Raw genomic sequence first — 57,671 nt, 5'->3', positions numbered from 1 at the left:
CACCAGCAGCACCAGTTCTTCTGGCGGTGGCAGTTCGTCAAGCAGCTCCGGCGGCGGTGGCAGCTGTGTGTGTAATTGGTGGGGCACCACCTATCCAATCTGTCAAAACAGCACCGGATGGGGCTGGGAAAATAACCGCAGCTGTATAGGTACGGCAACCTGTAACAGCCAGGGCACTGGCGGCGGCGGTGTCGTGTGTAATTAACCCCAAGCGGGTATCCACATTATGGCATTAACCCCATAACCGGATCTTGCCAGGAAGTACTTCGGGGGCGCATATGCGCCCCTTTTTTATTTTCTGCTGCGCGATAGCGGGTAAAACTTAACGCGTTTAAAAACATTTCCAACCGCGCAGACAATCCGCAAAATTATTATTGTGGCGACCACTTCACGCACAGACAACGACATTTTTCTCAGCCCAATCGGACATAGCCAACGGTTTAAGCCAGGCACTTATTACCTCTCCCCCTTTTGTGATTTTTCTACATAAACATAAAGAGCCAAACCACCAAACTGGAGGCCAGCACAGCTGAGCACTCGCTGTGAAATTAAAACGCTAAAGCAAAACATAAGAGGACAATCATGCAAAACCAACAAACGCCGTGGTTTTACAAAAATAAATGCCTGTTAGCGGGGCTGATTCTGAGTATAACTGCGCAGAATGCGCTCGCCCAAAACTGGAATCTGATCTGGTCTGACGAATTTAACGGCAGTATCAGTAGCGATTGGGTATTCGAAACCGGCAATGGCAGTGGAGGCTGGGGGAACAACGAACTGGAGTATTATCGTCGGGAAAATACAACCGTCGAGAATGGTATGCTGGTGATTACCGCACGACAGGAAAACTACGGTGGATTTAACTACACGTCTTCCCGTCTTAAAACACAAGGGAAAAAATCATTCCGTTACGGAAAGATTGAAGCACGCATTTCCACCCCTTCAGCCGCAGGCACCTGGCCAGCATTCTGGATGCTGGGAAGCAATATTAACAACGTAGGTTGGCCCGCTTGCGGTGAAATCGACGTTATGGAACACGTAAACGATTCACCGCAGATACACGGCACTCTTCACTGGCAAGACAATAACGGGAATTATGCGAGCTATGGCGGCAATACCAGCGCTGATGTCACCGGGTTCCATGTGTACGGTATTGAGTGGGATGAAAACGCAATTCGCTGGCTGGTTGATGGAAACCAGTACCACGAGACCAATATCGCTGGGGGTGTAAACGGCACGGGGGAATTTCACAATGAGTTTTTTATTTTGTTGAACCTGGCAATTGGTGGCAATTGGCCGGGTTTTAATATTGATAACACGGTGTTTCCCGCGCAAATGAAAGTGGATTGGGTACGAGTGTACCAACGTGAAGATAATAATGGCGGCGGCGGTGGCGGTACGAAGGACCTGCCCAAAACAATAGAAGCGGAAACCTTCAGCGCGATGAGCGGCGTTCAAACTGAAACCACATCGGACACCGGAGGTGGCGAAAATGTGGGCTGGATCGACAACGGCGATTGGTTGGCCTACAACGCAATTACTATACCTGCAACAGGCGATTACACGCTCGAGTACCGGGTTGCCAGCCCTGGCGGAGGCTAACTGTCGCTGGATCTCAATGCAGGTTCGATAGCCTTAGGTAACGCCTCAATTCCTGCTACAGGTGGCTGGCAGAACTGGCAGACGATAAGCCAGACGGTGCACATTGACGCAGGGACCTACAATCTCGGCATTTATGCGTTAACCGGCGGCTGGAATTTAAATTGGGTTAGGCTCAGTAGCGCAAACACCACACCGGCATTTTCAATAACTCAGGAAGCTGAAGATTATTCGTTAATGCAGGGCATACAATCTGAAGCTACCAGTGACGACGGCGGCGGTCAAAACGTGGGCTGGGTAGACGCCGGAGACTGGTTGACCTATCCGGTTGAGATACCCTCGAACGGTACTTACCGCGTGGAATACCGGGTGGCGAGCCCTGCCGGTGGCACCCTTTCTCTGGACAGCGATGCCGGTGGTACCACCTATGGAAGCGTCGACATTCCCTCCACTGGAGGCTGGCAGAACTGGGAAACCATAAATCACACCGTGCAAATGCGCGCCGGCACGCATACCTTCGGAATTTACGCTGTTACTGGTGGCTGGAATTTAAACTGGTGGCGAATTACGCGAATCGACGGATAAGGTAAAGCCGTAAACAGGTAACCTGCCAAATAAAGTCCCAGCCACAACTTACGAGTGACTGGGACAATCACAAATCATTAAATAAAACTTAACTCGGTAAGAACTCTACCGGAAACACTACCGTTACGGGTTCTACAGTGCTTTGCTCAAACTTAAACATTTTTACGCGTGCGAGCAGGCGTCTCTCTAAACTCGGGTCATCCAGTTCACTGGAAACAATACGCGCATCGGTAACCACACCCTCGGGGGAAATCGTCAACTCCAATACAATTTTGCCTTTGAGCCCGGGCTTTTTACGCCGTTCGCGATTATAAATGGAATAGAGTGAGCCTTTATTTCTATCGAAGGTGAGCGTTATTTCCTCTTCGCTTCTGACATTCCCGCTGCGCTCTCGTTTGGCATTGCCAGTTGCGCCAGCCGCCACGATATTTCCTTCGGCGTCCTCTTTAAATAGCGATTGCTTCACCAGAGCGACTTGATGCTTACTTATACCTCCTCCGCCGCCGACGGAGGCAACGTAATCACCTTCGCTCACGCCACCACTGCCACCTTCCGTACCCGCCAGCAGTGCTTCGGTACCGTGGCCAACCGCCTTAGCCGCACTGCCTGCACTCGATTTCAATTTACCTTTGAGTTGGGTATCCACCTCGCTGGTATCAATTAAGTCCGCAAGCTCACTCCCAAGCGCAAGTAAACCACTTTGCGCCGCAGTATCACGGGCTTTTTTCTCCACTTCGGTCAAGGGCTTTTCGTCAATTCTATCGGGTTTACGCGCGACCTTGGGTTTGGGTTTTGGTGGAGGTGGCGGCGGTGGAGGGGGTGGCGGAGGCGTCGGTTTAGGTTGCGCTTCAATAAATTTCGCAACCCGATCGGGAATGGCTGGCCGTTTGGTTCGCTCTGTTGGCGGTACATCTATGCTTGAAACAAGAGCGGCAGATATAAACGCTAAGGCAAAAACTGCCACGATTATAACTAAAAAAAGACGCTCCCCACGGCGGTGCATGGGTTGCCAATCTAGCGCGATGGATCGGTAAGTCGTGGTTGTCATCCGATTACAAGTCTTTTCCGCGAGTTAGGTTTAGCTCTTGGCTTTTTGGTTGGCCGCAAACGCTATTTTTCGATAGTTGGCTTGTTGGCAGGTTTTTAAAATCTGCCTGACCAATTCGTAGGAGATATTCTCATCGCCCATAATTGTGATTTGGCGTCCACCTTGTGCGGTGTTTTCTGCGGTGTAAGCCAGTGTGGATTGGTATTCCAGTTCCTGTTTTAATGCAGGGATACCCTCATCAGTGGCTACCTCCGGAAGATCCGCAAGTCGCAAAACCCTGCGCCCCTGCACCAGAATATCTTCCCGGGTTATTGCGATCACCACAGTTTCTTCTGGCGCCTTCTGTGCGCTGGCAGTTGGCAAGGTGAGATCTTTATTGCTAGGTAACTGATGGGTATTGGAAGAATTAACCAGCAGAAAAAAAACCAGGATTGTGAAGATATCCATGAGAGATACCAAATTCAGAATTGGTTTTTTTTGTAGTTTATGGTGCCGCTCCATACGGCGAGCACGTTTCGACATTTGCATTACACATCGCCCTCTGTCACAACTTCCTCCTGAGGTGCATCACCCACCGAAACATTCGGAAATAATTCGACGAGTTCAACCGTTGCCGTTTGAACAATCTCGGCATAGCGAACATGATCCATAACGTCTATCATCGTTCGATAGGTTACCTTAGGGTCCATAAGCAATGCGATATTTTGTTCTTCTGGAAAACGCGACTTAATTTCTAAGAGGACATCTGTAAACTGCTTCCAGTTGAACATGCCGTCTTGCCGACGCCCTACTTCTTTTAACTTACCCAGAAGCGCATCTTGCACAACCAGGCTGTCTGGCGTGATCAGAACTTGCAACTGTAGCTTCACGTTTTCGTTCGCTTCTTTCGCCGCCGCATCAAGCGCCGGCAAATTGAGCTCCAGCACCGTCATGCGAGAGAACACCGCGGTAATTAACAAAAACGGCACTAATACCACCATCAAGTTCAAAAATGCAGTGATATTCAGCTCAACGGTTTCCTGCATGCGTTTTTTACGAATGCGTTTCATAATTCGAACCCGTGATTTTTGTCTATTCCTCGGTCATCAAATTCAAGCACTTGACAGCGGCCATTTCGATATTGTCTACAAGGCGGGTCGTTTTAGTTGCAAGGTAGGAGTGGATAAGAATGAGTGGAATCGCTGCACACAAACCAAACGCGGTAGTGTTCATAGCTACCGAAATACTCGCCGACAGCATATCTGCCTTTTCTGCAGGATCCGCACTGGCCACCGCGGTAAATGCCTGAATCAAACCAATAATAGTTCCGAGCAGCCCGAGTAGCGTTGCGATATTCGCCAGTGTAGCCAGGTAGTGGGTGCGCTCTTCCAGTTGCGGCACCACCTCCATAATTCCCTCTTCCATCGCAGATTCGATAAGCTCGCGTTTGGCATTATTTTTCTTTCGCGAGAATCCATAGGCTAGCACCCGAGCAAGTGGTGTAGATGCCCCGCTGGCAGTGTGTTCTGCCCGCGCTATATCATTCGCTTGCAGCATTGGCGTAATCTTTTTCCACACACTGTTTGTTTTGCTTTGCGTGCTAAGTAGATAAATCAATCTTTCCACAGCAATCGCCAGGCCCAATGCCATTACCGCCAATATGGCGTACATAAATGGCCCGCCGGTTTGGAAAAACTTCACTAGATCCATAGGTAAACCTCTGCGTTAGTGCAATTGTTATTTTCGAAAGTTAGGTTGAGTATCTGTTGGACCGTAAAATACGGTGGTCATACTGTTTGTTTTATCGGGTTCGCCGGGTGCGGTATTCAAACCCCTGATTTCAATGCCGTTGTATTCAGAGTCCACTGCATCGAGTATCCACTTGCGCTCACTGCGATACTCATCAAGAGTCAGGCTGCGATTGTAATAGGCCCGCGAAATTTCACGAATCATTTCTGAATAGCTGTTTCCCTGCGCCATGTTATCGCTCCACTATTTCTCGCAGAACCCGAAAGCCGGTAATGTCATCCGCCTGACTAAACGATTCAGCCAGATTTGCAGTACAGTCTTCCATAGGTGTTTGGAAAGAACCGCCAATTGCGACCAACGCACCCCCGCGATCGGCGACCAGCTCACGAGCGTTACCGACATGGTTTACCAGCCCCCATCGATTCTGCGCTCCCACTTCGGTCTTAATAAGAGAATCACCCTTTTGGATTCCCCGCGAATTCAATTTGCAGTTCCTATTGGAATCCAGTTTCGCCTGGCCGGCGCGCGCCGCATATTCCCATTCAGCGCGAGTCGGTAGTCGATACTTACGTTTAGCCTTGTCGCTAATCCACGCCAAATAGCTTTTAACTTCGCTGGATGACACACTGGTAATGGGTAAGTCGCCCGATGTATTTTTTTTCACCGGGCAATTGCCGTCACTTGCGCAAAACTGATTCCACTCATCTACGGAAACTTCGTATTTACCGAGCGCGAAGGCCTTCATACTGCCCTTGGCTGGTATCACAACCAGAGACGGCCCCTTTTCTTCACCAGCCAAACGATCGCGACATATGGCCCGTTTACCGCGCGCACCCAGACCCGCCAGCGATAAATCACAGGGGTCTTTGGGAACAATGGCAACGTTCGCAATCGCCGAATTTCCGGGAAATAATTTAATAGCCTGCTTTTTATATTCCGTGGCTCGCTCGGGAAATGAGCGGCCAATTTTCGCGATGCAAGCGGACAAATCTGCGACAATGCCAGATTCCGCTTTGCGGTAGCGCGCAGGATCGACCTCGCGTAGCTTGTTCAGCGCGATTTTAAGATCGCGCGTATTCAAGCCGCTTCGACAGGACGTCTGTTCGTCAACGTTTTTCATGGCCTGGTTATAAATATCGCGCTTTTCCTGTTCCACAGCCTTTTGCGCCGCAACCTGCACAGCCTTAACTTTTGCGGCGCGCGCGCTCCTCTTCTGCAGCGACGCGCTCTGCAATTGCAGCTTCCACTTCAGCGTATGAAGTCTGCAGCTTTTCTAACAGGGTTAAGTCACCGGCGTAACGCGGCGCATTATTGATCAGTCGTTCTGCGGTTGGCAGATCTTCGTCCGCGATGCGCTGCTCGATCGCCTGCAAATACGCCAGATAAATAGATTGCGTTGCCTCGGTCAACCAGGTGTCATCACTACCCAGCAGCGCGGCCAATGCCTGTACTTCAGACCATATTTCGGCTTCCCAGCCTTTACTGAATTCCGCTGCCGCAGTGAGATTTACGATATTGTTCTGGTGCTGCTCGATGCGCAGCTTCATTTCAATTTGACTGCGTACGTTTTCAGTATCTATTTGAGGTGTTTGTTTTTCGAGATAATAGAGATAACCCAATGCCGAAAAAAGACCGGCAAATACGGTGATCACAATACCAAGCTTGATATAAGACTGACGCTTTTGAGTCATCAAGCGCCAAAACTCTTCTACCGATTCAACGCGATCTTCACGCTCAAACGCCAGGCACTTTTCTATTGCACGCCACTGCGCTTTAGTTAGCTGAGGAATACGCTCTGGCTTAAGCCCAAGTCGCGCAGCTTCATTTGCGTGTACGCGATCGAAAGGGTGTCTGCCGGTGAACATCTCATAAGCAATGCAACCGAGCGCATAAATATCGTCGCGGACATCGGGCTCCAGGCCTTCGAGCATTTCCTTACTGGCATATGCTGGCGTTAAAGCGCCCAGACTGCCGGCATCAAACACGGTGCGGTCTTCCGGGTCGTCCTCGTGGCTCTCTGTTGCGGCTACCGCGCGTGCGATACCAAAGTCGAAAACCTTGGCCAGCCCCTTATGGGTAACAAATATATTGCCCGGCTTAAAATCGGAGTGAATTATATTTTGGCCGTGGGCATAAATCAGTGCTGCGGAAATACCTTCCAGTATTTGCCAGACCTCGGATTCCGGTAAGCCGGTCGCCTTATATTGACTAATGAGTTTATCGAGTGGCTTACCATCGAGAAACTCCATTGTCATAAAAACGGTATCACCGTCTTTGTCGAAGTCGAATACGTTTACAATATTGGGGTGGGCAATCTGCTGCGTTTTTCGCGATTCTCGCTGCAGCGCGATGAATGCCTCCGGGTGCGACTTGAATTCATCACCCAAAACTTTAATGGCGACAAATGGGTCCCGATCCTGGGCTTCGACTTTAAGCATGTCTTTGGCTTTATACACCATCCCCATGCCGCCAGCACCAAGCATTTCTTCAAAGATAAACCGGTTTTTTAGTGTAGGTACCGCACCGCCAGATGCCTTTTTTGCAGGCTGGCCCGGCTCCAATGCGCGTCCACCTTCTGCTCGCGAACGGGCTGGTTTGGCCTGCATTTGACCCGTAGCACGAGCACGCGGATTAAATTGTGTTTTATCGCCCTGCGCCTGCGGGCCGGAGGAGCGGATACTGGTTTTATCACTCGGTGCTGCTTTTTTAGGTTCAATATTCACCGCAGGCCGGCGCGACTGTAAACGCGTCTTATCCGCCGGAGGCGCCTGTGGAGTCGTTTTCTTTTGCAGCGCGGCATTAATGTGCTTCTGTTGGCGCACATTTTTAGCAATACGGGTTTTATCGTCGCCCTCCTGTGCGGGCGCACGGCTTGGCTCAGCTCGCTTTATTACCGTCGCGTCGGATGGCGCTTCCAAAGGTTTTTTCCCCGGGCTCGTTGCCGGGGTTTTGCTGTCCTTATTGTCTTGATTATCCATAACCTGTTAACAGTTCCCCGCCTCACCTCGAACCACAACCAGTGAAACATTATCTTTGGCATGATTACCCAGTGCCCGCCGCATTAGTTCAGCACTGGCGTCATCAGGCTCGCGCACCGCCAGACAATCGGCGATATCTTCGATTTCTACAGCGTTATATAGGCCATCGCTGCACAGTAAAAACGTGTCGCCGATTTGGACGCTGAAGAGATTTATATCCACATAGACGTCCGTTTCACCGCCCACAGCCCGCGTTATAACATGACTATCCGGGTGATCAATCGCCTGTTCAGGCGTGATCACCCCCATTTGAACAAGCTCTTCCACCTGGCTGTGATCACGACTTAACTGCGACAGCTCACCGCCACGTAACCGGTATAACCTTGAATCCCCAACCCAGAGGCAAACGCCAACGCGGCCACGGGTAATTAAGGAAACTACCGTTGTACCCATCGGGGCACTGTTCAGGTAATTTTCGGAATATGCAATGATCTCACTGTTCGCTTTTATCAGCGCATCGTCGACCTGATCAACAAATTCACTTAGTAAATCGGCACCGTCAATGGACTCCAGCGCTGCGACCACAGTTTGCGAGGCAATATCACCAACAGAATGGCCACCCATACCATCGGCCACTGCCCATAAATGAATATCTGGGCGTAACAAGATGGCATCCTCGTTGACCTCTCTTACGGTCCCCACATCGGTCTCGCACGCGCTGCGCCAATCTATGGGGCGAAACTCTGTATCACTCATTCTCGGAATCTTCCGGTTGATCCGGCTGCGTCAGAAGCAGGTATGGCTCGGGCCACCCCCACTCGTCCCATCGCCCTTCAAGCAAGCTGCTCGCACCGCTGGTGGTCGGCAGGCCACGGGCAACAAAGATACATGGCTCGACATAATCTGAGCCCAATGTCGCCCAAGCACTGTAGCTCGCGTAACTGTTTTTAAGTGCCGCATCCAAGAGCGCAGGCATCGCCGCCTGAAGCCCCTGAGTCGGCGATGCCGTTCGAACCAGTAAAGGCGATGTGGGAGCCCCACCACCCAGCACCGAGGGATCTTTTTCATAGGCCGAAGACTGGATATCCGCGACCATATTTATTGCATCGAGCAGGCTGTCCAGGTCGTACTGCCCATCTAAGGCTTGCAGAGCGATATCCTCTATTTCTTCAAACCATGCCTGGTGTTCCGTGAGCAGCTCCAAACCATTTGCCGAACCAGCCAGCGGCGCGACGATGGAAAACGGAAAGTAGCGTCCGACTTTATCCACGCTTGGCAACATAACGCCTGCCCACACGTGTTCATCGACAACACCCTCACTGAAAACAAATCGCCAAATCGGGCTCGTCAGATAGATGTCCAACCACTCCTCGCCGAGCTGGCCCTGTGTGGTGGATACGAACAGCTGCAACCAGTTGTCCCAAATATCGATAAAATGGGAGGGAAGATCCCGCGATATAAAATCACCGTGCGTGGGTAGCTTGCCAAAAAAACCCGCTGCACCGACAGACATTAAAGTGACTCCGCCAAACTGAGCGATGTCAACCAGGAGCGATCCATCGAGTTGTGAATACTTTTGGTTTTCGCCTGATATAAAATGCTGTGCTCTTCCCCGTTGGCAGCAACCACTTTAAACGCTACGTTATAAACGTTGGCCTGGTTTGTCTGAGTGACGCTGGATGCATCTAGCAGACGGAACCAGGACCAGGGGCCACCGTATGACTGGTCAACCGTTCTATCGTTCAAGTCCTGGAAAATAACCCGAATTCGGTTGTTATCGCCGGTACCCGACCAGGAAACATCTTTCCAGAATTTGGGGCCGTGATTGTATACCAACCGTTCATCTCCAAGTTCAAGGGTAAAACGCGCGTGACGCTCGTCCATTTTGTAGGGCCGCAATTCCAACTGGATACTGGGAGCCTCCGGGTTCGCCCTGAACAAAATGTTTTTAATCGTTAAACCTTTTTGTATTTGGTTCATGGTGGTGCGATTAAACCCAATACTGTATTTATCAACAACGCGATTTGCCAGATTATTTCGCGAATCGACAAACGGCGAAATATACTGTTGATAAAACACATCCAATGTTCCAGAGGGTTTAAAAAAAGCGGAGAAATCGTACATTGCCATTTCATCGCGACTGTTACCTGCCAACGGGTAACGCCCGGACAAACCTTGCCGATAAGGGTTGTAAACCTGCGCCCGCCATTCCACGTTCACGTACTGACGCGCGTTGGCTAACACCAGTCGCCATGTTTCATCCGCCAGGCTTGTTAGCCAGCGCTCTATTGGCTCAGGTTGTGTTTGCGCGTAGCTGCGCAGCGAGGTAATCGGATTTCCGCCGCCGCCTTGGAATCGTGCTTTCGCAACGTCGAACGACTTTTTACCGGGATCGGGAGACATAGAAATCTCAGCGACAAATTCCTGCAATTGCTGCAGCTTTTGCATCACACCATCCACCGGCGCCAAACCGCTGCGCGACTCACGTAACATCGCGTGGAGTTCGCTAAACTGTTTGTCGACCCTGGTAGTTTCGATATTTGCAGCTGCGAGCCGCTTAGCGCGAGACAGTCGACTTTTACTATTACTATCTTCTTGCGCAGTTACGTCCTGGACCAGCGGCATAGTCAATTGCGTATGCTCTTTACCGACCTGCAAAATGGCTTTTAACGGCGAATAAATAGCGTCAGAAAAAACCATGAGCCCGTCGTTTAGCTGATTGATACTGGTGTAGTTTTTCACCTCTAAGTTTCGCAGTAAACGCGACCAGTTTGCTGCGTAATCTGCTAGATAAAGCTCTTTAACATCTTCACTGATTTCTTCAAGATCTTCGCCAACAAAATCCACCCTCTCGTCCTTATCGTCTGCCAGCAACCAGCGTTCGTTTTCCACATCGCCAATTAACGACGCGCCCTCAGATAGATCCAAACGTTCGTAGGTATCTATGGTATAGAGGGCAGACATAGAGAGATCTTTGCCCTCCAACTGGAAATTTTCACGAACTGACTCACCAAACTCATTGAGCATATCCACGGGATAATTGTATTCGGCGTTATTTTTAACCCGTTGATATATCCGTTGCGCAACAGGAACACGCAGCAACGTCGTCCGCGTATCCCGTACTATCCGAGGGTTCAATTCTAAAGGTGCGAGAGACAGTGCCAACAGGTTTTCCAAATGCAGTTTCAATTCCTGTCGGCGAGTTGCTTCCCCTTCCAAGGCAACTTCCCACTCGTCATTAAACCACTGCTCGACCAAAGTGGGTTCTAAACGATCTACCTTGCCAAACATCATGTAAATACGAAATGTATTATAAAGATCGCCGCCTTCGTAGCCCTGCTTAAGCGACCGCTCAAGTGCATCAATTAAACGAGGCAGCAGCAACGCCTTCAGCTGTTCTTTATAGGCGGCATCCGCTTGCGCATCTACCCGATTATCATACAAACCCATTCCGCTCAACCAGGGATGCGCCTCTTGATCGTAAACGCGGCTTGCCTGAAATAGCGCATTCAGCGGGGGCAGTACAACACGTAAATCCTTGTTCCAATCTTTGACTTTTTCGCGCTCTTGGGTGTATTCGTCCACATGCTGCTGAACTTCCCCCATTGACATTGTTTGCCGAGTGAGTGCACCGCTCCAAATCAACCCTGTACCGAGGGTAACGAGAGCCAAGGCCGCGTAGGTTGCGCGCTGAGCCCAGCGAATGAACCGCTCGTAGCGAACATTGGAGCCAACCAATTCCGATTCCGGAAAAATCACATCCAGAAACAAGCGGGAAAGGAAAAAGCTTTTACCCTGCTGTGTTGCCAAATGAGCCACGTCACGAGGGAAGCCGAAGTTAGCGGAAACGGATGACATTAATCGATCTATGGGTGTTCCGTCTTGGGTACCGCTGGAAAAATAAACGCCGCGCAAATACGGCTGAAACTGATAACGATTTTCTGCGAACGCCTGCTGTACAAAACCTGTAACAATTGCCTGCAGATTCTCCATTTGTTGCGGGAACCCATAAATAGCCCCCCGGCGTTTTGGGTCTCGCTCCTGATGCATACGCCAGAGCACGCGATCATAGAGCCGACTAATCAGGCTCCCCATCTGTTCCTCTAAAAAATTAAAATCCGGGCTTTGGTTCGCCTTTGGGGCGTTGGGAAGCGATAACCCCCACACTTGATCTCTATCGTCCCGATTAAGGTCTTCGAAAAACTCTGAAAAACCAGATACCAGATCGGTTTTAGTGAACATCAGATAAATAGGAAATCGGATTTGAAGCTTTTCCATCAGTTCATCAAGACGTGCACGAATGACTTTTGCATTTTGTGCGCGCTCGTCCTCACTCTGCATCAGCAGATCCTGAAGGCTAATCGCAACGACGGCACCATTAATAGGGCGGCGACGGCGATTTTTCTTCAGCAGACTTAGAAAGCCTTCCCAGGCGCCTCCGTCTGCAACGCGATGACTGTCCTGCGTTGTGTATCGTCCTGCGGTATCAATAAGCACCGCATCATTGGTGAACCACCAGTCGCAATTTCGGGTACCGCCTACCCCCTGCAACGCGCCCTTGCCAAACTTTTCGGCTAACGGAAAATCCAGCCCGGAGTTTACCAGGGCGGTGGTTTTACCCGAACCTGGCGGACCCACGATGATGTACCAAGGCAATTCGTACAGCGCTTTTTTGCCACCGCCGCCAAATTTCAGCTTTTTTAGTGTGGTTAACGCTTCGGTGAAACGGGCATTGATTTGCTGAACTTCTTCCGTGACTTGAGGGGATACCCCCTTGGGGGCTTCTTTTTGATTTTTTGTAATATCGTCAACAAGACTGTCGTTATTTTTTCGCGTCAGCCACTGGGAGCGCAAGTTGTTGGCTCCCCAAATCGCCAATAACACTATCAGACAGATCAGACGCGACGTTGTACTGGCAAGTGGCGCAGTATTGTCGTCACCGAATTTGGTGTGCGGCCCGGCAAACCAAATAAGTAATCCCACAAAAATAAACGCCAACCCGATAATAACGTGCGGATTGGTGAAAAATGCTTTAAGTTTTTTCATAAAATTTACTGTCGATGTCCCTATGGCAATGATTAACGCGGGTCCAGCTCAGGATTAACGTAAAGTTCCATTCTCAGGCTCGGCGGATTCTGGCGGCAATGCGATGACATTGAGCTGCTCAACCACGGGGGTCGCGCGCTCATAAAGCCAATAACGGAAACCAGAGAAGCCGAACAGCAATATTGCACCCACGACAACAACTGCGACCCATACGGGGAGATACTCTGCCAGGGTTTTTTTGGTACGCCCCAGCCCTTGCCAATGTGTCGAGAGATCTCGCTCATATTCACCGCGATATCGTCGAATCGTTGAGAATAGGTCGTCGCGAATTTCCTCTATTCCGTCTCTTCCGCGCGACATCAACCGAAACTTGCCCTCAAACCCCATACTTAAGCAGACATAAAATAACTCCAACATCTCGAGATTTTCTGAAGGCGACTGACGCACACGATCCAAAATTAAGAAAAACTTTTCTCCGCCTGAGGTTTCATTGTGAAAAACCGACAACAGAGATCGCTGTGCCCAAGCGCTTTCGCTGCCCCAGGGTGTATTGAGAACCGCCTCGTCCAGAATTGAGCAAAGCACGTAACGCGCGGAAATAACGACCTCCTGACGAATACCCGCATCGCGAGCGTTAACCTCAAAATTGCGGATCTCATTACACAGACGCTTATGCAATCCGGCGGTATCCGCATGCGTCATTGAATGACGGGTTTTTTCATACACTGCAAGGAGCGTTGCCGCCAGACTCACCAAGGTGTTGAGGCCCCGGCCATTTGCGAATTGCGCCGCGTGTGGATCGCTGGCGACTGTTGCCGGCTGATGACGTTGCGGTGCAGCGCTCTGCGAACCCCGTGATGACGGCCTGGCTGCCGAGCTGCGAGGACGCATAACGGTTCGATCACCGCCCCGTTCGCCGCCGGGAGTTGGCTGCCTGAAAACCGTTCGATCGTTGTTAGACATAATTCGCCCTGTTTATTGTCTAATGGCCCAGAATTCCATCTCTATTCCAGGGAATTCACCACCTATATGCAGTGCAAATCCGCCCGAGGACGCCAATTCCCGCCATAGTGGTGTCTGTTTTTCTAATTGAAAATAGGTATAACCCGCGCGGAAAGGAATTTGGCGAGGAGCCACAGGAAGCGGCTTTATCTGAATACCGGGCATTGCCGCATTCACCAGCTGTCGGATTCGCTCCACTGGTCCGATCTTAATTTGCGCAGGAATGCGGGCGCGCACGGCTTCCTCGGAGATATCGGCCCTCACCGCCAATACATAAACAGCAGTGCTTATTAGAGTGCGATCATTAATTTCAGAAACACGGATACCGTACTTTTTTTCCACCAGGGGCAATGAAACTGCAGTTTGCTCATACACCATCGATAAACTGGCACGCAACGAGTTCATTATTGGCAAAAACGATGACTGCAACTCGTGATGTAAATAAGGTGGGTATTCGGCGGCGCGTTTCGTCGGGCTCGCAAACGTACTAATTTCACCGGCCAATTGAATGATGTGCTGATAGAGCTGAAGGGGATGAACACCCTGTAACTGGGACAGGTGCTTCATGAACGGCTCCATCCGGTTTAAAAACTGTAACATCATAAAGTCAGCAACTTCTGCAGTACCACCCCGCGCGGTATCGGCAAGTCGCCCGGCGATCGCTTGAGCCCGCTGGGTTAGCAACCCAACAACCTCCGTTAAAAAACCGGTTAATTTAGACGAGGCACGGCAATCAAGACAGCTCAATATATGCTTGTCATCGAGAACTATCTCGCGATCGTTACGGATCTCGGAAATTTTAAGTACGCCAATACATGCATAGCCGCTGCGATCATCTGAATCCAACAACAACTTCAGCCGCAATTTGCCTAGGCTTAGTTTGTGTGCATCTCCGCCTTCTTTCGTTACATCGCGGACTTCGTGCTCGCAGCTTAAAAAGCGGGCAAGACCTTGCAACCCATCTTCTGCTTGCACCTCTACCGCACCGGGCCTGCGCAGCGGAACCGAGAGGTAAACGCGCGCATTAAGCGTGTTCTCCGGTACATCCAGCACCGGCGGAACGTCATCTACATCTGGAGCATTGAACGGCGTTCCATCAGGAAATATACCCTTGGCCTTAGTGACAGATATTTTCCCCAGTTTAAGTAACTGCTGGTCTATGTCGAAGAGCTGCATACCCCACTCATACTCCGCAGCGGCGGCGCACCGCTCGTGAACATATCGCTCCAGGTACCGCTCCTGCTGCTGAAAATGCTGAGGATTAAGAAACATCCCCTCTTTCCAGACAACTTTACTCTCTAGTGACATAGTCCTTCTCTTTAATTATTTTTCCAAATAGATATTATTTTTAGTCAGTCTTACTTCCATGCGGTTGCGGACTATATTATTTGTTGTTACCGCAAACATAACTTTATAGCGTGCGTCTTTGTAATCGAAAAATTCGGCAAACAGGGCGACATATTGTGTTTCCGGATTCAGAACAAAACGTTCTTCCCGGCTGTCTCCTGGAGCAAGACGTTTTAGTTCCTGACGCGCAACCAGCTCATTTCCCAATACTTCAGTATCGCGCTCGTAGATCGACAGAAAATCCGACTTCATAAATGTTGCCGTGTCTTTTAATTCATAAAGACGAACAAATACAGGAGAAGGATGGCCGCCTTCATCGGGGTTGACATCCTCGGCGGCAATTACAACCAGCTTAAGGTCGGTATCCAGATTTAATACGCCACCTACTTTGTTGTTCATCGAATCGCAAGCCGATAGCAAAACCAGGCCCGCGACCAGCAGACAGACCTTCAAACAGTATTTCATGCGCCCCCCAAGGATATTAATGTCCAGGAATTTACTTTTCGGATATATTTCTCGCTGTCATCAGCTTAAATAACTGATCTTCGTATGCGCGTACAAACTCGTCCCCAAACAAGTTTTGAAAGGACTGTTCCATGTTATCCATAAACCCTTGAAAATAGGCCGTGTAGCTGTTCCAGTAGCGAGATTTCTGCATTCCTGGAATATTCACGCCTTTGTTTTGCTTGTCGAATTGCTGCTCTAAAGCCGCAGGGTCAAAATGTTCCACCATTTTTGTGAAAGCAGCACGTATGCCAGCGATGATGGCAACCTGGTGCTCGGCAATAGCATCGAAACCTTCGGAAAAAGCGGCAACCGGAGCCTTGTAAGCCTTGCTTTTTCGTACAAACATAATGTCGAGTGCCTCGCCTTTGTCGGCGGAAAACTTTAGCGGGTTGTTTTCTATCGGTTGCATGGTAGTAACGCTCATGCGGAATTCGTTTTTGATACTCGCACGTGAACGCAACACCCGCATCATCCCCTCTACGACTACTGGCATGAGTTCACCAACTGCGCAAGCTACCTCCTGCTGCTCTTCCTGCGACAGCTGGCTGACATCCAGCCCCATTGACTCAAACAATGCTGAGTTAATTGCAACTTCGGATGTGCTCGCGTGCCTTGGGCTGGGCTTGCTCTTGGGAACAGCAGCTTGCTCGACAGTGTCATTTGCGGATGAACGATCCAGCGGAGTGCGCTTTTCTGTTGTCGCGGGACGCGAAGCTTTGCGTATAACACGGTTGGGCTGCGACAAATCACGACGCGCATTGTTTTCAGCGGGCCGCGACCTGGGGGTTGGTCTCGGGTTGGGCCGCTTTGCAACCAGCTCGTCAGCGGCGGTAACTAAAGGAGGCGCCGCCGGCTTGGGAGGCTCGTCGAACGTGGGCAAAGGCTCTGCCCCGAGAAGGTCGTCTTCCCAATCTTCGGGTATTAGGCCGGCTCCACTGCTTTTGGGTGCATCAAACGAACCGCTGAGGGGGTCACTATTGTCGCTGTAGGTGTTCTGGCCATATGGAAAACTCTCTGTGCCGAAGTCGTTGGTTTCCGAAATACCAAACGGATCAGACGACGCAGTAAACGGATCAGCTGCGGCTTTATCCAGCGCTGCCAGAGGATCTGTCTCATTTAATGCCAAATCGCTATCGGGCAAGAGTCCGCCACCTGAACTCAAACCACTCCCAAATTCGGCGAGTGGATCGTCCAAATCTGCAGGTATAGATGACACCGGCTGATCGAACGGAGATGAAGGCGAGGCAAAAGGATCAAGTACAGGGCTTCCAGCCACGGGTTCGAGTGGCATTGAATGGGCTGTATCGCCTTCTATAGCAACGCGAAACTGGTACTCGCCTATCTCGATGGTATCTCCGCCAGACAAAGCGACGCGGACACCTCGGCCGAGTGGATCTGGAGAGCCATTCACAAAAGTACCGTTAGTGCTAACGTCGGTAAGATAGTACGTGCTGCCGTCACAGTCGAATTCGCAATGTCGGCTCGAAAGAAAACGCTCTGGGTCATCTAATACCCAGGTATTATTTTCGCCTCTCCCTAATGAGCCACCCTGCTCAGAAATGGACTTGCTCGCCTCAGCCATGGCAACTCCCTGCGGCGACTGCAACACTTCCACTTTTAATACCATTTCACAAGTTCCGTTTTAACCATTCAGGAAAACGTTCAAGTTTTCCGAGCACCACAAACGAGTTTTAGTAAATATGCCGTGACACAGATCACACATCCATCGCCACCCGCGTCCATCGCTGCACAATGTTCAGGCCAGTATATTCTTTGCCGATGAGCGATTCAAAGCGAAGTTCGCCGCCAATGCAATTCATTTTTAAAAATACAATAAATTCGACAAAATTTATTGATGGATTATTTTTGTGGCGCACGCATCATCATTATTGATCAATAAACATAAAAAAGTATGTTAACAATTCACATGCCGAACCCTTAATTCGCGCACATCCTATTAATGTGACAGATGCTATTGTCTGCACCACTCGCCTCGGGTTCAATAGTACTACCGACTAGTTTTAAAAAGTTGTGTGAATCAGCTAAAACGCATAAGCCGCCAAGCCAAGGATTTATGCGAACCAATTAGAGATTTTTTTAAAATTTAAAGATTAGAGAAAAGAGAGCCGGGTTGATCCTTGCATTTCTCGACAGAATTAATAGAAAATGCGCCAAGGAAGAAATAAACACTATTCGTTTAGGACATTAGTCTTAAAGCGATAAAGGAATATAAATGAGCTCAGCTAGTCTTTTCGATATAGAGCAAATATTGTCGCCTATTCCAGGCGAAGTCGACACGGGTGTCGATGTGCGCACGGACCCCTCGCCAACATCCACGTATCAGACCATTAAAGCGGCGCGCAGCGCAGCGCGTGCTGCCGAACGCAATAGTATTCATGATGGCCACAGTAACGAAGCGGACGATCACTGGCGAGTTATCAAAAATCTAGCGCCTGAGCTTATCGCGGCGCAGGCAAAAGATCTGGAAGTCGCCTGTTGGTATACAGAGGCACTGCTCCGCTCAAACGGATTTCAAGGCCTGAGAGATGGGTTTCGGCTCATGCTGGGGCTGATAGAAAATTTTTGGCCAAATTTATACCCAATGCCCGATGAAGATGGCATTGAGACGCGCGTGGCCTGCCTGGCCGGTCTTAACGGCGAGGGTGCTGAAGGTGTGTTGATCGCCCCGATTCGACGTACAGAAATTACAGAAGGCTCGACAATTGGCCCTTTCACCTACTGGGAGTACCAACAGGCACTGGATTGCCAAAAAGTTGCTGATGAAAAGTCCAAGCAGGCAAAAATTGCCAAGCTCGGTTTCAGCCTAGACAATATAGAAACTGCAATACGAGAAACGGACAACCTCTTTTTTGAAAACATTCGGGATGATTTGACGGACGCGATCACAAACTACCGAAAGGTTAGTCAACTTCTGGATGAACACTGCGGGACCTACGACGCGCCGCCCACACGAACCATAATCGAGGTTCTGGAAGAATGTCTTGGCGCAATCAATCACCTTGCTAAGGACAAGCTTCCACTTCCGGAAACCCCTCAGGAAACACCCGTCGAGGAACCGCATCAGGCGGAGGAGCAAGCGGCCAATGTACCGCAACAAGTACAGATTTCCGCTCCAACCCATTTAGAAAATCGAGAAGCCGCATTTCGACAATTGGTTGATATCGCTGAGTTTTTCCGCAAAAACGAACCCCACTCCCCCGTATCCTACATGCTCCAAAAGGCAGTAAAGTGGGGTCGTATGCCGCTAAATGAATTGATGCAGGAATTGATACCCGACACATCTTCGAGAAGTCACTTTAGTGAGATAACCGGCGTGCTAGCCGAAGATGAATAACACCCAACGTCACTTGGAGAACATGCCACATGTCAGAAAGTATGCAAGATAAACTCGGAAGAGTCCGCAAACCCCGCGTACACATTACCTACGACCTCGAAACCAATGGCCAGGTAATGGAAAAAGAAATTCCCTTTGTAATGGGCGTAATGGGAGATTATTCGGGTGACAACGCCGATGAGAAAAAACCATTAAAAGACCGCAAGTTCGCACAGGTCGACCGCGATAACTTCAACGAGCTGATGGCGAAAATCAATCCGCAGCTAAACATGAAGGTAGAAAACACCGTAGACAATGACGGCTCTGAGATGGCTGTAAATCTGAGCTTTAACAGCATGGAAGATTTTGAGCCACAAAAGCTCGTCGACCAGGTGGAACCGCTGCGGAAGCTGATGGAAACCAGAAACAAGCTGCGTGATCTGCTCACCAAAGCGGACCGCTCCGAACAACTGGAAAACGTGCTGGAAGAAGTTCTGAGCAATACCGAAGCCCTGGCAAATCTCTCCGGTGAGTTGGGTGTAGAAAACGAAGGTGAAAAAGATGGCGAATAATGAAGAATTAATGGAAGGCCAGGCGAGTGCAACAGAAGTTGCCACGGACCTGAGCTTCCTCGAACAAGCGATTGACGCAACCAAACAAACGCCACGCGATGAAACCGAAGAGCTGTTGAAGACACTCACTCGTGAAGCAACGAAAGGCACTGTAAAGTGGGACAAAAACCTCAGCGTAACAATCAACGCTGCGATTAACGCGATCGACGAGGCAATGTCTAATCAGTTGCGGGCCATCATGCACCATGAAAAGTTTCAAACGCTGGAAGGTTCATGGCGTGGCTTGCAGTACCTGGTGATGAATTCTGAAACAAGCTCGCACCTTAAACTGCGAGTGATGAATATCAGCAAAAAAGAGCTCAAGCGCGACTTGGAAAAGGCGGTCGAATTCGACCAAAGCCAGATATTCAAGAAAGTGTACGAAAGCGAATTCGGCACTGCGGGTGGAGAACCCTACGCCGCTCTCGTCGGCGACTACGACTTTTCATCTCACCCCGATGATATTTCTCTGCTCACCAAAATGTCGAATATCGCCGCATCTGGTTTCTGCCCATTTGTTTCATCAGCAGCACCACAAATGTTTGGTTTCGAATCATTTACAGAGCTCTCTAAACCTCGCGACCTGGAAAAAATATTCGAATCTGCGGAGTACATTCAATGGCGGAGTTTCCGCGAAAGTGAAGACTCCCGCTTTGTAACCCTGACCATGCCCCGCACGCTCGCACGCCTGCCGTATGGCGCAGCCACAAAACCGGTAGAAGAGTTCAATTTCGAAGAAGGTAACGTTACCGCCGACGGTAAGCATCTCGAGAATGAGCACGATTCCTATTGCTGGATGAACGCGGCTTATACGTTAGGTGCAACACTGAGCAAAGCTTTCGCCAGTTATGGTTGGTGCACCAGTATTCGAGGTGCTGAGGGTGGCGGTAAGGTAGAAGGTCTACCCAGTCACGTTTTCGTAAGTGATGATGGCGATACCGATCAGAAATGCCCAACCGAAATAGGCATCACAGATCGCCGTGAAGCAGAACTGAGTAAACTTGGTTTTCTGCCGCTGTGTCATTACAAGAACACAGATTTTGCGGTATTTTTCGGCGCGCAAACTACGCAAAAGCCGAAGAAATTCGACGACCCTGATGCCTCTGCCAATTCTGCCATATCTGCGCGCCTGCCCTACATCATGGCCACTTCCCGTATCGCCCACTTTCTCAAAGTTATGGCACGGGACAAAATTGGCTCCTTTATGGAAGCCGATGAAGCCGAGCGCTGGCTAAACAAATGGCTGAGTCAATATGTGAATGGAACACCGGGCGCTAGCGCAGAAATGAAAGCGAAGTATCCTTTAGCAGAAGCCCGCGTGGAAGTGAAAGAAGTCCCAGGTCAGCCAGGAGTATTTAACGCAGTAGCCTATTTGCGACCCTGGCTCCAAGTGGAGGAACTGACCGCGTCGCTGAGGCTCGTCGCCAATATTCCTAAAGCGGGTTAAGTTCTACAGAGCGCTTTGGTAAAAAGGGTAAGTAATTTTATCAGTTGCCTAGGCCGCGTCACAGAAATTGCAAGTAGCGACACCACTTGTGTTCTGTCGTGGCCCACGCGCCGAAAGTGTCAGAGCCCCAGAGCAAGGAAATTAGTGAACCAAAAAAACAACTGGATCATTCCAAAACGGGTCAATTGAGTTTAAGAATAGCATACAGCCACTTTGGCTTTGTTAGCGCTTCGCAGACTGTTTGACCCATTTTCCAAATTGTTGTCTTTCAGTGTTGAATATTTGTATTTTACGAGCGCAGCACTACCAGTGAATCCACTGGATTTAAACAAAAAAATCAATACAACTGACGGCGATTTTTGTTCCGTCAGCTAAACCGCGAATCAAACCAAGTTGGTTTTTACCAGCCAGCTAATCAGGAAAGGCATGTGAGCCATTGTGTTAACGTCAGATTTTGCAGAGGAATCAGCCGATAGAACCGCGACGACTACGTCAGTGGTAGGCACGTTAACCACCCTCGATAAATTTTTGGCCTCACCAGCTTCGTTCGACTCCCTCGTCTCTTTTGTAAATACCTATTTCATTGAGCCGCCCGCAACCGCAGAAGAGTTGTACTGCGAAATTGATCAAATTATTGCGTCTATTGATGAACTGGTGATATCACAGCTCAACGCGATCTTGCATCACCCAAACTTTCAGAAAATCGAAGCGTCCTGGCGTGGGTTATGGTATCTCGTGGTACAGGCCGAAGGTGTACGAAATCTAAAAATCAAACTGCTAAATGCGAATTGGCTAGAGGTCACGAAGGATATTGAACGCGCACTGGATTTCGACCAAAGCCAGCTCTATCAAAAAATCTACAGTGAAGAATATGGCACACCCGGCGGTGAACCTTACGGCGTGATTATTGGTGATTATGATATTCACCATAAACCGAATGCACAGCACCCCGATGATATATCCACTCTAGACGGCCTTGCCGACATTGGCTCCGCGGCCTTCACGCCATTTATCCTAGGTGCCTCGCCTCAGCTCCTCGGCAGCAATAATTTTACAGAGCTGGGTCAGGGGAGCCGACTTGGCGATGTATTCTCGCAGTCTGAATATATCCGCTGGCGTAGCCTCAGAGAAAAGCCTGAAGCCAGATTCGTTGGCTTGACTTTGCCGCGTATTCTTATGCGGACACCCTATCGCAAAACAACGGGCAGCTACAAAGGCCTGAGATTTCGCGAACTACCGGGCAACGCCAATCAGGAAGCCTACCTATGGGGAAATGCCGCCTACGCCTTCGGCGGCATACTGATTCGGGAATTTGCGGCCGTGGGCTGGTTTGGTCACATCCGAGGCGTACCTCGCGATTTGCTGGGTGGTGGACTTGTTACCAATTTGCCGATGGACTCTTTCGACACGGACAAAACCGGTGTCGCATTCAAACCCGCAACCGACATTCTTATTACAGATGCGCTGGAGCGAGAAATTAGTGAGTTGGGAATGGTCCCTCTCTGTCATTGTTACAACACACCTTTTGCGGCGTTTTACAGTAACCAGTCAGTGCAATCTGTTAATCGCGCGTCTAACTCTACGACGGCAATTAACTACAAGCTTTCTACTATGCTGCAACACGTGCTATGCGCCTCTCGCGTAGCACACTACATCAAGGTGATGATACGCGATAAAGTCGGGTCGTTTTTGTCCGCTGAGGAATGCCAGGTTTACCTCGGCACTTGGCTCCGCCGTTACACCACCGGGCGTCACGACCTGGAGTGGGAACAACAGGCTCGCTACCCGCTGCGTGAAGCTAATGTAACGGTGCGAGAGCATCCGGAAAAACCGGGCCAATACCTCTGTGTGATTCACCTTGTACCTCACTACCAGATCGATCAGATGGTGTCTGAACTCGAATTGGTTACAGAATTGGTTCAATCCAACTAGAGTTTTAGCCCATGGCCCGTGTAGAAAAAACAAAAAACCTGCGCCCCTCTATCCTGGATCGACTATTGGATGACGACCCGCGCTCGCCCCGGGAACCAGAAGTAACAAAACACCAGCAATTACGTAACCTGCGAGCAAGCGTGAAACGTGACCTTGAAAACCTATTGAACACTCGTTATCGCATTGTGTCGCCACCCGAGAATCTGAAACAATTGGAAAACTCCATTCTCAACTACGGCATGCCCGATCTTGCAACAGTCAATGTGTCAGATATTGAAAAACGGCGCGCTTTTACGCGAGAACTGGAGCAGTTACTTAAAACGTACGAACCGCGTTTTAAGACAGTACACGTTAGCTATCAGGACAATTCAGACACCACGGATCGCACCCTGCGATTTCGCATAGACGCAACTTTGTACGCAGATCCATCCCCGGAAGTCATTGTATTCGATTCAGTTCTTGAACCCGTTTCACGCGCAGTCAACGTAGAAGAATCCCCCCATGTCTGATGAATTGTTGCCCTACTATGAAAAAGAACTCGCTTTCATTCGCCAAATGGGGGCCGAGTTTTCACGTGAAAACCCAAAAATTGCGGGGCGCTTGGGCATTAATGCGGATACCATTGAAGACCCACATGTATCACGATTAATCGAAGCATTTGCCTACCTTAATGCGCGCACCCAACACAAGCTTGACGACGACTTTCCTGAACTAACTGACGCTCTTCTCAATGTGATGTTTCCTCACTACCTGCGTCCGATTCCTTCCATGTCGATTGTCACCTTCGAGCCGGACGAAGATCAGTTAGATAGCAAATATACGGTAGATCGAAACACCGAGTTAGAGACAGAATATTTTCAGGGCGAAAACTGTCGGTTCACCACTGCATATCCGGTGGATATGTACCCCCTTAAAATTACCTCAGCAAATCTTATTGGCAGACCATTTTTGACTCCCGGCGCTGAAAAAATGGCAAGCTGTGCAGGCGTACTAAAAATCAGCCTGGAAACGTTTAATAATGACATTAATATCCAAGAGATTGGGCTCGACAAATTGCGTCTCTATCTGCGAGGCCAGCCGCAGCATGTTCATCCGCTCTACCGAATGCTGCTAAAAGAATGTCAGAAAATCGCACTGGGGGGTTGCACTGATGAGCTTCACCCGACGTTTATGGAAAGCAGCCACATCCAAGCCGTAGGATTTGGGGAAGATGAAGGACTATTGCCATACCCACCTAATTCTTTCCTGGGCTACCGGCTATTGACGGAATATTTTGCATTTGCCGAAAAATTTATGTTCATCGATATATGTAATCTTGGTGAACACCTGCCGGCTTCTGCCCAGAATCAGCTGGATATTTATTTGTACCTCACCAATAGCGAAGTCGAGCTTGAACACAATATTAACATCGACACTTTCGTACTTGGTGCGACGCCGATCATAAACACGTTTAAGCACAAATGCGATCCAATAAAGCTCAACCACAACCATGCGGAATACCTATTACTGGCGGATTCACGGCGCCCGAAAGGCTATGAAATACAAGCGGTGGACGAAGTAATCGCCTCCACTTCGAGCGGCGAAAAGGCTCCATTTCTGCCTTTTTACGGAATCAAGCATGAACATAAAGACCCGACGGAACATGCCTATTGGTATGCCACACGCCGACCCGCGAGATCAGGTTTTGCCGAAAGAGATGACGGTACAGATGTTTACATAAGCCTGGTGGATCTGGAATTTAACCCCAACATCCCGGACGACAGAACACTTACGATAAGTGCGATCTGTAGCAACCGGGACCTACCGCGAAAATTGCCGTTCGGCGTAGACCAACCTCGTCTGCAATGCGCACATAGCTCACCACCCACTAAGGCCATACGCTGCTTGTTACGCCCAACGGCAACTATCCGACCACCACTTCGAGATGGTGCCCGTTGGCGATTACTATCACATTTAAATTTAAATCACTTATCGTTAATTGGCGGATCAAAAGCGACAGAGGCTTTAAAAGAGATTTTAAGACTATACGACTTCACAGAAACGTCAGTGTCACGCGCGTTGGTTGATTCAATCATGCAAGTCAATGCTCATGCGATCAGCGCGCCACTGCCTATCAACGGACATACCACTATGTGCCGAGGCGTTGAAATTGAAATTACCTTGGACAACGCGCTACTTACGGGCAGCAGCTCCTACCTCTACGCAAGTGTGCTGGAGCACTTTTTCGCCGCGTACTGCTCAGTTAACTCGTTTACGCGCGTGCTAGTTAAATTGAAAAACCGAGAAGATTACCTAAAAAAATGCCCACCAAGAGCAGGTCAAAAAGTCTTTCTGTAATTCGTCGCCTACTGACGAATACCGGAGAGTTTGCATTCGCACAGGCAGTTCGTTTGCTTGAAAGGTCGGCCGCCTACAGAAAACCAGACCAAAAAGTGAACACTCAGCAAGCGGGTAAGTATTCGCCTGCCTATCAGGAAGTGGTTAGGTTTAAGGGCAATCCCTCGCTCGGATTTCCTGAGTCAGAAATCGAATCCATCGAACAGCTAAGCAATGAGCAGCAGTCACACTATTTCAAAGTAACAACAAATTTTTTGGGCTTAACAGGAAGCATGGGGGTTCTGCCCTATCACTATAGCGAACTGGCAATCCAGCGAAGTAAAAAACGGGACAAACACTTACAAAATTTTCTGGACCTTTTTAACCACCGGATCTTGTCCATTTTTTATCAGGCTTCAATCAAATATAGATTGCCCCTCAACTACGAGCTAAGCCAGCTAAGTCGGACCCAACAAAAAACGCTGGAGAAGCATGACGATAGGATAACCCAATCGGTTCTCGCTTTAATTGGATTGGGCGGAAAACATCTTACTGACCGACACTCGATCCACGACGAAACACTGATCTTTTACGCCGGGCTTTTGGCACAGCAGGTTAAAACTGCCAGTGGGCTACAACAAATACTCTCCCATTATTTTTCCATACCCGTGTCAATCAAAGAGTTTGTCGGTCAATGGCAACCACTAATTGACGATGTACGAACAAGACTGCCATCTCCCGGGATGCCAGAGGGACAAAATGCCTGCCTCGGTAAAAGTTGCATGCTGGGGAACCAAGGTTGGTTCGCACAGGGCAAAATACAGATTCACTTGGGCCCCCTAACCAGTGAACAGCACCGTAGCTTCGCACCCGGCAGCCGAACATTTACAGCACTAAACGAGCTTTGCCGATTTTATCTAGGAATGGAGCGGGATTTCGAATTTGTACTTAAAGTAAAGCGTTCCCACATTAGAGACAAAATCCAGTTAGGAAACCAAAACGCACCGATAATGGGTTGGAGCACTTGGCTCGCCTCCACGGAGCAAGGCACAGATCAACAAACCTCTATCATGGACATCAGAATATCGTCTAGCTGTTAAACCAGCGGCCAAACCCAAAGGACCCGAAATATGATATCAATCGACTTAAAATCGTTAGTTGGAAAATTAAATGATCAAACTCGGAACGCCTTGGAGGGAGCGGCAGGCCTTTGCATGTCACGCACCCATTACAATGTGGAGATAGAGCATTGGTTGCTGAAACTACTTGAGATACCCAATAACGATTTTAATCTTATACTCGACAAGTTCGAAATTAGCCGTGGTAAGCTTAATCAGGAGCTCAATAACGAACTCGATCGGATAAAATCAGGCAACTCGCGACGCGCAGCCCTATCACCTGCAATTGTAGACTTGGCTAAAAACGCATGGATACTTGCCTCAGTCGAATACAACCACCCAATCGCTACATCAGCACATCTAATAGCAGCATTGCTTCTAGACGAGAATCTTCGCAGATCAACTAATGTCTGCTCTGGCGAACTAAGTAAAATCCTACCCGAGTCGCTTCGTGATCTGGTGCGTGCGGTAGTTGGCAGTACTCCCGAGTCAGAAAATCTCTACGCGGAAGATTCCGCGCGAACAATGTCAAACGCGAGCGGAGAAATCGCCGCACCGAGTAAATCGCCCGCGTTAGACAAGTTCACCGTTAACCTCACTGATGCAGCGAAAGCGGGTAAGCTCGATGCAGTACTGGGTCGAGATGACGAAATTCGTCAGATTATAGATATTTTGATCCGCCGCCGCCAAAACAATCCCATCCTCACCGGCGAAGCGGGTGTGGGCAAAACGGCAGTTGTAGAGGGATTCGCCCTCCGAATCGCGTCCGGAGACGTACCCGCGCCACTACGAGGTGTCACCATTCGAAGCTTGGACTTGGGGCTGCTGCAAGCTGGCGCAAGTGTCAAAGGCGAATTCGAAAATCGTCTCAAGTCTGTGATCGCTGAAGTTAAAGCTTCACCAGACCCGATTATTATGTTTATCGATGAGGCTCACACGCTCATAGGCGCGGGCGGCAAAGAGGGGCAAGGGGATGCAGCGAACTTGTTAAAACCCGCGCTAGCGCGCGGCGAACTGCGCACCATCGCAGCTACAACCTGGGCGGAGTATAAAAAATATTTTGAGAGAGACCCGGCTTTAACACGGCGCTTTCAGGTGGTAAAAGTGGAGGAGCCGAGTGAAGACAAAGCCATAAACATGATGCGTGCTATATCCGAAATGCTCCAGATACACCACGGAGTACGTATTATGGACGAAGCCATCGTCGACTCGGTTAAACTTTCAAGCCGCTATATTACTGCGAGACAGCTGCCGGACAAATCCGTCAGCCTCCTCGATACAGCCTGCGCGCGCGTGGCACTTAGTCAAAGCGCAACTCCCGCAGCAATAGAAGACACCCGTAGACGCATAACTTTATGCGAAACTAATCTGCTCTCACTGCAGCGTGAACACGCTACGCTAGGGAACTGTGCAGAACATATTGCAGACTTGGAAAAAGAAAAATTGTCCCTCACCGCCCTACTGGAAATTCAGGAAAATCAGTGGGCCGCTGAGCAAGAAGTCGTAACGGTTATTCACGATCTACAGAAAAAAATAGAAGACGACTTTCACGCAAAACTACAGCCCACAGGTCTTGATTCGTCCGATGAATTTTCATCACCTGCGCCAGACGCGGCAGAAGTAGAGACCAAAAATACGGCATTATCCATTGAGGATGCGCAGGAAATCCAAGCGCAAATGAAAGAGCAGATGAGCAGACTTTCAGAAATTCAAGGCGAAACGCCAATGATACAGGTCAACGTGGATAGTCAGGCGATAGCGGAGGTTGTCGCAAACTGGACCGGAATACCCGTTGGTAAAATGGTATCAGACGAAATTCAATCCGTGCTCAAACTGGGTGAAATACTGCAGAAGCGGGTGATTGGTCAGGATCACGCCCTGTCCGCAATCGCCGAAAATATTCGGACCTCACGCGCAGGACTAACAGACCCTCGCAAGCCCATCGGTGTGTTTTTTATGGTGGGACCAAGTGGTGTTGGTAAAACTGAAACAGCTCTCGCACTTGCAGATATTCTCTATGGCGGAGAACATAATATTACAACAATTAACATGTCCGAATTTAAAGAGGAGCATAAAGTTTCCATACTGCTCGGGTCGCCTCCCGGCTACGTCGGCTACGGTGAGGGAGGCGTACTCACCGAAGCCGTTCGCCGCAAGCCTTATAGCGTGGTCTTGCTGGACGAAATGGAAAAGGCGCATCCTGGCGTGCAGGACATATTCTACAATCTATTCGATAAAGGCACGATAAAAGACGGAGAAGGCCGTGATATCGATTTTAGAAATACCATCATTATTATGACCTCCAATGCAGGAGAAGAACACATCAGGGCGATGTGTGCGGCATGTGAGGATAAGCCGGAACCGGACGTTCTGCTCGATAATTTTAGGCCACAGCTGCTAAATTACTTCAAGCCCGCTTTTTTGGGGCGGACAAATATCATCCCCTATTACCCGCTTGACGATGAGATACTTGTAAAAATATGCGCAATCAATATGAATCGCATTGAAAAGCGTTTAAAAGCCCAGTACAACGCACGCTTTTCCTACGATGACGATCTACTGCTTCATCTTGTAGCGCGTTGCCAGGACAACGACACAGGGGCAAGAAATATTGAAAACATCATCTCGAGATCGATGCTACCCGCATTAGCAACGCAGTGCCTTGCACGGTTAGCTGAGAGTCAGCCAATTGATGCCGTACATATATCTGTCGACGAAGATGGAAATTTCACGTACCAAATCGACTGAGGTGCACGCGCTAACACGGTCATACGTAGCGCGCCTGCAGAAGCAGATAAATATAATCGGCACGTGATGATGCCAGATCCGCCTGTCTGGTTTTAGCAAATAGTAGAAAGGATATTTATTGTAAATTCAGATGAACCGACTCACAGGCGGATACCCATCACAATCGAGCCACTCGAGTTGCAGGGAGCGCAACTCAGATTAAAACAAGGATACTAGAGTATGGATGTATGAATTCACGAACCTACCCAATAAGAGCAAAAATTGTAATTCGCCAGCTTGCCTCCCTTATTTTAATAATAGGTTACTTATTTCCTGACGCTTCCGTGGCGCAAGCGCCAGACACATTAAACGCTGATTTCGATAAACTTACAGAAGAAATAGTGGTGACCTACCGCGATAATTTAGCCATCGCACCGAATACCAGCGTACCTGGTGCGACAGATCTTGAGAAGACACTAGATGAAAGCAGAACTTCCAGTGGAGCGCTGTTAAAATTCATAGCTAGCTATCAGGACAACCTGTTAGATAGCACCAATCCGAGCTTATTGATCAAGGCCTTTCAAGCCCTTTTAGACGCTAATTTAGGTGGCGTTGCAAACTCTTTACTCGACGATGCAGAAGAAATTTCCGATACATACACGCTTGCGCAGCTGCATTATCGTATAGCTGTTTATGCGCATCGTACAGGTCAGCCCGAGCGGGCATTGCAACATTTAAGCAAAATAGAAGCACGTAACGCGCTGAGCGAGCAACAAAGTGATTACGCCACACTACTTTTCGGGACGCTTTTGCAAAATAACAAAAAACACCGTGAAGCCGTTAAGTATTATCAGTCGATCTCACCAGAGTCCACATACTTTTCTCACGCTCAGATGAATATTGCGGTCGCCTATATAAGGCAGGGCTGGTGGACAGATGCCCAACTCGCGATCAACAATGCCCTTTCGAGTAAAGCAGTAAATAATGACCCAGAACTGCGCAATCGCCTGCTATTAATGCTGGGTTACAATCGCCTCAAGAACGAGTTCTACCGCGACTCACGAGATGCATTTCGAAAAATAAGCCTCGAAAGCCATTATAGTAATCGTGCCATGCTGGGAATTGGCTTATGCGCTCTGAATCAGGGCGATATTGTAGGTGCTATTAACGCTTTTGGGTACCTCAAGCAAAAAAGCGAAAATACAATTTCAGTCGCCGAAGCACACCTGCTCTATGCTTACGCTCATGAAAAGATGGGCGAGAAAGCTCTCGCGTCCGCACAATATGAGGCTGCGATAGCCTACTACAACGGGCGATTACTCGCAGCGAGCGCCAATGACAAGCCGCTGGACCCTGGGATAGCTTTTGAGTACACAGAAGGGAACCGGGGTTTTGTGGAGCAGCAAATACAGACACTGGAACGGTTGGCAGCTGAGTTCTCGACATATAGCCCACGCATACTCGCCTTACGTGGCCGTTACGAAGTCTACTTACACAAAATTAAAGAAGGCGCAAAAAACGATAATATAAAAATACTGACCAGCTATTTAAGCCAGTCGCAATACGGTCAAGCCAAATTGTTTGATAACAAGCTATGACAAAACATCATCCTTACGCGGTACTCTTTATCTCTCTGATATCCCTCATAGGGATGTCAGGCTGTACGACAAATTCGCAAAACGCGACAGTTGGTGATATTGACATCAGTGGCAGTCACGCCAACCAAGTTGAGGTATTCGTAAAACCCAAATCGGATGCTGAGATCAAAGAAGCTTATTACAATTACGTTAGAAATGCTGCGAAAGCGGACAGTTCCCGCCAGGCTGCGATAAACCGCATTGCTGCACTGGAGCTGGAGCTAACGAATAAGCTCCTGGAAAAATCCAGTAGTAGCGACGAAGCCTTGGCAGACCAAGTGTACTTACAATCTCTGGAGAAGGCCGCTAACCTACTTTCCACCTCCCTACACGACTTTCCAGATGCGCCAAATAATGACAATACACTTTACCAGTATGCGCGCACACTGGATCAACTCGGGCGTGGTGGCGAAGCCGTCGAAGCCTTACACACACTGGTTGAAAAGCACCCGGATTCTGAATTATACGCAGAAGCTCAATTTCGAATCGCCGAAAATGCATTTACCCGCGGTGATTACTTGAGTGCCGAAGACGCCTATACCGAAGTTCTACTCACACCAACAAGCGACAGGTTCTACGAGAAGTCACTGTTTAAACGAGGCTGGACCAGATACAAGCAAGAACTGTATCGCGAAGCTGTGGACGACTATCTTCAGGCCCTAACCTTCCATGGGTTTTCACCGGAGAAACAGCTAGACACGACGGAGAAAGAGCTATTTGACGAATACTTTCGCGCGATCGGCTTAGTATTCGCCCATTTAAACGGAGCGGAAAGCCTGACTGACTACTTTTCGGACAAGCCAAATTTTCCGTATTTGTATCACACGTACAAAGTGGTTGCCGATATCTATGTCGGGCAACAGCGCTACAGCGATGCGGCGACGACACTGGATCAATTTATCTCAGCTCATTCTTACTCGGCCTCATTGCCTGACGCATACTTGGAAATTGTCTCTATTTGGCGGCGTGGTAACTTTATCGATCAACTACATGCTGAGGTTGAGGAAATTTATCAAAAATTGGGTCCAAATGCCGAATACTGGCGCGAACACAATAACGAAGCGACATTAGAGCGAACGTCAAGTGCGCTTCGTGCTTATATCACTGAGCTAGCTTTATTCCACCATGGTGAGTATCAAAAAAAACCTACCACCAAAAATTTTGAGAAGAGCCAGCTCTGGTATCAACGCTATCTTGAGAGCTACGCCAAGTTTGCAAAACAAGACAAAATACGCGCTCGCTACGGAGACCTGCTATCCGCAGCCGGTCGTAATGAGGCAGCGCTCGCCCAATATTCCATCGCGGCATTTGATGGCGACCTGGTCTTGGACAAAAAATCGGCTTATGCCGCTATCGCGATTACGAATGAGCTATACAAAAGCGCCAACGGATATGCAAAAACGACTTGGATGAAAGATCATCTTGACTACGTGCAACGATACGTAACGCTTTACCCTACGGACACGGAGTCCTTGGGCTTAGTCACCAATGCTACAGCGCTGTGCTTTGCCGAAAAGCAATACGAAAAAGCGATAGAAATTTCCGATTTAATTTCGCTTCCCGCTAGTGCGAAACAGTCTTTCAACATTTTGAACACACGCGCCAGATCGTACCTCAACACAAACCAATTTAGCGAAGCTGAAGCTGCATTTACAGACACCCTGGCACTCGAAGGGATCACTTCATCACAACGGGCGAAGCTGGAAAGCAGCATCGCTCTTTCGATATACCGGCAGGCGGAAAATGCACGAGACACCGGAGACACGGCTCTAGCGCAAAATTTATTTAACAGGGTTAGCGACACGATACCTGGATCAGAACTCGCTCCTACTGCGTTGTACGATGCAGCCAGCCTTGCGCTTAAAGACAAATCGTGGCAAGCAGCCATTTTTTTCCTGGAGAAATTGCAGAGTAATTACCCTCGCCAAAAATATGCAAAGGAGACCTCCAGACAACTCTCAGTCGCCTATTTAAATGCCAAGCAAACAGACAAAGCCGCCTCCCAGTTCGAAGCACTTGCAAATTCTGATGACACCAATGAAGTAAAAATGACAGCACTTTGGCAAGCAGCGCAACTATATGATGAGAAAAAAAATACCGCGGGCGCAATCAGAAGCTATAGAGATTACGCCCACAATTATCGTGAACCTTATCCGCAAAATATTGAAGCGATGTACCGACTCACACAACTCTATGAAGAGCAAAATGAGCCGCAAAAACGGTATTACTGGCAAAATAAAATTCGCGCGCGCGACAAGCGGGTGAGTTCTACAAAAAAAACAGAACGCACGGTATTTATTGCATCTACTACAGTGCTGGACTTGGCTTTGCAAAAACAGGCGGAATTTTCAAAAATTCGCCTGCAGGAGCCGCTTGCCGTCAATCTTAAAAAGAAGAAATCTGCCATGCAGGAGGCCATAAATCTATTCGGGCAAGCCTCCGGTTATAATGTTACCGAAATAACCACGCAGGCCACGTACAACATTGGGGAAATTTACCGCGAATTCAGCCAATCGCTGTTAACGTCAGAACGCCCCAAAAATCTCGATGCAGCTGAACTAGAGCAATACATCATTTTGCTTGAAGATCAGGCTTTTCCATTCGAAGAGAAGTCTATTGAATTTTACGAGACAAATCTTTCGCGCGTCAAAAGCGGTGTCTACGATCAGTGGATTGAAGAAAGCCATAAAAAACTGATTGAGTTATTCCCCGCACGATTCAATAAATCCCCCAAACTGGAATCCAGCTTCGATGATTAACTGGCAGAGTTATTACATTCGATCACTTTTGGCTTCGTTACTTACAATCACACTCCACGGATGTATGTCACCGCCTGAAAAATCTGGCCCAGCAACAGAGCTCGAGCAAGCTGCCACAGAATCCAGCCTAAAAAAGCTCAGCGCCAAACAAGCAGACCAACTTGCACAAGCAATAGTTCACCTAAATAATGGTGATTACGATGACGCGAAAAAATTATTGTTGCAAATTCAAAGAAGCACTAGCAACACTTCGGTTTTGTCAAATCTTGCACTTACTTATTACAAGCTAGGAGATCTTGAATCTGCCGACATTTTTGCAAGAAAGGCAATACAAGGCGCACCCGATCAGGCACAAACCTACAATCTCGCAGGTACAATAAGTTTAGATTTGCGGGATTTTCAAACTGCAGAAAAGTTTTTCAAGCAAGCGCTGGAGCTAAACGGCGACTACGCGCTAGCGCACTATAATCTGGCAATACTCTATGATATTTATTACCAGGATATCGATAGCGCATATGCACACTACCTCAAATACTTGGCTCTCATTGATTTTGAGGATAAACAAACACTCGAGTGGGTCGACCAACTCAAATATTCGATAAATCAAGATTAAAATAGAGGGAAATCTGACATATGGTAGGCAATATCAGAACATGCAAGTTTATTGCAATAAGCTCGCTCGTGCTCTTCGCATTGTGCGCAACAGAAATTACATATGCAGAAGATAGAGTCGAACTCGATACAACCCTTATTAAAGGCAATAAGGAATTGCCAAAAATTCTGTATGTAGTTCCTTGGAAGGAAATTGACGGAAAAGCACATGAGCAACAAAAGCTGCGCTTGCACAGTTTATTTGGCGACTTGTTCGACCCAAGCCTACCTCTACCGCCTGACACCCAAGTAACCGCGCCCGAAAGCAATAACTAGGCATACAAAATCACCCTAATCAATATGGGCCAGAATCCGCGCGGAGGTGTTCACTAACAACTGCTCTGGATTGGCAAGCGCAAGCTCGAGCGCTGCAGCCTGTCGATGGCGCTGATAGCCGCTAATAATCGTGTCACGAAAATCGCATTTCTCCAGGGCCTTTCCCATAAAAAACCGCTTCCCAACAGAAAAACTGTGGCCATACTTTTGCCACACTGCGGAAAGTTTTTCGTAACTTGGCCAAGGTAAATTTTCATCGGCATTGATCTCGTCTGGCTCAGCATCAGCTTCAAACTCGGTAATATCCGGAACTGTAATAGACAGATCGTGACTTTCCAGATCTATACCCGTTATATGACCAAAGGCTTCACCTGCAATTCTGGCATACCTGGGATTTTTGGACATTTCCAGCAACCAAGGCACTACATGAGGATCACCCAAAATTCCTGTCGCCTGAATAACCCAACGCAAGTTAGCCTCATCCTGGGAAAGACGTGATATCCAAGTCTTTGCAACCTCTAAGGGAAGTGTTCTGAACGCTAGCTGGAGGGCCTGGGCCCGAAAGAGGTTATCGCTCATAACATAATCTTCTAGCAATACCGCCAGATGGCGTCTCCCAATTAGTATGCTGGACCAGATTGACCAAAATCGCACACTCTTACTGTCCGCCTCAAGACCCTTTTCTAAAAAGGGAACGCATTGCGATAACTTCAGTTCACCGATTAAACGCAGGCTTCTACAATAAAGCAGATCGTGTGCGCAACAATCATCACGCTCTAAAATCCGAATCAAGTAATCGCCCGGGTTTTCCCGCCTCACGCTACATGCGGCTATCGCAAGATATTTATGAACGAGCTCCTTACTAGAAAAGAACTTTTTCACCCATTCATGACAAAGCGATCCCGGCAACCAGCCGAGCGCCGACACCAAACCTCGAAAGGTATTAGGGTTGGATACACCGAAGTCCACGGCAAATTTAATTTTTTCAAACTCTAAACTTCGGAACGCAGTAACGGCGAGCACGAAAGCTTCGCCCCCCTCCTCGAAGCTCGTCGCTTCACAGCAGAGCGGCCAGCTGCGTTGCAGTGACGCCACTATGCCGTCCAGGTTCGCATTCAATCTTTGTTCTAAAGCTTCAATATCGCTCGTGAGATAGTGGGGCTGGTCTACGGCGGCTGAACGCAACACCCAGAGGAAAGCAGCATCTTCTACATGCTGCTCTAGTACTTTTCTGAAAGGATTCACTGTCGGTCGATCCGCGGGCTTGCTGGGCGCTACCCCATAATGTTTTTCTTATTGTGAAATAGTGGGTCGCCCATTCTACACACATTCTTGCCCTCAAATTTTACGTCAAAGGAGTACATCATGAATTCACATTCTCCTTTGGTTTTACCACTGATGATGCCCTTCTGAACCCCGGCTTCATCGCCAGTACTTTTTTTATAAACAGCACCCTTAACCATCGGCATTTTTTTATCTGTTTTAACCGACTTGGGTCCTTTATCGGTATCCGAAGCGAAGCCGATGTTAGGATATGGAATAGGCACGATCGATGGGCCGACAGGAGTTTTGCATACATCAGGGAACACGATACTCTGCCCCCCACTACCTTTGTGAGCAATTCCGCGCGAATTTGCAAATGTTGTCTGAGCCAAAGGGTATCTCCTATTTAACCATTTTTACTTCCGCGGACCGGATGTATTCCTGACACCTCGGTGCCACATAAACGGCCTTCCACACTAATGAAAAACGGTATTCATCCGCTTCTATATGGATAGTTTCGCAATTAAAAGGCAAGATTTCTTGGCCTCTTGCCAGTTCCAGAACAGCCGACAGCTTCACGAAAGGGATTTGCGCAGCAATGACTCCGTTAGCGGTGAGGCCGCATAGTTCAATTGGCTCGCCTCCGGATATAAACCCTGGATATCTAAGATCAGGTATCGCCACATTGGCGAATCGGGGGTCATAATCCAAAGGTAAGAAGGGCGCTCGCTCGCGCTGCCAGCACTCATCAAAAGTGCCCGCCAACGAAGCCCGAGGCTCCCAACCCGGTGCAATCGCACCGCAACCCGCAGGTACTGGTTTGTGCTTGGGCTCCGTGATTTCACTGCCGACACGTTCAATATTTGGCAGAGGTAGGCCATCGGGAGGGTGCTTTCCGCGAAAATACCCCTTACCTACAGGATTGCTAGCAAAACGCTCTTCGGGTGCCCCAGAACAAAGTCCACCAAAACTATTTTCATAGCAAAGAGGCATAGTAACAAACGGGGCCGCTGATGTGATCTCTCCTGCCTCCCAGAAGCGATCTCCAACCACTGATATCTCGTGACTAATTGCGCCTATTCGAAGCCGAGCCTTCATGCTCCGAGTTTCTATGCCATCTGGCGCAACGGCATTTCCATTTATGAGAATATCAGTACATACCTTGGGTAATAGATAATCCGACGAAAAGCGCATACTACTGGAATCTGGCTCCCCCCAATACACGTCTTTATCGATCGGCTCGGGCTGCTGCTCCGTAAGAGTGAGAGCTCCCCCCAATTCAAAACGTGCACGAACGACTATTTGGAGGGTATCAACACCTTCAGCATTAGGGTAAATAGTATGGGAGACAGAAAACGGCGTTCTGTTCAGAAGGGCAAACATATTGACTCGTCAATTCACTTGAACGGAAGCGCCCAGTATTCTTTGCACCCCGCTGGAGCGGCTTAATATGTATTTTCCACGCAGAACAATTTTGCCGCTCTTGGTTAGCGTTATACTCGCTTCACCACATTTCAGAACGACTTCGTCCTGCCCCTCTATCAGCCTTTTCTCTACAGCCTCGCCATCAACTTGAAGCTCACCTTGCCCCCCCACTGGCGAAAGCGGATAATTTCGCGGGCTTAGCGTATCTTCGTCAGGACCAACGAACGCTAGCACAGCATCAAGATTATTATGAACAATCCCAGTTATCACTGGCTGGCGATCCGAATCTTGCAAAAACATAAGTACCACTTGGCGCCCGATATCCTTTGGTTCTAAGGCGACTGTGGACTTTGATGTTTGCTGGAATGCAAAACCATCAACTTCGAAAGCAACCTCTGGATGGCCATCTCGGCCTGCGCCAACATAAGTACCCAAAACAACTTCTCCGAGCCCCAGGTTTTGTACTGTGCTCTGAAATACTTCATTGCTTGAAGTTTCATCGGTATCTTTCGAAAAAAAATTCGTCACATCAGTTCCGTTTAGTTAATTTCCGTTTTGCTTCCCTTGATAACGACTTTGCCAGACCCTTTCACGGTAATGTTTTTTCCGGAGATCTGGATATCGCCATTAGAAGACATGACAATTTTCGCAGAGCCTGTTTGTAGCGTAATTTTTTTATCCGCCTTAAGCGTTATTTCTTTTGCAGAGAGCCCATACTCTTTGGTCACTTTCTCTACATAGGCCCCATCTACGCTCTCTTTAAGGTCTTTCGCCACACTGATCGTCATATTCTTGCCGATAGTCTCGGTGTGGTTCGCACCGACTTCCAGCTTTTTGTCTTCGCCGATGGATTCAGTGTGATTTTTACCTACGGAAATATCCTTATTCTCACCAATGGATTCAGATTCATTCTTGCCAACAGTCTTCGAGCGGTCTTTTCCTATACTCGATTTTTCGTTATCACCGATGCTCTTCGTGCGGTTGTGGTCTACTGTGTGAGTCTCGTCGTTTTCCACTTCAGTGTCGAGATTCATCTCCGCATGAATATATATCTGCTCCGCGCCTTTTTTATCGTCGAACCTTAATTCATTACAATTGGAACCCGTGCCGTTTTTAGACGACCGTGTCCTGAACCCGCTCTGGGTTTTTGAGTTAAATGGCGGTTTGTTTTTACCGTTGTAAACAGAGCCGGTAATTATCGGCCGATCAGGATCGCCATCCAAAAAATCGACGATAACCTCGTGCCCGATACGCGGAACAAACGAAGCACCCCACTGGTTACCGGCCCAAGCTTGCATTACGCGCAAGTAACAAGAGCTATTTTCGTCGTTCTTACCTTCCCGATCCCAAATAAACTGGACTTTCACACGGTTATATTCGTCGAGGTATATTTCTTCCCCCGATGGCCCCACAACCACTGCAGACTGCGGGCCACGCATTACCGGTCGAGTATGAACTCGCGCTGGCCGAATATGTATATCAGCAGGAATACAAGTGAACTGATTTCGGTATGACGAACTCGCACTACCATGCAGCCCATAGCTGTGGTCATGGGCCTGAACGATAACGCTTGTAAGAACATAATCGCCTTTTTCCGTTGCCGACTCATGCTTACCCAGCGTGAATCTCCCGCCAGCATAAAAGCTGGCACAATTGCTGGCGCCTTGAACGGCGTTTTTGCCTGCCTCTTCGGAGTCCATCCGAATTTTTGCTAGATCGGCCCCTTTCGCAAAATCATATACACCCGGATATTCGTAGTGCTCGAAATTTTTGTTCTTAGCAAATTTACTCGCCGAAATGGTATTCGCCGTCAGGTCTTTGGTGGGCTCTTTGAAGTTGTAGTCGTTCAGCGTCCACTGCCCCTTCCTGAACTGATGCAAGTGTTGCCACTGGTGAATATGGGTATCTCCGGTCGTACCACGCGAGTATTCAGCATCCGATTCTTTCACCGCATCAAAGGCATTTTTTTGATCTACAAGAACGAGAGTATGCTTCGCCGAGTCGTGCTTAAAGTAGTAAGTAATCCCCTCCTCTTCAAGCAAGCGGGATATAAAGTGAAAATCACTCTCATTGTGCTGAATACAATATTCGCGAGCACTGCCGCCTTCTGCTTTGAACTCGTAGTCGGAAAACCCGAGATCCGCAAATATTGCGGTAACAATTTCCTTGGTGTTCTTTTCCTGGAAAATCCGATGGTCGTTCGTTTGAGAAAGAAACCACAACCACGGAGAAAGCTGCATTCTGTATTCGCGAAAAGTGGCGCTGGCACCTTGACCAAGTACTTCTCCGTATACAAATGAGGTGATAAAGCCGTTAAAATCGCGACCTTTTTTGTCGTTAATGGTAACCGTACATGCCTTCCCGACAATATCATCCGGATTTATTTCGAGATCTTCGGAAATACAAGTGATATGAAAATCGAACAGCCCGGATACCAGCTCCTGGCCACTAAAGTCAGTAAGTAAAAGAGTGTCGTCGGCCAGCGAAAACTGACTAATTTGAATTAAGCGGTTGCCTTGACTGAACTGGCCCATATTGCGTTAAAGACTCCATGTGGACTTTGCTCCCAAGCCTAGGATAGGACGCGCACGCGTCTACGCTTAGACCAAGCGGTCGCTACATTTGTACAGTCCCTAGCAAAGTAGCTACGCGCCAAGAGAGCGCAGAGAATACTGCCAATGCAAAACCCCTGGACAGAAAAGCACTGCCCAGGGATTATTTCCAAAACGGCAAGTTTCGATGAAAGCTTACTGGGGCTTGGCAGCCTTAAGATCGTAACCAACACGCTGTGGGCTTGCGCTCTTATTGGTTGCGTCAAAGTCGAGATAGTTAACCTCGATACCACAGAAACTAACGGTGATGCTTTCGAGAGGGTCGCCTTCTGAGTTCGCAGAAACGCTGTAACCGCTAACCAAACACTCAGTCAGTGTGTAGGTCATAAACTCAGTGACCTTGTCAGAACCGGTTTGAACAAACTTGATTACGACTTTTTTGCCTTCAGAAACACTTGTGGCTTCCTGGAAAATTGAAGTGCATGAGTTGTCGGCCAGCTTGGTTAGAGTGATTTCGCTGAAAGCTGGTCGGTTAGCTTCACGGTTCGCGCAATTACCAACTTCCATGGTAATTGAACGACCAACACCGAAGCTAAATGTGTCTACAGACATATGCTTTGCGTAACCGTCTGCAGTTACATTACCTTCAATGCCTTCCCACTCAATGTAAATTGCCATTAACTTTCTCCTGTTGTTAAAGATGAATCATTACCACAATGATTCTTCGATGCTACTAGCTGGCACCTGAATTTCGTATTGGCGCAACAAACATTACAAATGCCATCGAAGCGGTTTTAGTAATATCCCTTTCTGGCAATAATTATCGCAATTGCTCATGAAAGCCGAAATGTTAGCTGATAAAGACGCTATAAACAACGTGCGAAATTCACATAATATTCAAGAATGCAGCAAGCTGGATAAAACTAAAAATGAGTGTAACGCGGGGCATTTATTTTTCATTCAAACAAGCGCTTGTGGCGTGATTACCTTCACATTATTTTTTAGATTTTTCTCGTTTTATAGTGGCTTTAATAGCTTTACGATTAATGAATTTTTTATATTTATAAAACTACGTAGTTTTCATTAGTTTGGAGTCACATTTAATTTATTGTGCAAGTCTGAGCGCTCACAATTGCAACCACCTACCCAATGGCTACCCGCAGCACTTTTCGGTCGAGAAAGCATGCGACCTGGCACATAAAACATATTTTTTAACTGACAACAACGATCTATGCGCCAATCGACGCGGTAGACATTCCCCGCGCCCCAAGCACTAAACCCATTGATTCATATCAACCTTAGAGGGCACAATACGCGCTTCAATACGCTATCGAAAAAAACACCATATATTGGGGTATAGGATGAATCAAACCACTACCAATAGGCATTCCCATGAGAATGGCGCGAGTTCAAAAAACAACCACGCCAGTGATATCCCGCCGCTTCAAGCGGCTTCAGAGGACATCTGGGATAAGAAGTATCGGCTTAAAGACAGCCACGGGACGCCTGTAGACGAGTCAATACACGCCACACGCAAGCGGGTTGCAAAGGCTCTGTCGTCGGTTGAAAAGTCAAAACGAGCTCATTGGGAGAAGGAGTTCATTTGGGCATTAGACAATGGTGCTATACCTGCAGGCCGAATTATCTCCAACGCTGGAGCGCAAGAGTATAAACCAGCCACTTCGACTATTAATTGCACAGTCTCTGGCACCATCAACGACTCCATGCATGGCATTCTCGAAAAGAACCTCGAAGCTGGGCTTACCCTGAAAGCAGGCTGTGGAATTGGCTATGAGTTTTCCACTTTACGCCCAAAAGGGGCTTATGTATCTGGCGCTGGAGCTTATACTTCGGGTCCGCTTTCTTTCATGGATATTTTCGACAAGATGTGCTTTACCGTGTCGTCTGCTGGTGGACGGCGCGGGGCACAAATGGCCACTTTTGATGTACACCATCCAGACGTTCAGGATTTTATCCGTGCAAAACGAGAAGATGGCAAGCTACGTCAGTTCAACCTTAGCCTCCTGATCACTGACGATTTTATTCGTGCGGTCAAAGAGGACACCGACTGGGCGCTGTCCTTCCCACTCTCCCAGCGCGATATGGAACACAAACCAGTCGATTTGAATGACAGCACTCAGGTCGTTTGGCGCCGTGTGCCTGCTAAAGACAAGTACATCACCAATGAAGAAGGGCTAACTGCCTGTCGTATTTATAAATCGATTCCGGCCAAGCGATTGTGGAACCAAATAATGAGTTCCACTTACGATTTCGCCGAGCCCGGATTTATCCTGATCGACCGTGTTAACGACCAAAACAACAACTGGTTTTGTGAGAATATTCGAGCCACAAACCCCTGTGGTGAGCAGCCGCTCCCTCCCTACGGGAGTTGCTTACTCGGCTCGGTAAACCTGACTGTGTTCGTCGAAGAACCCTTCACAGAAAACGCCCGCTTTAACTGGGAAAAATACCGTAAAGTTGTTGCTATTTTCACCCGTATGCTCGACAACGTGGTCGAGATAAATGGCCTCGCGCTTGAACAGCAGCGCGACGAAATCACACGTAAACGACGCCACGGCATGGGCTTTCTTGGTTTGGGCTCCACGCTTGCGCTACTCAGAATTCCTTACGGCAGCTCTGCGTCCATCGCGTTCACGGAGCAAGTCAGCCGCGAGCTGGCGATTACCGGCTGGCGGGAGGGGTTAAGCCTTGCCAAAGAGAAGGGTATGGCTCCGGCGCTTGCCGACGAGTACGACGTTACCGAGGCGATGCTTCGCATGCGTCCGGCAATGGCGGCGGATGGGTTGAAGGCGGGTGATAAAGTTAAAGGCAGCGTGTTATTCAGTCGGTACAGTAACTACATGAGCAAGTTAGCGGAAGAGGACCCTCAGCTGCTGGCCGATCTGGCGGAGCATGGTTGTCGATTCACCCACCACTCATCGATAGCGCCTACTGGGACAATTTCACTATCTCTTGCAAACAACGCGAGCAACGGCATCGAACCCAGTTTTGCGCACCACTACTCACGGAATATTATCCGCGAAGGTAAAAAGTCCAAAGAAAAGGTGGATGTATTCTCGTACGAACTTCTGGCGTACCGCCACTTGATTGACGCTGAAGCAGGCCCAAGCGATCTCCCCGAGTACTTTGTTTCCGCCGACAGCGTAGCCCCAAGCCAACATGTCGATGTACAGGCCGCAGCGCAAAAATGGGTGGATTCTTCAATATCGAAGACGATCAACGTACCCACAAATATCAGTTATGAAGCCTTCAAGGATATTTACCTCTATGCGTATGACCAGGGTTTAAAAGGCTGCACCACGTTCCGCTTCAACCCAGAGGCATTTCAGGGAGTGCTGGTTAAAGAAGAAGATCTGGCCAACACCACTTACGAGTTCAGTCTGGACGACGGTACCACGCTGGCCGTAAAAGGTAACGAAATGATCGAGTATGATGGCGAGCAGCACACTGCCGCCAACCTGTACGACGCCTTAAAAGAAGGCTACTACGGTAAGCTTTGAGGAAAATGTTATGAGCGTTGTAAAAATTGACAAGAAAATCACGGGTTACGCCATTCAAAAGAATGGCGCTGCTGAAACAGAAGTTAGACAAGAAGAAAGCGCAAAGCCGGCTATCGAGCACATGCACGAAAACGTAAGCCGTCCGGAGATGCTGGTGGGTGCTACCTACAAGGTCAAAACCCCCCTGTCGGATCACGCGCTTTACATCACCATAAATGACATCATCCTCAATCCAAATACCGATCATGAGGTTCGCCGCCCGTTCGAAATATTCATCAACTCCAAAAATATGGACCATTTCCAGTGGGTTGTTGCTTTGACTCGGGTAATTTCAGCGGTATTCCGTAAAGGCGGTGACGTCACCTTTCTCGCCGAAGAGCTGAAAGCCGTATTCGACCCTAAAGGCGGATATTTCAAGAGTGGCGGACGCTTTATGCCATCCCTGGTGGCTGAGATCGGTGAAGCCATCGAGTCTCACCTGAAAACCATTGGTTTGATTCAAGAGGAAGAGCTTACCGATGCACAAAAACAGATACTTGCGGAGAAGCGTTCAGAGTACGAGCAATCCCAAGGGAAAAAGCCTACGGATTCCGAGGACTTTCCTGAGGGAGCCCAGCTCTGTATGAAGTGCTACACCAAGGCGATGATCCTGATGGACGGCTGTATGACGTGTCTGAGCTGCGGCAACTCGAAATGTGGCTAGATTGGGGTTTAAATCGGCAGTTGCCACCCCAAATATCCGGTGGAGCCTAAACTTTTAGCAATTCGTATTGCCTAAAAAATTAGCGTTAACGCTCTCATCACAGCCTCTTGCTTTTTTCAGGGGGCTTTGTAAGATGAGAGTAATTCTTAATCCGGAGATAATCAATGCAAGAGCTATATACTCAAACTGCAACGCATAGCGCGTCACTCAACGCTAGTAAGGTGTTGCGCAATACCTATGCCCTACTGGCGATGACCCTCGCCTGGAGTGCAGTCACTGCGTTTGTATCAATGGCTGCTGGTGTTGGCCATGGCATGGCGTTAGTGATGGACTTGGTCGCTTTAGGCCTGCTTTGGTTTGTGCTGCCGCGAACAGCGAATTCCAGCTCGGGAATTCTCGTGGTATTCGCTTTTACCGGGCTACTGGGCGCGGGCTTGGGCCCTATGCTCAACCATTACCTGGCAATGGCTAATGGCGGTGCAATCATAATGCAAGCACTGGGGGCAACAGCGCTGGTATTCCTCGCGTTGTCCGGCTACGTACTCACTACTGGTAAAGATTTCAGTTTCATGGGCGGCTTCCTGTTTGTCGGCCTGATTGTCGCGTTGATATCTGGCCTGGGTATGGTGGTAGCTGGCTTGTTTGGGGTAGCGATTTCCGGTTTCGCGCTCGCACTTAATGCCCTGATTGTGCTGTTGATGTCTGGCTTTATTTTGTTCGACACCAGCAGGATCATCCATGGCGGTGAGACCAACTATTTGATGGCGACCACAGCACTCTACCTGGACATTTTGAACCTGTTTACCAGTCTGCTGCATTTGATCGGCGCCTTCTCTAACGACGATTGATAGTCAGTTCGCAGCTACGCTTCCAAACGGCCCCTGATGGGGCCGTTTTATATTGGGAGCAACACACGCCAAATGAGCCTAGCAAAACAGGTAAAGAAACTTTTTTAGAGGGTCGTCAGTAACCTGCGCACAGAATACGTATGAGATTTCTTGTTTCTATCAACGCAGCTCCAGAGTCCGCAACAGCGCAGACGTCTCTCGAGTTTACAGAGCGCCTTTTGCAGGCTAATCACACAATAACCCTACTATTTTTCTACGCGGATGGCGTTCGCAATGCAGATTCTGGCAGTGCGATATCCGCGCGCTGGGCTGCGCTCATCAGCCAATATTCATTAACCGCCCTTTGCTGCTCGAACTCAGCTGCCGAGCACGCATTAACCAGCGCAGGCTCACTCACAGCCGGCTTTGAAATCGGTGGTATTGCTCAACTAACCACGACCGCCGCCGTAGATGCCGAACGCTGCGTTACCTTCGGCACGCGCACAGGACACGCGCCTCCTTGAACAATAAACACTTGCTTATTACTGCATCTCTGAGCGCACCGAGAAATCAAGTCGCAGCGGCTGTAGACGCGTTTGTAACCTGTGAAATCTTCGGGATCAACGCCAATTTAGTGTTCTTCTGCAACACTGAGCCAACCTCTCACGCCAATGTGAAATACGTTGTCGAACGCTGTGGTGAAATAGCGGATAAACCCTTTGAGTGGGTTTGGGCAACCACGCATGTCGAGCCCGCTTTAATCAACCCTTTCCCTCGCCCGCCACTGACTCCAGGCCAGTTTAGCGAAATAGCCGCGACCACCGACCACTACCTGGATTTCTAATATGGCACTCCACCTCTTTAACATGGAAGGCTCCGTCTCCTCAATAACCCTGAGGGACCGGCTAATGTACACCCTGGACTTATGCGACGAGCGAGACACTCTCGTTGTTATGCATCCGCCAGAAGGTGTGTTAGCTAAAATGGAATTAGATTTGAACCACTACCCTTGTAGGGTTTATATTCTCGCGCACTCGGACAGTAGGAACCCTGCACCTGAGACAGAAAAGATTACAGTGGACGATCTTGTCCTGCTGTGCGCCCAGTCCCCAAAGATTAAAAGTTGGTATTAGAATGCAACCTGGCAGTGCGCCCACCGAAACCTACGATGTTCAATTTTCTGAAAAAATTGAGCGTACAAGGGACCAGTTCAAAGACTTTTTCAATGGTGAAATCGACGCCTTTCGCTCGCCTGCCAGCGAATACCGAATGCGTGCCGAATTCAAAATCTGGCACGATAAGGACACAGGACGCGCGTGCTACGCGATGCACCAGCCAAAAGTAAAAAACCAGGTTATCCCCATTGAGGATTTTGAGATTGGCTCAGCCAGAATTAGAGAATTGATGCCCGATGTTTTGGCTGCAGTGAACAACTCGACGCTACTGAAGCAAAAACTTTTTCAAATCGAATTTCTCACTGCAACAAGCGGAGACGCCGTCGTCTCACTCATTTATCACAGACCGCTCAGCGAACAATGGCAAGCGGAAGCGGAACAACTGCAATCCACGCTTCGGTGCCAATTAATTGGTCGCAGCCGCAAACAAAAAATCGCTCTCGGCAGAGATTATGTGCTTGAGACTCTCCTGGTAAACGATAAAAGCTACACCTACCAACAAGTGGAAACCGGATTCACCCAACCCAATGCTGCAGTATGCCAAAAAATGCTCACATGGGCTCAGACGGTAAGTGCCGACATCGGCGGAGATTTACTCGAACTCTATTGCGGTAACGGCAACTTTACGCTACCTCTCGCACAGAATTTTTCTCGCGTTCTGGCGACCGAAGTATCCAAAACATCTGTAAAGTCGGCGCTCTATAATATCGAACAGAACGGCGCGACCAACATTGCCATCGCGCGGCTCTCCAGTGAGGAATTCACCGAAGCGATGAATAAAGTTCGACGTTTCCGCCGGCTCGAAAACATTGACCTGGACAGCTACCAGTTTTCAACGATCTTTGTTGATCCTCCCAGGGCAGGGCTAGACACGGACACAGTCAAACTGGCGAGTCGATTTGACAACATTATTTATATTTCCTGTAACCCGGACACACTTGCTGATAACTTGGCAAGCCTTGCCACAACTCACGAAGTCACACGGCTCGCCTTATTCGACCAATTTCCTTATACCGAGCACCGTGAATGTGGTGTTATCCTGCGTCGAAGATAAACTCAAAGGCATCATCACCGAGGAGCTGGGTATATTCTGCACTCTATATATATCCCCAGCGCCCCCTTAGTCAGAAAGCCGCGCTATGAGTCTACTGGCGACGGGATCAATAAAATCTTTGTACTTGGCTTCTAGTTTTTCACGCTCAACATCATAAGCGCGTTTTTCTTTTTTCGGCAACGCTTTCCACGCGTCGAGTATCGGAATATGAGCTGTCGCTGCGGCGAGTTGACCGAAGACGCTATAGTCTGCCAACTCAGTCTCATCCAGACCCGCACCACTCAAGAGTACGCTAATTCGAATACTGGCCTCAGTATAGGTCACCTGCCCTTCCAGCATCGCAGACGCCAACACCCGAATACTATTGCGCGCTCTTTCCTGCGCCCTGGCGATATCCGCTGCCAGTTCGATTTCTTTCTGGCGCTGCCGTCGCAGCAATACGTGATAGTAAATCGCGATACCTGTAAGCACAGCGATAATGGCACCTGCGACAATGAACAAAAAAACCAAAATTTACTCCTCTTTCGATGTGTTACCCGGACTGTTCTCAAGCTCCAGTGCAGAATCTCCTGCGTCATCTTTTAAATGATCTGGAAGCTGGCGGCTGGTTTTCGCACCTAGCACACGTAAATCTTCTGCCCGTTTTACAAGATTACCGCGCCCTGTGCTCAAGCGCTTTATCGCCTTGTCATACGACTGAGAGGTTTTACCAATATACTGACCGACTTCTTCCATTGCGCTGATAAGCAGCACAAACTGGTCGTAAAGCTTGCCAGCACTTTCGGCAATTTTTTCCGCGTTTTTGTTTTGTTTTTCGTATCGCCAAAGAGTTTCCACTGTGCGTAATGCAACCATTAAGCTGGAAGGGCTGACGAGCACAATATTTCTGTCGTACCCCTCTTTGAACAAGCCAGGTGCGAATTGCATTGCTGCTATATATGCAGCTTCAATAGGGATAAAAATAAAAACGAAATCCAGCGTGCGAACACCTTCCAGTTGCTCGTAATTTTTGAGCGACAACCCCTTTATATGAGCACGCAATGAATCCACATGTTTTTTTAACGCACTTTCCTGCTCTGCACGATCCTCCAGCTGACAGTAGCGCTCATAGTCGGTTAGCGAAACTTTCGCATCAATAACAATATCCTTGCCTTCCGGCAGGTGAACGATCACATCAGGCCTAAACCGCCGTCCTTCTTCACTTGAATATTGGCGTTGTGTTTCGTACTCACTACCTTTTTGCAAGCCAGATTGTTCGAGAAGTCGCTCCAGAACAATTTCGCCCCAATTACCCTGAGTTTTATTGTCTCCCTTAAGCGCGGCCGCAAGGTTATTTGCTTCACTACTGATTTTTTGCGTCTGCTTCTGTAGCTCTGCTATCTGTCCTACCAACTGGTTTCGCTGCGAATTTTCTTTGTGATATACATCCTCTACCCGTTGGTTGAAAGCCTTCAGCTGTTCTTTGAACGGCGAAAGGATAGATTCCATATTTTGGCGTGTATTAACAGTGAATTTTTCCTGCTTAGTCTCGAAAAGCTTATTTGCGGACAATTCAAACTCGCGGAACAACTTTTCTCGCGCTTCTTCCAACAACGATTTTTCCTTGTCAAGACGCTCTCGTTGCTCCTCAAACCGCGTTTCCATTTGCACATATTTACTTCGATATTCCTTCGCTTCACTCAGTTCTTCACGCAGGGCTCCGACGGACAGGCGAGTACTCTCCAGCTCGGCTTCCAGGCGTGCAATCGCGATATCTTTTTGGTGGAGAGAATCAATTTGGGCTCGCTCATCAGCGTCTTTTGACAGCTGCAGTTCCTCAACTATTGATTTTTCGCGCGCGGCGAGCCGAACCCAGAAAACCAAAACGGACAGCGGCATAACAAATGCGATGCCAGCAAGGAACGCATATAAAAGATGAAGAAACTGCGGTTGAGAAATATCGAACATTAAGTAGGGTTGTACTCTAGGTTTTGGTATGATTTGAGATCGTTGATATTCTACATGACTGGGGTAAAAACCCCAGCGGTTCCATGCCAGTAAAACCCACGCTTGCCTCTAAAAACGCTCGTATACTCGTTCTGGACTCTGGTGCTGGCGGGCTCACCGTGGCGCGCGAGATATTGCACCGCAACCCGGATGTGAGTATGGACTACTTCGCCGATATTGCTGGTTTTCCATACGGCACCATGCCAGACGATGTTTTAATCCGCAGATTGGTATCTCTTGTTGGTAACTGCCTCAGCCAACGGCAACCAGACATAGTCGTACTCGCTTGCAACACAGCCAGTACACTCGCTCTACGCGCACTTAGAGCGCGCTATCCCACCGTAGAGTTTGTGGGAGTCGTACCGGCGATAAAGCCCGCAGCATCAATTACCCGCACAGGAGTTATCGGCTTGTTAGCCACGCCGGCAACTGTAAACCGCGACTACACACGGCAGTTGATCGAGGATTTCGCAGGTAATCATGAAGTCGTCACCCACGGGAGTAACCCCCTGGTGGTATGCGCTGAACAATTGCTACAAGGCACAAAACCCGATACGGGCATACTCATAGAAGAATTAGGCAAGCTCAGAACTAAATCAACAGCTGGATCTGTCGATACAATAGTACTTGCGTGCACTCATTTTCCTCTACTCCTGCCTTACTTTAAAGCGCTTCCCTCTTGCGAGTCCATTTCCTGGGTCGACTCTGGATCGGCTATCGCTAATCGCGTTCATCACTTACTGCAAAAGCTCGGACAGCGTGACCACAGCCATTCAAAAATTACTTTCATAGCAGCACATTCCGCCAACGACGCACCGCCATACAAGACCTACGCCAGCTACTTACTGCAAGAGGCATTGCCACAGTACGACATACTCCATTTACCGCTGATATAAACTACACCACCTAAAATAGAAAACCCCCGGTGAACAAGTCCACCAGGGGTTTTTAGGAAACATTAAAATTAATGTATTTTTATATCTGCGTTGGCGACAACTTCTGATTCAAAAGCACTGCCTTCGAAGCGACTGTTTTCTCTAGAGAGCTGTGTAGCCAAACCCGCGACTTGCGTTGGCTCCATATCATCGGCAGTACCAGCAGACTTTTTCACCACGCCTACGACTTGGTAGCCTCCATCGCGAACCGGGCTTGCGTCAAACGCGGTCTCACCTTCTATCAGTGGCATGGAAAAAACCGTGTTTCGGGTAGCTGGGTCACTGACTGGATCCGAGCGAGAGACATCTTCAAACATTGCGTAAGCGTAGCCAGAACTCTCCGCTAGCGCATTAAGATCCTCGGACGATTTCGCCTCTGCAATAAACGTCTCAGCTTTTTCCTCGAGTAGATCGTTCAACTTGCTTTCAGTAAGCTTGCTAACAACCTGCTCTTTTACCTCCTCCAACGGCTTGATATGTTCAGGCGAATGCGTGTTCTTACGCACGACCAGCGCCCTATTGCCGGCCAGTTCAATAACTTGACTATTTCGGTTATCGATCAAAACCTCATCACCAAACGCTGCGTTGCGAACTTCGGGGTTTCCAGCAACGCCAAGGCCGGTATTGCGCTGGAAGGGCTGAGTGGTTTTGACTTCTATACCCAACTCTTTCGCAGCACCAGACAAATCGGGCGCACCAAATGTAAGTTCGTCAAGTTTTTCCATCTCAGAAAGATAGATTCCCTCTGCCTTTGCTACTTTCAAGCTACGCTCGATAGCAGCCTTACGGGATTCAAAACTGGGTACTTCGGGAACGTCTTTCTTCAATACTTTAATGAAGTGCGTACCAGAATCGGTCTTAACAGGACCTGACACCTCGCCCTCGCCGAGTTCACGTGCCGCAGACTCGAAAGCCTCAGGAAAAGCGCCAGCAACCAAGACACCCAATTCACCGCCCTGATCTCGAGAACCGGCATCGTCTGAGTAGGCCTTAGCCACATCGGCGAACTCGTCACCGGCAGCAAGTTTTGCCTGCACTTCGGTCAACTTCGCGGAAGAATCTTCCTCAAGCAGAATATGAGCCACGGTTAGCTCTGGGGTTGCATCAAAGCTTTCCGCTTCTTGTTCGTATTGCGAACGAACATCTGCCTCGTCCACTGTAACTGTCGCTGCAATACTATTAACAGAGAGCTCGATATAATCCACAGAGAGTTTTTCCGGCTCGCGGAATTCGGCCTCATTTGCCTGGTAGTAGGCAGCTATCTCTGCATCGGTAACTTCAATTGAGTCAGCGAGGTCATCAGCAGGAATTTTTACAGTAAAAAACGAACGCTTTTCGTTAATAATGGCAATGATTTCGCTTTTCTCTTTTTCAGTTACAAAGCTCGATAGCTCCAAACCTTTATTCAATTGCCCCAGCATCATCTCTTCTGCGGTCGCGGCTTTATAGGCCGCAGGGGTAAGCCCCACCCGGGCGAGAAGCGAGCGATACTGCTGCGAGCTGAACTTACCGTCTACCTTGAATTCCTCTTGGCCAACAATAGCCCCGTTGATGGACTTCTCAGAAACGGCCATACCGCCTTTTTCAGCCGCTGCCAGAACTGCTGCTTTGCGAGTCAATCGCTCTAACACTGGCTGGGCAAGGTTTTCATCTTTTAAATAGTCTGCAGAAGGGTCGACTCCCTGTTGCGCGAGTAAACGCTGTTTCTGCATATATATTTCACGACTCAACTCTTTCTTTGTAATTGAGCGTCCATCCACAACAGCCGCATCGGTGCCAGCAACTGACCCCAAAAACGAGCTACCCACGCCGGTGATCACCATCGGGAGAATAAAAAACAGGATAACGATCACACTGACAATCGTTCCCTTTAGATTGTCTCTAACACTCTGAAGCATAACCAACCTCGAAAATTACGCTGAAACACACACAAAAAAAGGCGCTAGTTTACCGCGCCTTTATTGTTCTACAGTTTCCAAATTTAACCGCACCTAGATGTGTTGTTTCTAATTATTTTTTTACAATTCCTGTTTGCCCCAACAGTCTTTAAGTGCAGCGTTATAAGACCGAGTGATCTATCGCTTTGAACTCACAAATACAGAAAATATTAAGGCCGGCAATTGACAATATCGATAGAGTTTTGGAACTGTAGTTATTTTGGTTTCTTAGTTTACTGCGTCTTTAAGCGCTTTACCCGCTTTAAAGCTTGGGATTTTTGCGGCAGCAATCTCAATTGGGTCACCAGTCTGTGGGTTACGGCCGGTGCGAGCTGCGCGCTCTTTCACCAAAAAGGTACCGAAACCTACCAAAGCAACCTGGTCGCCTTCTTTGAGGGCATTTGCGATAGATTCCGTTACAGCGTCTAGTGCTCGGCCAGCTGCTGCTTTAGAAATATCTGCAGACGCTGCAATCGCTTCTACCAGTTCAGATTTATTCACTTTTATCCCCTCTTTATATTTTGTTTCAAATTACAACTCAAATTCGTTCCTACGCATTCGCTTATGAAGGGTAGTCGGTTTCCACCTAAACTTCCCGCCAGCCCGCTATTTTTGGGACCTTGCGACGTTTCGCGAAGAATTGCGATTTATACCAACTGCCCCTTGACCGGTCAAGAATCAAATACATTATTTGCCAATCAAGGGTTTATATGGCTGCAAATCGTACAAACCAGCATAAACTGCTTGACTATCTACGATTTACTAACCAGCAGATAGTTCTCAATGTGTACTAATACGGCTCTCTTTATTCGCATCCTTACTTGCTTGCGCCTCTTCCAGCTCTTTGTACTCTTCGTCACTAAAGGGCTTGGGCATATACTGGAGCGCGTCCTGCAAAACCTGGTCAATCCACTTAACGGGCTTGATAGTTAGATCTTCTTTAATATTGTCTGGAATATCTCGTAAATCAGCCGCATTTCCCTCTGGAATAATCACGGTTTTAATTCCGCCGCGATGCGCTGCTAGCAGCTTTTCCTTTAGACCACCAATCTTTAATACTTCTCCCCGCAGGGTAATTTCCCCGGTCATTGCCACGTCCGCGCGCACTGGAATATCGGTGAATACAGAAACCAACGCGGTACACATAGCAATACCTGCGCTTGGGCCATCTTTTGGGGTTGCCCCTTCTGGCACATGAATGTGTAAATCACGTTTTTCATTGAATTCTGGGGGAATCCCTAAAAACTGCGCTCGGGACCTAACCACCGTCATTGCGGCCTGAATAGACTCCTGCATAACGTCCCCAAGCGAACCTGTCTTCACCAAACGCCCTTTACCTTTGACTGCACTTGCCTCAATCGTAAGCAGCTCACCGCCCACTTGAGTCCAAGCCAAACCCGTCACCTGACCAATCTGGTTTTCCTGCTCGGCTTTACCGTAATCGGTTTTGCGTACACCCAAATAGTCTTCCAGTTGATCTGGCGAAACAGTGTTCACATCGTGAGAGTTCGCCTTCACATTTTTGGTGACCACCTTGCGGCAAATTTTTGCAATTTCGCGATCCAAGCCCCTTACCCCCGCTTCACGGGTGTAATAACGGATGACATCGAGAATAGTAGCGTCATCCAGTGCGACTTCGTCTTTCTTGAGACCGTTGTTTTTCATCTGCTTCGGCAACAGGTAACGCGAAGCAATGTTAACTTTCTCATCTTCTGTATAGCCCGGAATTCGTATCACTTCCATACGATCAAGCAAAGGGCCAGGAATATTCATCGTATTTGACGTGCACACGAACATTACGTCAGATAGATCGTAATCAACCTCAAGGTAATGATCGTTGAAGTGGGAATTCTGCTCAGGGTCTAGTACTTCCAACAGGGCCGAGGCAGGATCTCCCCGGTGATCCATCCCCATCTTGTCAATTTCGTCCAACAAGAATAGAGGGTTGGAAACGCCTGCTTTGGACATTTTTTGAATAAGCTTGCCCGGCATAGAGCCGATATAAGTTCGTCTATGCCCGCGGATTTCAGCTTCATCCCGCACGCCCCCAAGCGCCATACGTACAAATTTGCGATTGGTAGCCCGAGCGATAGATTCTCCCAATGAGGTTTTACCTACACCGGGAGGACCAACGAGACAAAGTATCGGGCCCTTCACTTTTTTGACTCTTTTTTGAACAGCCAGATATTCTAGGATTCGCTCTTTCACCTCGTCTAATCCGTAGTGATCAGCCTCCAGAATGCCTGATGCTCGTTCAAGGTCGTGTCGAACTTTGCTGCGTTTTTTCCACGGAAGATTTACTATCCAATCAATGTACGCGCGCACTACAGAAGCTTCAGCCGACATTGGCGACATCATTTTCAGCTTGTTCAGCTCGGCCTTCGCCTTCTCTTCGGCCTCCTTGGTCATGCCAGCATCAGCGATTTTTCGCTCTAGCTCTTCACCTTCACTGACTTCCTCACCCATCTCCCCGAGCTCTTTCTGAATCGCTTTCATTTGCTCATTCAGATAGTACTCACGTTGACTCTTCTCCATTTGCTTCTTAACGCGGCCGCGGATGCGCTTCTCAACCTGGTAGAGGTCGGCCTCAGCTTCCATGAGACCAATCAGATGCTCAAGCCGATCACGTACAGAGGCGATTTCGAGGATTTCCTGCTTCTGAGCAAGTTCAAGGCTCATATGAGCCGCAACCGTATCGGCGAGCCGCCCGGGCTCGTCTATACCACTCAGCGAGGTCATCACCTCAGCAGGTACTTTTTTACTGATGTTCACATACTGTTCAAAGCGGGATAACAGCGAACGGGTAAGAACATCAACATCGCGCCCATCTTCCTCGCCGGCATCAACCACCGAAATTTCTGCGGAGAAATAGTCCTCCACCTCGTTTATTGACAACACCTCTGCGCGCTGTCGCCCTTCCACTAGTACCTTTACCGTACCATCAGGCAACTTCAATAACTGCAGCACAGCGGCGACAGTAGCGAAGCTGTAGAGATCGTCGATTCCCGGCTCATCAACAGCCGCATGCTTCTGAGCCACTAACAGGATTTGCTTGTCTTCGGCCATTGCGCGCTCGAGCGCAGCGATGGACTTGGCTCGGCCAACAAACAGCGGTATCACCATATGTGGGTAGACAACCACATCTCTAAGCGGCAATAACGGCAGCATGTTCTCGGTGGTTTTTTCGTCTGATATTTCCATAATGGACCTCGAATAATCTATGAACAGGTCGTAACACCTGTAGCGATGCAGTCGAGCGGCGAATAAAAAAGGCAGGTCGCGCACTGACATAATATTGTTATGTCTTTTTTAGCGTTATTAGTGACCGGTCTCAGCACTACTCTGTACAACTTTACCGAACAGTATTTTGGGCAATTCACCAGAAAAACAAGCCCAGCAAAAAAAAGGCGCTCTAAAAGCGCCCTTTCTCTACATTCCAATCCACTAGGAAACCCGAAAAAGATCAGTCTTCTGGTACAGCGACCGCCGACTCAGAGTTCCCATATACCAATAGCGGCGCGGATTCTCCGCGTATTACCGAATCGTCGACAACCACTTTAACTACATTCTCTTCGGATGGCAGTTTGTACATGGTATCTAACAGTACATTTTCCATAATAGATCGCAAACCACGTGCTCCGGTTTTCCGAACCATGGCTTTTTCCGCAACAGCTTCCAAGGCATCCGCACGAAAATCGACTTCGACATTTTCCATTTCAAACAGCTTGGCGTACTGTTTAACCAGCGAATTCTTCGGCTCCCGTAAAATGGTTACCAACGCTTCTTTGTCCAATTCGTCCAAGGTGGCTATCACAGGTAAACGACCGACAAACTCTGGAATCAACCCATAGCGCACCAAATCTTCCGGCTCGAGGTCTTTGAGCGTTTCACCAACATTTTTACTGCCATCTTTACTTTTGACTTCAGCGCTGAAGCCAATGCCACCCTTTTCGGAGCGATCACGAATAATCTTGTCGAGACCCGCGAATGCACCGCCGCAAATAAACAGAATATTGGAGGTATCTACCTGCAAAAACTCTTGCTGTGGATGCTTACGGCCACCTTGCGGTGGGACAGATGCAATTGTGCCTTCAATCAGCTTCAGCAACGCCTGCTGAACGCCCTCACCAGACACATCGCGCGTTATGGAGGGGTTGTCCGATTTACGTGAAATCTTGTCGATTTCATCAATATAAACAATGCCCTGCTGCGCTTTTTCGACGTCGTAATCACACTTCTGAAGAAGCTTCTGAATGATGTTCTCAACGTCCTCACCAACGTACCCTGCCTCGGTAAGTGTCGTCGCATCTGCGATAGTGAAAGGCACATTGAGCAAGCGGGCTAGGGTTTCAGCCAAAAGCGTTTTACCGCTACCGGTTGGTCCGACCAAAAGAATGTTGCTCTTGCCCAGTTCAACCTCGTCTTTACCCTTTTTCTTGTCACCAACACGCAGCCGCTTGTAGTGGTTGTAAACCGCTACCGCGAGCACTTTCTTTGCGTCCTGCTGACCGATCACGTACTCGTCCAGTGTCGCAGAGATATCGATAGGTACGGGCAGCTTGTCACCGTTCCCTTCTGGTGTGTTTTCCTGAATTTCTTCGCGAATGATGTCGTTACACAAGTCCACACATTCGTCGCAAATGAATACTGATGGCCCTGCGATCAGCTTGCGAACTTCGTGCTGACTTTTGCCACAAAACGAACAATACAGCAGTTTGCCGCTATCTTCGTTGTCATTACCATTGTCGGACATTCATCGTCTCCAACTGAATCTTGTTCTTCGTCTTAACGCCAAAACTGCACTTGTTGGCGACAGACCCAAGCCGTCGCCCTTGTCTAGCAAAGTCTAGCGCAAATTTGGCTAAAGTAGCCTTGCGGCTGAAGGTCTGAGCTTATTGTGTCCACGGTTTAGCGTGAGTGTCAACTGAGCAAAGACCAATGCAATTAATCAGCCAACAAGGTTTACTTACTTTCCTCAGGTACGCGCTGATAGAGTACGTCGTCAACCAAACCATAGGCTTTCGACTCTTCCGCGCTCATAAAGTTGTCCCGCTCGGTATCGCGAGCGACCTCTTCGACCGACTTGCCGGTGTGCTTCGCCATGATCTCGTTCAGGCGAGCCCGGATTTTCAGGATCTCCTGGGCATGGATATGAATATCGCTCGCTTGCCCCTGAGCGCCACCAGACGGCTGGTGAATCATGGTGCGCGCATTGGGCAAACAGAATCGTTTGCCAGTGGCACCAGCAGACAACAAGAATGAACCCATGCTGCACGCCTGACCAATACACATAGTACTAACGTCGGGCTTAATAAATTGCATAGTGTCGTATATCGACATGCCCGCAGTGACGGAGCCGCCCGGAGAATTAATATAAAGGTGGATATCCTTATCGGGATTTTCCGCCTCGAGGAATAACAATTGCGCCACTACCAGGTTGGCCATATGGTCTTCGACCTGCCCCACCAGAAAAATGACCCGCTCTTTGAGCAGTCGGGAATAGATATCGTAGGAGCGCTCTCCCCGCGCAGTTTGTTCTACAACAATAGGCACCAGGGAGCTTTGAATTGTAGTGGATTGTCCACCCATAGGATTAAATTGAGACATCAGAGAATTCCGTGACAATTATGATTTGGATCGGTATGCGG

General features: G+C 48.7%; 48 protein-coding genes and 1 pseudogene (1 of these 49 cut by a window edge). 22 read left to right on the top strand and 27 right to left on the bottom strand.

All coding sequences use genetic code 11. From position 1 onward, the window contains the following. From TERTU_RS07445 to TERTU_RS22170, 3 genes and pseudogenes are all read left to right on the top strand, one after another. Positions 1–205: the final stretch of a glycoside hydrolase family 11 protein gene (locus tag TERTU_RS07445; protein WP_015820067.1), read on the top strand. It extends 1,859 nt beyond the left edge of the window; only the last 205 of its 2,064 coding nucleotides appear in the window; the start codon falls outside the window, past its left edge; the stop codon is at positions 203–205. Between the two features lie 377 nt (positions 206–582). After that, positions 583–1,764: pseudogene (locus TERTU_RS21060) on the top strand (carbohydrate-binding protein); the annotation flags it as partial. 39 nt (positions 1,765–1,803) lie between these two features. After that, a complete protein-coding gene (locus tag TERTU_RS22170) occupies positions 1,804–2,181 on the top strand; it encodes a carbohydrate-binding protein (RefSeq protein WP_228378315.1) in 378 nt (125 codons plus the stop codon). A gap of 88 nt (positions 2,182–2,269) precedes the next feature. Here the strand turns inward: TERTU_RS22170 and TERTU_RS07430 are convergent, their stop codons facing one another. The 14 genes from TERTU_RS07430 to tagH all read right to left on the bottom strand — a co-directional run bounded on the left by TERTU_RS07430 (position 2,270) and on the right by tagH (position 17,464). Continuing rightward, complete coding sequence (locus TERTU_RS07430; protein WP_228378286.1) at positions 2,270–3,145, bottom strand: AgmX/PglI C-terminal domain-containing protein; 876 nt, start codon at positions 3,143–3,145, stop codon at positions 2,270–2,272. 114 nt (positions 3,146–3,259) lie between these two features. After that, positions 3,260–3,757, bottom strand: a complete 498-nt coding sequence (locus TERTU_RS07425) for an ExbD/TolR family protein (protein ID WP_015819764.1) — start codon at positions 3,755–3,757, stop codon at positions 3,260–3,262. Beyond that, positions 3,757–4,278 carry an ExbD/TolR family protein gene (locus TERTU_RS07420; protein ID WP_015818122.1) on the bottom strand — a complete coding sequence of 174 codons (522 nt, stop codon included), beginning with the start codon at positions 4,276–4,278 and terminating at the stop codon, positions 3,757–3,759. Before TERTU_RS07420 ends, TERTU_RS07425 begins: the two co-directional genes overlap by 1 nt. 22 nt (positions 4,279–4,300) lie before the next feature. Continuing rightward, positions 4,301–4,918, bottom strand: coding sequence for a MotA/TolQ/ExbB proton channel family protein (locus tag TERTU_RS07415; protein ID WP_015818345.1), 618 nt, complete (start codon positions 4,916–4,918; stop codon positions 4,301–4,303). 27 nt (positions 4,919–4,945) lie between these two features. Next, positions 4,946–5,188 (bottom strand): hypothetical protein, encoded by a 243-nt coding sequence (locus TERTU_RS07410; protein WP_015816812.1) that lies wholly within the window; start codon positions 5,186–5,188, stop codon positions 4,946–4,948. A gap of 1 nt (position 5,189) precedes the next feature. Beyond that, positions 5,190–6,113 (bottom strand): formylglycine-generating enzyme family protein, encoded by a 924-nt coding sequence (locus tag TERTU_RS22165; protein ID WP_228378285.1) that lies wholly within the window; start codon positions 6,111–6,113, stop codon positions 5,190–5,192. Positions 6,114–6,141: 28 nt separating this feature from the next. Next, a complete protein-coding gene (locus TERTU_RS07405; protein ID WP_015819975.1) occupies positions 6,142–7,935 on the bottom strand; it encodes a serine/threonine-protein kinase in 1,794 nt (597 codons plus the stop codon). Positions 7,936–7,941: 6 nt separating this feature from the next. Further along, positions 7,942–8,691, bottom strand: a complete 750-nt coding sequence (locus tag TERTU_RS07400) for a PP2C family protein-serine/threonine phosphatase (protein WP_015818343.1) — start codon at positions 8,689–8,691, stop codon at positions 7,942–7,944. After that, positions 8,684–9,448, bottom strand: a complete 765-nt coding sequence (gene tagF / locus TERTU_RS07395; RefSeq protein ID WP_015817876.1) for a type VI secretion system-associated protein TagF — start codon at positions 9,446–9,448, stop codon at positions 8,684–8,686. The genes TERTU_RS07400 and tagF overlap by 8 nt, the downstream gene beginning before the upstream one ends. Continuing rightward, a complete protein-coding gene (gene tssM / locus TERTU_RS07390; protein WP_015819275.1) occupies positions 9,448–12,981 on the bottom strand; it encodes a type VI secretion system membrane subunit TssM in 3,534 nt (1,177 codons plus the stop codon). The genes tagF and tssM overlap by 1 nt, the downstream gene beginning before the upstream one ends. Positions 12,982–13,035: 54 nt before the next feature. Next, the gene (icmH, locus tag TERTU_RS07385) at positions 13,036–13,944 is read right to left on the bottom strand and encodes a type IVB secretion system protein IcmH/DotU (RefSeq protein ID WP_015818837.1); all 909 of its coding nucleotides are present in this window, start codon (positions 13,942–13,944) and stop codon (positions 13,036–13,038) included. 12 nt (positions 13,945–13,956) lie between these two features. After that, positions 13,957–15,291, bottom strand: coding sequence for a type VI secretion system baseplate subunit TssK (tssK, locus tag TERTU_RS07380; protein WP_015819607.1), 1,335 nt, complete (start codon positions 15,289–15,291; stop codon positions 13,957–13,959). 15 nt (positions 15,292–15,306) lie between these two features. Then, positions 15,307–15,795 carry a type VI secretion system lipoprotein TssJ gene (gene tssJ, locus TERTU_RS07375; protein ID WP_015816955.1) on the bottom strand — a complete coding sequence of 163 codons (489 nt, stop codon included), beginning with the start codon at positions 15,793–15,795 and terminating at the stop codon, positions 15,307–15,309. A gap of 31 nt (positions 15,796–15,826) precedes the next feature. Then, positions 15,827–17,464: a type VI secretion system-associated FHA domain protein TagH gene (tagH, locus tag TERTU_RS07370; RefSeq protein WP_015820420.1), complete on the bottom strand. Its 1,638-nt coding sequence runs from the start codon at positions 17,462–17,464 to the stop codon at positions 15,827–15,829. 606 nt (positions 17,465–18,070) lie between these two features. On the opposite strand from tagH, the gene tssA reads away from it, so the two are divergent. The 12 genes from tssA to TERTU_RS07310 all read left to right on the top strand — a co-directional run bounded on the left by tssA (position 18,071) and on the right by TERTU_RS07310 (position 34,645). After that, complete coding sequence (gene tssA, locus TERTU_RS07365) at positions 18,071–19,192, top strand: type VI secretion system protein TssA (RefSeq protein WP_015817144.1); 1,122 nt, start codon at positions 18,071–18,073, stop codon at positions 19,190–19,192. 29 nt (positions 19,193–19,221) lie between these two features. Further along, positions 19,222–19,743, top strand: a complete 522-nt coding sequence (gene tssB, locus TERTU_RS07360) for a type VI secretion system contractile sheath small subunit (RefSeq protein WP_015817152.1) — start codon at positions 19,222–19,224, stop codon at positions 19,741–19,743. Next, entirely contained in the window at positions 19,733–21,229 is a 1,497-nt protein-coding gene (gene tssC / locus TERTU_RS07355) for a type VI secretion system contractile sheath large subunit (RefSeq protein ID WP_015820843.1), read from the top strand. Before tssB ends, tssC (TERTU_RS07355) begins: the two co-directional genes overlap by 11 nt. 438 nt (positions 21,230–21,667) lie before the next feature. After that, positions 21,668–23,161 (top strand): type VI secretion system contractile sheath large subunit, encoded by a 1,494-nt coding sequence (gene tssC / locus TERTU_RS07350; protein WP_041590106.1) that lies wholly within the window; start codon positions 21,668–21,670, stop codon positions 23,159–23,161. An 11-nt stretch (positions 23,162–23,172) separates the two neighbouring features. Then, on the top strand, positions 23,173–23,670 hold the full coding sequence (gene tssE / locus TERTU_RS07345; RefSeq protein ID WP_015818000.1) for a type VI secretion system baseplate subunit TssE: 498 nt from the start codon (positions 23,173–23,175) through the stop codon (positions 23,668–23,670). Then, positions 23,663–25,498 carry a type VI secretion system baseplate subunit TssF gene (gene tssF / locus TERTU_RS07340; RefSeq protein ID WP_015817275.1) on the top strand — a complete coding sequence of 612 codons (1,836 nt, stop codon included), beginning with the start codon at positions 23,663–23,665 and terminating at the stop codon, positions 25,496–25,498. Before tssE ends, tssF begins: the two co-directional genes overlap by 8 nt. After that, entirely contained in the window at positions 25,462–26,577 is a 1,116-nt protein-coding gene (tssG, locus tag TERTU_RS07335; RefSeq protein WP_015816824.1) for a type VI secretion system baseplate subunit TssG, read from the top strand. The genes tssF and tssG overlap by 37 nt, the downstream gene beginning before the upstream one ends. A gap of 30 nt (positions 26,578–26,607) precedes the next feature. Continuing rightward, positions 26,608–29,343 carry a type VI secretion system ATPase TssH gene (tssH, locus tag TERTU_RS07330; RefSeq protein ID WP_015820846.1) on the top strand — a complete coding sequence of 912 codons (2,736 nt, stop codon included), beginning with the start codon at positions 26,608–26,610 and terminating at the stop codon, positions 29,341–29,343. Between the two features lie 227 nt (positions 29,344–29,570). Next, positions 29,571–30,920 (top strand): tetratricopeptide repeat protein, encoded by a 1,350-nt coding sequence (locus TERTU_RS07325; RefSeq protein WP_015820231.1) that lies wholly within the window; start codon positions 29,571–29,573, stop codon positions 30,918–30,920. After that, positions 30,917–33,718: a tetratricopeptide repeat protein gene (locus TERTU_RS07320; protein ID WP_015817816.1), complete on the top strand. Its 2,802-nt coding sequence runs from the start codon at positions 30,917–30,919 to the stop codon at positions 33,716–33,718. The genes TERTU_RS07325 and TERTU_RS07320 overlap by 4 nt, the downstream gene beginning before the upstream one ends. Next, positions 33,711–34,331, top strand: coding sequence for a tetratricopeptide repeat protein (locus TERTU_RS07315; RefSeq protein WP_041590104.1), 621 nt, complete (start codon positions 33,711–33,713; stop codon positions 34,329–34,331). The genes TERTU_RS07320 and TERTU_RS07315 overlap by 8 nt, the downstream gene beginning before the upstream one ends. A gap of 20 nt (positions 34,332–34,351) precedes the next feature. After that, a complete protein-coding gene (locus TERTU_RS07310; protein ID WP_015817122.1) occupies positions 34,352–34,645 on the top strand; it encodes a hypothetical protein in 294 nt (97 codons plus the stop codon). Between the two features lie 15 nt (positions 34,646–34,660). On the opposite strand, the gene TERTU_RS07305 is transcribed toward TERTU_RS07310, so the two are convergent. The 6 genes from TERTU_RS07305 to TERTU_RS07280 all read right to left on the bottom strand — a co-directional run bounded on the left by TERTU_RS07305 (position 34,661) and on the right by TERTU_RS07280 (position 40,563). Next, positions 34,661–35,890 (bottom strand): TIGR02270 family protein, encoded by a 1,230-nt coding sequence (locus tag TERTU_RS07305; protein WP_015817587.1) that lies wholly within the window; start codon positions 35,888–35,890, stop codon positions 34,661–34,663. 29 nt (positions 35,891–35,919) lie between these two features. After that, positions 35,920–36,300: a DUF4150 domain-containing protein gene (locus tag TERTU_RS07300; RefSeq protein ID WP_015820381.1), complete on the bottom strand. Its 381-nt coding sequence runs from the start codon at positions 36,298–36,300 to the stop codon at positions 35,920–35,922. 10 nt (positions 36,301–36,310) lie between these two features. Next, the gene (locus tag TERTU_RS07295) at positions 36,311–37,291 is read right to left on the bottom strand and encodes a DUF2169 family type VI secretion system accessory protein (RefSeq protein ID WP_015820029.1); all 981 of its coding nucleotides are present in this window, start codon (positions 37,289–37,291) and stop codon (positions 36,311–36,313) included. A 9-nt stretch (positions 37,292–37,300) separates the two neighbouring features. Then, positions 37,301–37,861 (bottom strand): DUF6484 domain-containing protein, encoded by a 561-nt coding sequence (locus TERTU_RS07290; protein ID WP_015820495.1) that lies wholly within the window; start codon positions 37,859–37,861, stop codon positions 37,301–37,303. 11 nt (positions 37,862–37,872) lie between these two features. After that, positions 37,873–39,867, bottom strand: a complete 1,995-nt coding sequence (locus TERTU_RS07285) for a type VI secretion system Vgr family protein (protein ID WP_015818869.1) — start codon at positions 39,865–39,867, stop codon at positions 37,873–37,875. A gap of 213 nt (positions 39,868–40,080) precedes the next feature. Further along, on the bottom strand, positions 40,081–40,563 hold the full coding sequence (locus TERTU_RS07280; RefSeq protein ID WP_015819566.1) for an Hcp family type VI secretion system effector: 483 nt from the start codon (positions 40,561–40,563) through the stop codon (positions 40,081–40,083). A gap of 683 nt (positions 40,564–41,246) precedes the next feature. Here TERTU_RS07280 and TERTU_RS07270 point away from each other — a divergent pair. The 6 genes from TERTU_RS07270 (at position 41,247) to trmA (ending at position 47,165) form a co-directional block, all read left to right on the top strand. Then, the gene (locus TERTU_RS07270) at positions 41,247–43,406 is read left to right on the top strand and encodes an adenosylcobalamin-dependent ribonucleoside-diphosphate reductase (protein WP_015817717.1); all 2,160 of its coding nucleotides are present in this window, start codon (positions 41,247–41,249) and stop codon (positions 43,404–43,406) included. Positions 43,407–43,416: 10 nt separating this feature from the next. Beyond that, positions 43,417–44,109 (top strand): TSCPD domain-containing protein, encoded by a 693-nt coding sequence (locus tag TERTU_RS07265; protein ID WP_015820147.1) that lies wholly within the window; start codon positions 43,417–43,419, stop codon positions 44,107–44,109. A 164-nt stretch (positions 44,110–44,273) separates the two neighbouring features. After that, positions 44,274–44,957 (top strand): Bax inhibitor-1/YccA family protein, encoded by a 684-nt coding sequence (locus TERTU_RS07260; RefSeq protein WP_015820483.1) that lies wholly within the window; start codon positions 44,274–44,276, stop codon positions 44,955–44,957. A gap of 140 nt (positions 44,958–45,097) precedes the next feature. After that, entirely contained in the window at positions 45,098–45,460 is a 363-nt protein-coding gene (locus TERTU_RS07255; protein ID WP_041590102.1) for a DsrE/DsrF/TusD sulfur relay family protein, read from the top strand. Beyond that, positions 45,457–45,780 carry a hypothetical protein gene (locus TERTU_RS07250; RefSeq protein ID WP_041590101.1) on the top strand — a complete coding sequence of 108 codons (324 nt, stop codon included), beginning with the start codon at positions 45,457–45,459 and terminating at the stop codon, positions 45,778–45,780. The genes TERTU_RS07255 and TERTU_RS07250 overlap by 4 nt, the downstream gene beginning before the upstream one ends. Positions 45,781–46,070: 290 nt before the next feature. After that, a complete protein-coding gene (gene trmA / locus TERTU_RS07240) occupies positions 46,071–47,165 on the top strand; it encodes a tRNA (uridine(54)-C5)-methyltransferase TrmA (RefSeq protein WP_015819840.1) in 1,095 nt (364 codons plus the stop codon). A gap of 66 nt (positions 47,166–47,231) precedes the next feature. Here the strand turns inward: trmA and TERTU_RS07235 are convergent, their stop codons facing one another. Then, positions 47,232–47,675, bottom strand: a complete 444-nt coding sequence (locus tag TERTU_RS07235) for a DUF2489 domain-containing protein (RefSeq protein ID WP_015818074.1) — start codon at positions 47,673–47,675, stop codon at positions 47,232–47,234. Positions 47,676–47,678: 3 nt separating this feature from the next. Next, positions 47,679–49,112, bottom strand: coding sequence for a DNA recombination protein RmuC (locus TERTU_RS07230; RefSeq protein ID WP_015818758.1), 1,434 nt, complete (start codon positions 49,110–49,112; stop codon positions 47,679–47,681). An 83-nt stretch (positions 49,113–49,195) separates the two neighbouring features. Here TERTU_RS07230 and murI point away from each other — a divergent pair, with 83 nt between their 5' ends. Next, positions 49,196–50,047, top strand: coding sequence for a glutamate racemase (gene murI, locus TERTU_RS07225; protein WP_015816814.1), 852 nt, complete (start codon positions 49,196–49,198; stop codon positions 50,045–50,047). A 68-nt stretch (positions 50,048–50,115) separates the two neighbouring features. Here the strand turns inward: murI and TERTU_RS07220 are convergent, their stop codons facing one another. The 5 genes from TERTU_RS07220 to clpP form a co-directional block, all read right to left on the bottom strand. Beyond that, positions 50,116–51,984, bottom strand: coding sequence for a SurA N-terminal domain-containing protein (locus tag TERTU_RS07220; protein ID WP_041590099.1), 1,869 nt, complete (start codon positions 51,982–51,984; stop codon positions 50,116–50,118). Between the two features lie 267 nt (positions 51,985–52,251). Beyond that, a complete protein-coding gene (locus tag TERTU_RS07215; RefSeq protein WP_015819214.1) occupies positions 52,252–52,524 on the bottom strand; it encodes an HU family DNA-binding protein in 273 nt (90 codons plus the stop codon). Positions 52,525–52,803: 279 nt separating this feature from the next. Further along, complete coding sequence (gene lon, locus TERTU_RS07210) at positions 52,804–55,224, bottom strand: endopeptidase La (protein ID WP_015818906.1); 2,421 nt, start codon at positions 55,222–55,224, stop codon at positions 52,804–52,806. Between the two features lie 262 nt (positions 55,225–55,486). Further along, positions 55,487–56,776 carry an ATP-dependent Clp protease ATP-binding subunit ClpX gene (gene clpX, locus TERTU_RS07205; protein WP_015820648.1) on the bottom strand — a complete coding sequence of 430 codons (1,290 nt, stop codon included), beginning with the start codon at positions 56,774–56,776 and terminating at the stop codon, positions 55,487–55,489. Between the two features lie 209 nt (positions 56,777–56,985). Continuing rightward, positions 56,986–57,630, bottom strand: a complete 645-nt coding sequence (clpP, locus tag TERTU_RS07200; protein WP_015817731.1) for an ATP-dependent Clp endopeptidase proteolytic subunit ClpP — start codon at positions 57,628–57,630, stop codon at positions 56,986–56,988. Positions 57,631–57,671: the final 41 nt, after the last annotated feature.

It is taken from the genome of Teredinibacter turnerae T7901, assembly GCF_000023025.1.
GTDB lineage: Bacteria > Pseudomonadota > Gammaproteobacteria > Pseudomonadales > Cellvibrionaceae > Teredinibacter > Teredinibacter turnerae_B.
This window is presented reverse-complemented; position numbering and strand designations above follow the sequence as displayed.

Coding starts and splice junctions, on each gene's coding strand:
- TERTU_RS07425 (WP_015819764.1), bottom strand. CDS start 3,757: ATGCAAATGTCGAAACGTGCTCGCCGTATGGAGCGGCACCATAAACTA.
- TERTU_RS07420 (WP_015818122.1), bottom strand. CDS start 4,278: ATGAAACGCATTCGTAAAAAACGCATGCAGGAAACCGTTGAGCTGAAT.
- TERTU_RS07415 (WP_015818345.1), bottom strand. CDS start 4,918: ATGGATCTAGTGAAGTTTTTCCAAACCGGCGGGCCATTTATGTACGCC.
- TERTU_RS07410 (WP_015816812.1), bottom strand. CDS start 5,188: ATGGCGCAGGGAAACAGCTATTCAGAAATGATTCGTGAAATTTCGCGG.
- TERTU_RS07405 (WP_015819975.1), bottom strand. CDS start 7,935: ATGGATAATCAAGACAATAAGGACAGCAAAACCCCGGCAACGAGCCCG.
- TERTU_RS07400 (WP_015818343.1), bottom strand. CDS start 8,691: ATGAGTGATACAGAGTTTCGCCCCATAGATTGGCGCAGCGCGTGCGAG.
- tagF (WP_015817876.1), bottom strand. CDS start 9,448: ATGTCTGTCGGTGCAGCGGGTTTTTTTGGCAAGCTACCCACGCACGGT.
- tssM (WP_015819275.1), bottom strand. CDS start 12,981: ATGAAAAAACTTAAAGCATTTTTCACCAATCCGCACGTTATTATCGGG.
- icmH (WP_015818837.1), bottom strand. CDS start 13,944: ATGTCTAACAACGATCGAACGGTTTTCAGGCAGCCAACTCCCGGCGGC.
- tssK (WP_015819607.1), bottom strand. CDS start 15,291: ATGTCACTAGAGAGTAAAGTTGTCTGGAAAGAGGGGATGTTTCTTAAT.
- tssJ (WP_015816955.1), bottom strand. CDS start 15,795: ATGAAATACTGTTTGAAGGTCTGTCTGCTGGTCGCGGGCCTGGTTTTG.
- tagH (WP_015820420.1), bottom strand. CDS start 17,464: ATGGTATTAAAAGTGGAAGTGTTGCAGTCGCCGCAGGGAGTTGCCATG.
- tssA (WP_015817144.1), top strand. CDS start 18,071: ATGAGCTCAGCTAGTCTTTTCGATATAGAGCAAATATTGTCGCCTATT.
- tssB (WP_015817152.1), top strand. CDS start 19,222: ATGTCAGAAAGTATGCAAGATAAACTCGGAAGAGTCCGCAAACCCCGC.
- tssC (WP_015820843.1), top strand. CDS start 19,733: ATGGCGAATAATGAAGAATTAATGGAAGGCCAGGCGAGTGCAACAGAA.
- tssE (WP_015818000.1), top strand. CDS start 23,173: ATGGCCCGTGTAGAAAAAACAAAAAACCTGCGCCCCTCTATCCTGGAT.
- tssF (WP_015817275.1), top strand. CDS start 23,663: ATGTCTGATGAATTGTTGCCCTACTATGAAAAAGAACTCGCTTTCATT.
- tssG (WP_015816824.1), top strand. CDS start 25,462: ATGCCCACCAAGAGCAGGTCAAAAAGTCTTTCTGTAATTCGTCGCCTA.
- tssH (WP_015820846.1), top strand. CDS start 26,608: ATGATATCAATCGACTTAAAATCGTTAGTTGGAAAATTAAATGATCAA.
- TERTU_RS07325 (WP_015820231.1), top strand. CDS start 29,571: ATGAATTCACGAACCTACCCAATAAGAGCAAAAATTGTAATTCGCCAG.
- TERTU_RS07320 (WP_015817816.1), top strand. CDS start 30,917: ATGACAAAACATCATCCTTACGCGGTACTCTTTATCTCTCTGATATCC.
- TERTU_RS07315 (WP_041590104.1), top strand. CDS start 33,711: ATGATTAACTGGCAGAGTTATTACATTCGATCACTTTTGGCTTCGTTA.
- TERTU_RS07310 (WP_015817122.1), top strand. CDS start 34,352: ATGGTAGGCAATATCAGAACATGCAAGTTTATTGCAATAAGCTCGCTC.
- TERTU_RS07295 (WP_015820029.1), bottom strand. CDS start 37,291: ATGTTTGCCCTTCTGAACAGAACGCCGTTTTCTGTCTCCCATACTATT.
- TERTU_RS07285 (WP_015818869.1), bottom strand. CDS start 39,867: ATGGGCCAGTTCAGTCAAGGCAACCGCTTAATTCAAATTAGTCAGTTT.
- TERTU_RS07280 (WP_015819566.1), bottom strand. CDS start 40,563: ATGGCAATTTACATTGAGTGGGAAGGCATTGAAGGTAATGTAACTGCA.
- TERTU_RS07270 (WP_015817717.1), top strand. CDS start 41,247: ATGAATCAAACCACTACCAATAGGCATTCCCATGAGAATGGCGCGAGT.
- TERTU_RS07265 (WP_015820147.1), top strand. CDS start 43,417: ATGAGCGTTGTAAAAATTGACAAGAAAATCACGGGTTACGCCATTCAA.
- TERTU_RS07260 (WP_015820483.1), top strand. CDS start 44,274: ATGCAAGAGCTATATACTCAAACTGCAACGCATAGCGCGTCACTCAAC.
- TERTU_RS07255 (WP_041590102.1), top strand. CDS start 45,098: ATGAGATTTCTTGTTTCTATCAACGCAGCTCCAGAGTCCGCAACAGCG.
- trmA (WP_015819840.1), top strand. CDS start 46,071: ATGCAACCTGGCAGTGCGCCCACCGAAACCTACGATGTTCAATTTTCT.
- TERTU_RS07230 (WP_015818758.1), bottom strand. CDS start 49,112: ATGTTCGATATTTCTCAACCGCAGTTTCTTCATCTTTTATATGCGTTC.
- murI (WP_015816814.1), top strand. CDS start 49,196: ATGCCAGTAAAACCCACGCTTGCCTCTAAAAACGCTCGTATACTCGTT.
- TERTU_RS07220 (WP_041590099.1), bottom strand. CDS start 51,984: ATGCTTCAGAGTGTTAGAGACAATCTAAAGGGAACGATTGTCAGTGTG.
- lon (WP_015818906.1), bottom strand. CDS start 55,224: ATGGAAATATCAGACGAAAAAACCACCGAGAACATGCTGCCGTTATTG.
- clpX (WP_015820648.1), bottom strand. CDS start 56,776: ATGTCCGACAATGGTAATGACAACGAAGATAGCGGCAAACTGCTGTAT.
- clpP (WP_015817731.1), bottom strand. CDS start 57,630: ATGTCTCAATTTAATCCTATGGGTGGACAATCCACTACAATTCAAAGC.